This is a genomic window from Kribbella kalugense, assembly GCF_004365875.1.
GTDB classification, from domain to species: Bacteria; Actinomycetota; Actinomycetes; order Propionibacteriales; family Kribbellaceae; genus Kribbella; species Kribbella kalugense.
Genome location: NZ_SODF01000003.1, coordinates 573,994 through 630,610 on the forward strand (window position 1 = coordinate 573,994; position 56,617 = coordinate 630,610).

Annotated in this window: 55 protein-coding genes and 1 riboswitch (1 of these 56 cut by a window edge); of the genes, 32 read left to right on the plus strand and 23 right to left on the minus strand. The window is 68.3% G+C overall.

The genetic code is table 11. From position 1 onward, the window contains the following. Nucleotides 1–212: the 5' portion of a coenzyme B12-dependent isobutyryl CoA mutase small subunit gene (icmB, locus tag EV650_RS34045; protein ID WP_134123264.1), read on the minus strand. 199 nt of this gene lie to the left of the window's left edge; the window shows 212 of its 411 coding nt (coding positions 1–212); the start codon lies at nt 210–212; the stop codon falls past the left edge of the window. 147 nt (nt 213–359) lie between these two features. On the opposite strand from icmB, the gene EV650_RS34050 reads away from it, so the two are divergent. From EV650_RS34050 to EV650_RS34065, 4 genes are all read left to right on the plus strand, one after another. Next, entirely contained in the window at nt 360–1,226 is an 867-nt protein-coding gene (locus EV650_RS34050; protein WP_134123265.1) for an alpha/beta hydrolase, read from the plus strand. 217 nt (nt 1,227–1,443) lie between these two features. After that, nucleotides 1,444–2,343: a M23 family metallopeptidase gene (locus EV650_RS34055; protein ID WP_238174658.1), complete on the plus strand. Its 900-nt coding sequence runs from the start codon at nt 1,444–1,446 to the stop codon at nt 2,341–2,343. A gap of 45 nt (nt 2,344–2,388) precedes the next feature. Beyond that, a complete protein-coding gene (locus EV650_RS34060) occupies nt 2,389–2,901 on the plus strand; it encodes a DUF6886 family protein (RefSeq protein WP_134123266.1) in 513 nt (170 codons plus the stop codon). After that, complete coding sequence (locus tag EV650_RS34065; RefSeq protein ID WP_134123267.1) at nt 2,898–4,196, plus strand: lanthionine synthetase LanC family protein; 1,299 nt, start codon at nt 2,898–2,900, stop codon at nt 4,194–4,196. The genes EV650_RS34060 and EV650_RS34065 overlap by 4 nt, the downstream gene beginning before the upstream one ends. Here the strand turns inward: EV650_RS34065 and EV650_RS34070 are convergent. From EV650_RS34070 to pcrA, 5 genes are all read right to left on the minus strand, one after another. Then, nucleotides 4,186–5,166: an NAD(P)-dependent alcohol dehydrogenase gene (locus EV650_RS34070; protein ID WP_134123268.1), complete on the minus strand. Its 981-nt coding sequence runs from the start codon at nt 5,164–5,166 to the stop codon at nt 4,186–4,188. The genes EV650_RS34065 and EV650_RS34070 overlap by 11 nt on opposite strands. An 84-nt stretch (nt 5,167–5,250) precedes the next feature. Next, nucleotides 5,251–5,916 (minus strand): TetR/AcrR family transcriptional regulator, encoded by a 666-nt coding sequence (locus EV650_RS34075; protein ID WP_134123907.1) that lies wholly within the window; start codon nt 5,914–5,916, stop codon nt 5,251–5,253. Between the two features lie 48 nt (nt 5,917–5,964). Next, nucleotides 5,965–6,525 (minus strand): hypothetical protein, encoded by a 561-nt coding sequence (locus tag EV650_RS34080; RefSeq protein WP_134123269.1) that lies wholly within the window; start codon nt 6,523–6,525, stop codon nt 5,965–5,967. Nucleotides 6,526–6,634: 109 nt separating this feature from the next. Further along, a complete protein-coding gene (locus EV650_RS34085) occupies nt 6,635–7,420 on the minus strand; it encodes a glycosyltransferase (RefSeq protein ID WP_134123270.1) in 786 nt (261 codons plus the stop codon). Nucleotides 7,421–7,656: 236 nt separating this feature from the next. Then, nucleotides 7,657–9,975, minus strand: a complete 2,319-nt coding sequence (gene pcrA / locus EV650_RS34090; RefSeq protein WP_134123271.1) for a DNA helicase PcrA — start codon at nt 9,973–9,975, stop codon at nt 7,657–7,659. Nucleotides 9,976–10,105: 130 nt separating this feature from the next. Between pcrA and EV650_RS34095 the strand changes: the two genes are divergently transcribed. Then, on the plus strand, nt 10,106–10,702 hold the full coding sequence (locus tag EV650_RS34095) for a ClpP family protease (RefSeq protein ID WP_134123272.1): 597 nt from the start codon (nt 10,106–10,108) through the stop codon (nt 10,700–10,702). After that, nucleotides 10,699–11,307, plus strand: a complete 609-nt coding sequence (locus EV650_RS34100) for a ClpP family protease (RefSeq protein ID WP_134123273.1) — start codon at nt 10,699–10,701, stop codon at nt 11,305–11,307. The genes EV650_RS34095 and EV650_RS34100 overlap by 4 nt, the downstream gene beginning before the upstream one ends. On the opposite strand, the gene EV650_RS34105 is transcribed toward EV650_RS34100, so the two are convergent. Beyond that, on the minus strand, nt 11,304–12,374 hold the full coding sequence (locus EV650_RS34105; protein ID WP_134123274.1) for a serine hydrolase domain-containing protein: 1,071 nt from the start codon (nt 12,372–12,374) through the stop codon (nt 11,304–11,306). The two genes, EV650_RS34100 and EV650_RS34105, sit on opposite strands and share 4 nt — an antisense overlap. 43 nt (nt 12,375–12,417) lie before the next feature. On the opposite strand from EV650_RS34105, the gene EV650_RS34110 reads away from it, so the two are divergent. Both EV650_RS34110 and EV650_RS34115 read left to right on the plus strand, forming a co-directional pair. Then, nucleotides 12,418–13,146 carry a PIG-L deacetylase family protein gene (locus EV650_RS34110; protein ID WP_238174659.1) on the plus strand — a complete coding sequence of 243 codons (729 nt, stop codon included), beginning with the start codon at nt 12,418–12,420 and terminating at the stop codon, nt 13,144–13,146. Nucleotides 13,147–13,186: 40 nt separating this feature from the next. Beyond that, a complete protein-coding gene (locus EV650_RS34115; RefSeq protein ID WP_134123275.1) occupies nt 13,187–13,918 on the plus strand; it encodes an alpha/beta fold hydrolase in 732 nt (243 codons plus the stop codon). On the opposite strand, the gene EV650_RS34120 is transcribed toward EV650_RS34115, so the two are convergent. From EV650_RS34120 to EV650_RS34135, 4 genes are all read right to left on the minus strand, one after another. Further along, a complete protein-coding gene (locus tag EV650_RS34120; RefSeq protein WP_134123276.1) occupies nt 13,907–15,229 on the minus strand; it encodes a C1 family peptidase in 1,323 nt (440 codons plus the stop codon). The genes EV650_RS34115 and EV650_RS34120 overlap by 12 nt on opposite strands. Before the next feature lie 106 nt (nt 15,230–15,335). Beyond that, nucleotides 15,336–16,328: an ABC transporter permease gene (locus tag EV650_RS34125; protein ID WP_134123277.1), complete on the minus strand. Its 993-nt coding sequence runs from the start codon at nt 16,326–16,328 to the stop codon at nt 15,336–15,338. 60 nt (nt 16,329–16,388) lie between these two features. Further along, nucleotides 16,389–17,030 (minus strand): response regulator, encoded by a 642-nt coding sequence (locus EV650_RS34130; RefSeq protein WP_134123278.1) that lies wholly within the window; start codon nt 17,028–17,030, stop codon nt 16,389–16,391. Next, nucleotides 17,027–18,547 carry an ATP-binding protein gene (locus EV650_RS34135; protein WP_134123279.1) on the minus strand — a complete coding sequence of 507 codons (1,521 nt, stop codon included), beginning with the start codon at nt 18,545–18,547 and terminating at the stop codon, nt 17,027–17,029. The genes EV650_RS34130 and EV650_RS34135 overlap by 4 nt, the downstream gene beginning before the upstream one ends. Before the next feature lie 194 nt (nt 18,548–18,741). Between EV650_RS34135 and EV650_RS34140 the strand changes: the two genes are divergently transcribed. The 9 genes from EV650_RS34140 to EV650_RS34180 all read left to right on the plus strand — a co-directional run bounded on the left by EV650_RS34140 (nt 18,742) and on the right by EV650_RS34180 (nt 27,641). Then, complete coding sequence (locus EV650_RS34140) at nt 18,742–20,085, plus strand: PspC domain-containing protein (RefSeq protein ID WP_134123909.1); 1,344 nt, start codon at nt 18,742–18,744, stop codon at nt 20,083–20,085. Beyond that, a complete protein-coding gene (locus tag EV650_RS34145) occupies nt 20,082–20,273 on the plus strand; it encodes a hypothetical protein (RefSeq protein ID WP_134123280.1) in 192 nt (63 codons plus the stop codon). Before EV650_RS34140 ends, EV650_RS34145 begins: the two co-directional genes overlap by 4 nt. A 72-nt stretch (nt 20,274–20,345) precedes the next feature. After that, the gene (locus EV650_RS34150) at nt 20,346–20,564 is read left to right on the plus strand and encodes a cold-shock protein (protein WP_134123281.1); all 219 of its coding nucleotides are present in this window, start codon (nt 20,346–20,348) and stop codon (nt 20,562–20,564) included. Between the two features lie 54 nt (nt 20,565–20,618). Next, nucleotides 20,619–21,770, plus strand: a complete 1,152-nt coding sequence (locus EV650_RS34155; RefSeq protein ID WP_134123282.1) for an L-histidine N(alpha)-methyltransferase — start codon at nt 20,619–20,621, stop codon at nt 21,768–21,770. Next, nucleotides 21,767–22,339, plus strand: coding sequence for a hypothetical protein (locus EV650_RS34160; RefSeq protein ID WP_134123283.1), 573 nt, complete (start codon nt 21,767–21,769; stop codon nt 22,337–22,339). The genes EV650_RS34155 and EV650_RS34160 overlap by 4 nt, the downstream gene beginning before the upstream one ends. 126 nt (nt 22,340–22,465) lie before the next feature. After that, entirely contained in the window at nt 22,466–24,487 is a 2,022-nt protein-coding gene (locus EV650_RS34165) for a ligand-binding sensor domain-containing protein (protein WP_134123284.1), read from the plus strand. 90 nt (nt 24,488–24,577) lie between these two features. Further along, entirely contained in the window at nt 24,578–25,843 is a 1,266-nt protein-coding gene (locus tag EV650_RS34170; RefSeq protein ID WP_134123285.1) for an extracellular solute-binding protein, read from the plus strand. Nucleotides 25,844–25,953: 110 nt separating this feature from the next. After that, nucleotides 25,954–26,769 carry a carbohydrate ABC transporter permease gene (locus EV650_RS34175; RefSeq protein WP_134123286.1) on the plus strand — a complete coding sequence of 272 codons (816 nt, stop codon included), beginning with the start codon at nt 25,954–25,956 and terminating at the stop codon, nt 26,767–26,769. Then, on the plus strand, nt 26,769–27,641 hold the full coding sequence (locus EV650_RS34180) for a carbohydrate ABC transporter permease (protein ID WP_134123287.1): 873 nt from the start codon (nt 26,769–26,771) through the stop codon (nt 27,639–27,641). The genes EV650_RS34175 and EV650_RS34180 overlap by 1 nt, the downstream gene beginning before the upstream one ends. Here the strand turns inward: EV650_RS34180 and EV650_RS34185 are convergent. Next, on the minus strand, nt 27,631–28,719 hold the full coding sequence (locus EV650_RS34185) for a hypothetical protein (RefSeq protein ID WP_134123288.1): 1,089 nt from the start codon (nt 28,717–28,719) through the stop codon (nt 27,631–27,633). The two genes, EV650_RS34180 and EV650_RS34185, sit on opposite strands and share 11 nt — an antisense overlap. A 159-nt stretch (nt 28,720–28,878) precedes the next feature. On the opposite strand from EV650_RS34185, the gene EV650_RS34190 reads away from it, so the two are divergent. Beyond that, entirely contained in the window at nt 28,879–30,036 is a 1,158-nt protein-coding gene (locus EV650_RS34190) for an AI-2E family transporter (protein WP_134123289.1), read from the plus strand. Here the strand turns inward: EV650_RS34190 and EV650_RS34195 are convergent. Then, entirely contained in the window at nt 30,033–31,001 is a 969-nt protein-coding gene (locus EV650_RS34195; protein ID WP_134123290.1) for an LLM class flavin-dependent oxidoreductase, read from the minus strand. The genes EV650_RS34190 and EV650_RS34195 overlap by 4 nt on opposite strands. 95 nt (nt 31,002–31,096) lie before the next feature. On the opposite strand from EV650_RS34195, the gene EV650_RS34200 reads away from it, so the two are divergent. The 3 genes from EV650_RS34200 (at nt 31,097) to EV650_RS34210 (ending at nt 34,618) form a co-directional block, all read left to right on the plus strand. Continuing rightward, entirely contained in the window at nt 31,097–32,212 is a 1,116-nt protein-coding gene (locus EV650_RS34200; protein WP_134123291.1) for a mandelate racemase/muconate lactonizing enzyme family protein, read from the plus strand. A 10-nt stretch (nt 32,213–32,222) separates the two neighbouring features. Continuing rightward, on the plus strand, nt 32,223–33,173 hold the full coding sequence (locus tag EV650_RS34205) for a dihydrodipicolinate synthase family protein (RefSeq protein WP_134123292.1): 951 nt from the start codon (nt 32,223–32,225) through the stop codon (nt 33,171–33,173). A gap of 221 nt (nt 33,174–33,394) precedes the next feature. After that, on the plus strand, nt 33,395–34,618 hold the full coding sequence (locus EV650_RS34210) for a helix-turn-helix domain-containing protein (protein WP_134123293.1): 1,224 nt from the start codon (nt 33,395–33,397) through the stop codon (nt 34,616–34,618). Between the two features lie 118 nt (nt 34,619–34,736). On the opposite strand, the gene EV650_RS34215 is transcribed toward EV650_RS34210, so the two are convergent. From EV650_RS34215 to EV650_RS34235, 5 genes are all read right to left on the minus strand, one after another. Then, complete coding sequence (locus tag EV650_RS34215; RefSeq protein ID WP_134123294.1) at nt 34,737–35,759, minus strand: zinc-dependent alcohol dehydrogenase family protein; 1,023 nt, start codon at nt 35,757–35,759, stop codon at nt 34,737–34,739. A 13-nt stretch (nt 35,760–35,772) separates the two neighbouring features. Beyond that, nucleotides 35,773–36,153 (minus strand): VOC family protein, encoded by a 381-nt coding sequence (locus tag EV650_RS34220; RefSeq protein WP_134123295.1) that lies wholly within the window; start codon nt 36,151–36,153, stop codon nt 35,773–35,775. Nucleotides 36,154–36,195: 42 nt separating this feature from the next. Continuing rightward, on the minus strand, nt 36,196–36,471 hold the full coding sequence (locus tag EV650_RS34225; protein ID WP_134123296.1) for a ubiquitin-like small modifier protein 1: 276 nt from the start codon (nt 36,469–36,471) through the stop codon (nt 36,196–36,198). Further along, the gene (thrC, locus tag EV650_RS34230) at nt 36,468–37,727 is read right to left on the minus strand and encodes a threonine synthase (protein WP_134123297.1); all 1,260 of its coding nucleotides are present in this window, start codon (nt 37,725–37,727) and stop codon (nt 36,468–36,470) included. Before thrC ends, EV650_RS34225 begins: the two co-directional genes overlap by 4 nt. 13 nt (nt 37,728–37,740) lie before the next feature. Beyond that, a riboswitch (SAM riboswitch) is annotated at nt 37,741–37,884 on the minus strand. A gap of 69 nt (nt 37,885–37,953) precedes the next feature. After that, entirely contained in the window at nt 37,954–38,901 is a 948-nt protein-coding gene (locus tag EV650_RS34235) for a DNA-3-methyladenine glycosylase family protein (RefSeq protein WP_238174660.1), read from the minus strand. Between the two features lie 47 nt (nt 38,902–38,948). On the opposite strand from EV650_RS34235, the gene EV650_RS34240 reads away from it, so the two are divergent. Then, nucleotides 38,949–39,416, plus strand: a complete 468-nt coding sequence (locus EV650_RS34240; protein ID WP_134123299.1) for a hypothetical protein — start codon at nt 38,949–38,951, stop codon at nt 39,414–39,416. Here EV650_RS34240 and otsB read toward each other — a convergent pair. Genes otsB through EV650_RS34255 form a run of 3 tightly spaced genes read right to left on the minus strand, consistent with a single transcriptional unit; the run spans nt 39,382 to nt 41,140 of the window. Continuing rightward, entirely contained in the window at nt 39,382–40,215 is an 834-nt protein-coding gene (otsB, locus tag EV650_RS34245; RefSeq protein ID WP_134123300.1) for a trehalose-phosphatase, read from the minus strand. The genes EV650_RS34240 and otsB overlap by 35 nt on opposite strands. Continuing rightward, a complete protein-coding gene (locus tag EV650_RS34250; RefSeq protein WP_238174661.1) occupies nt 40,212–40,775 on the minus strand; it encodes a LytR C-terminal domain-containing protein in 564 nt (187 codons plus the stop codon). Before EV650_RS34250 ends, otsB begins: the two co-directional genes overlap by 4 nt. A 56-nt stretch (nt 40,776–40,831) precedes the next feature. Next, entirely contained in the window at nt 40,832–41,140 is a 309-nt protein-coding gene (locus EV650_RS34255) for a DUF3263 domain-containing protein (protein ID WP_134123302.1), read from the minus strand. Nucleotides 41,141–41,288: 148 nt separating this feature from the next. On the opposite strand from EV650_RS34255, the gene EV650_RS34260 reads away from it, so the two are divergent. From EV650_RS34260 to EV650_RS34300, 9 genes are all read left to right on the plus strand, one after another. Beyond that, nucleotides 41,289–42,692, plus strand: coding sequence for an amidase (locus EV650_RS34260; RefSeq protein WP_238174662.1), 1,404 nt, complete (start codon nt 41,289–41,291; stop codon nt 42,690–42,692). After that, nucleotides 42,683–43,681, plus strand: a complete 999-nt coding sequence (locus tag EV650_RS34265) for a Gfo/Idh/MocA family protein (RefSeq protein WP_134123304.1) — start codon at nt 42,683–42,685, stop codon at nt 43,679–43,681. The genes EV650_RS34260 and EV650_RS34265 overlap by 10 nt, the downstream gene beginning before the upstream one ends. A gap of 7 nt (nt 43,682–43,688) precedes the next feature. Continuing rightward, nucleotides 43,689–45,086, plus strand: coding sequence for an alpha,alpha-trehalose-phosphate synthase (UDP-forming) (locus EV650_RS34270; RefSeq protein WP_134123305.1), 1,398 nt, complete (start codon nt 43,689–43,691; stop codon nt 45,084–45,086). After that, nucleotides 45,073–46,494, plus strand: coding sequence for an FGGY family carbohydrate kinase (locus tag EV650_RS34275; protein WP_134123306.1), 1,422 nt, complete (start codon nt 45,073–45,075; stop codon nt 46,492–46,494). Before EV650_RS34270 ends, EV650_RS34275 begins: the two co-directional genes overlap by 14 nt. A gap of 191 nt (nt 46,495–46,685) precedes the next feature. Beyond that, nucleotides 46,686–48,008, plus strand: coding sequence for a sensor histidine kinase (locus EV650_RS41235; protein ID WP_134123307.1), 1,323 nt, complete (start codon nt 46,686–46,688; stop codon nt 48,006–48,008). Continuing rightward, nucleotides 47,974–48,591, plus strand: a complete 618-nt coding sequence (locus EV650_RS34285) for a response regulator (protein ID WP_238174663.1) — start codon at nt 47,974–47,976, stop codon at nt 48,589–48,591. Before EV650_RS41235 ends, EV650_RS34285 begins: the two co-directional genes overlap by 35 nt. Before the next feature lie 329 nt (nt 48,592–48,920). Then, the gene (locus tag EV650_RS34290; RefSeq protein WP_134123309.1) at nt 48,921–51,122 is read left to right on the plus strand and encodes an MMPL family transporter; all 2,202 of its coding nucleotides are present in this window, start codon (nt 48,921–48,923) and stop codon (nt 51,120–51,122) included. Nucleotides 51,123–51,259: 137 nt separating this feature from the next. After that, complete coding sequence (gene panD / locus EV650_RS34295; protein ID WP_134123310.1) at nt 51,260–51,676, plus strand: aspartate 1-decarboxylase; 417 nt, start codon at nt 51,260–51,262, stop codon at nt 51,674–51,676. A gap of 48 nt (nt 51,677–51,724) precedes the next feature. Then, nucleotides 51,725–53,197 carry an aminopeptidase P family protein gene (locus EV650_RS34300; RefSeq protein ID WP_134123311.1) on the plus strand — a complete coding sequence of 491 codons (1,473 nt, stop codon included), beginning with the start codon at nt 51,725–51,727 and terminating at the stop codon, nt 53,195–53,197. 46 nt (nt 53,198–53,243) lie between these two features. Here EV650_RS34300 and EV650_RS34305 read toward each other — a convergent pair whose 3' ends face one another. Continuing rightward, nucleotides 53,244–55,178, minus strand: a complete 1,935-nt coding sequence (locus EV650_RS34305) for a M13 family metallopeptidase (RefSeq protein WP_134123312.1) — start codon at nt 55,176–55,178, stop codon at nt 53,244–53,246. A gap of 130 nt (nt 55,179–55,308) precedes the next feature. Between EV650_RS34305 and EV650_RS34310 the strand changes: the two genes are divergently transcribed. Next, complete coding sequence (locus EV650_RS34310) at nt 55,309–56,316, plus strand: NHL repeat-containing protein (RefSeq protein WP_202875170.1); 1,008 nt, start codon at nt 55,309–55,311, stop codon at nt 56,314–56,316. A gap of 3 nt (nt 56,317–56,319) precedes the next feature. Here EV650_RS34310 and EV650_RS34315 read toward each other — a convergent pair whose 3' ends face one another. After that, nucleotides 56,320–56,613: an HU family DNA-binding protein gene (locus EV650_RS34315; RefSeq protein ID WP_134123313.1), complete on the minus strand. Its 294-nt coding sequence runs from the start codon at nt 56,611–56,613 to the stop codon at nt 56,320–56,322. Nucleotides 56,614–56,617 lie beyond the last annotated feature (4 nt).

Genomic DNA, 56,617 nt, shown 5'->3' on the forward strand with positions numbered 1-56,617 from the left:
ATGTGCGCGCCGGACAGCACCGACAGGCCGACCGCGTCCGCGTCCTCCGCGATCGCCGTCTCGACGATCTGCTCCGGGGTCTGGTGCAGTCCGGTGTAGATGACCTCCATGCCGGCGTCCCGCAGTGCACGGGCGACGACCTTGGCGCCGCGGTCGTGACCGTCCAGACCGGGCTTGGCGACGACGACGCGCAACGGACTCGAAGCAGGCATGTGGGCAGGCTAACCGGTACGAACCTCACGGATAAGACACGGCGCAGTGTGTTCCCCCACACGCGGAGCGGGAACCGGTTACCTTTGCTGGATTTATAGTGGAGGGGATCGGACCAATCGGGGGGTCTGGTTTCGTAGGAGGCGCCCATGGGTTCCTGGCAGGACGACCTCCGCGGCGCGCTGGACGGACTCGCGTACGGCGCCCGCTCTGCTTTGTCGCCCAGCGTGCTCCACGGCGCGGCTGTCGAGCTCGGCTGGCTGACCACCCACCTGGCCATGTACCCACTCGGTCTGGTCGGTGGATCCAGCTCCCGCGCACTCCCGTCCCGGCTGAGCCTGGCCGGCCTCAGCCCGGCGCAGCGCGGTCTGCTGGTCAACGACGTCCGCGCCGCCGGTACGCCGATCCTGCTGGCCCACGGGATCATCGACAACCACACCGTCTTCACGCTGATGCGTCGGCACCTGGTCCGACGGGGGTTCAGCAGCATCCACACGTTCTCGTACTCGCCACTGACGCTGGATGTCCGCAGTACTGCGGAACGGATGGGCCGGGAGATCGAGGCGATCTGCGAGGCGTCCGGGTCGGACCAGATCCATGTGATCGGGCACAGCCTGGGCGGATTGATTGCGCGGTACTACGTCCAGCGGCTCGGAGGCGACCAGCGGGTCCACACCTGCGTCACGCTCGGGACGCCGCACCAGGGCACGGTCGCGGCCAAGCTGCTGCCGTGGCCGCTGGTGAAGCAGGTCCGGCCGGAGAGCGACCTGATGGCGGAGCTCGCCGAACCCGCTCCGGATTGCAAGACCAGGTTCGTCGCGTTCTACAGCGACGTCGACCAGCTGATCGTGCCGCAGCGGCGCGCCCGGATCCGGCACCCCGATCTGCTGGCGAGCAACGTCCGCGTGCACGGGGTCGGCCATCTGTCACTGCCGTTCCACGGCGAGGTCGTCCACCGGATCACCGGGATGCTGGCGCATTTGGACGAGGCCGACACGCCCGGACAAACTGCCTGACCGCGCAGCCTTTCGCGCGCTCACGGCCGATGCACGTGCAGCCGCTCATGCAAAGGTTTCGTGAAGGAGACCCGGAAAACACCGGGACAGGGTTTGTAGCCTCGTGACTGATCCGTTATCGTGCGTCAGGTCCCCAGCGGGAATAAACCCCCGCCGAGGACGGACAGTGCTTCAGGCCCCACCCCTAGCCCCTCCCCTGTGACCGAAAGGCCACGTTGTGTCCCAGCACCGTGCCGCGGGAGACCGCGTCACGCCCGGCAACGCTGCGCGCAAATCCGGCGCAGGACGTCACAGTGCCAAGCATCGCGTCGCCAGGCGTAACACCCCCAGCAGTAGCCAGATCGTCGGACTGACCGCCGCGCTCGCCGCGGCCGCCGGAGCTGTCGGCTTCAGCCACAGCTCACTGGCGTCACCGACCCAGGCCAACTCCGCGGTGAACCTTGCCGCGCTGAGCCTGGACAGCGGTCAGCAGCTGTCCGGCATCACCACGGCACGCATCCAGGCGCGTCAGCTCGCCACCCGTGACTCCTCCCGGGTCCAGCTGGCCGACACCACCAAGAAGCAGTCCGCCGCCGCCCAGCTGGCCAAGGCCCGGGCCGCGAAGCTCACCGCCTCGCAGGCACTCACCACCAAGCGCGCGAACGCGCTGGCGGCCGCGAAGGCCAAGGTCGCCGCGGCCGAGAAGGCGGCCCGCGAGTCGGCCTCCCGCTGCCAGATCATGGTCACCGGCTACCACATCACCGCGACCTTCGGTCAGGGCGGCAGCCGCTGGGCCCACAACCACACCGGCCTCGACTTCGCCGCCCCGATCGGCACCCGGATCGGCGCCGTGATGAAGGGCGTGGTGATCTTCGCCGACTGGGCCGGCCCGTACGGCCGTCAGGTCCAGGTCCGGCACGAGGACGGCACCGTCACCTGGTACAACCACATGTCGAAGTTCAGCGTGTCGGTCGGCGAGACCGTGTACGCCGGTGACCAGGTCGGCGCGGTCGGGATGACCGGCAACACCACCGGCCCGCACCTGCACTTCGAGGTCCACCCGGACGGCGGCGAAGCGGTCGACCCGGACCCGTGGCTGCGCAACCATTGCGGTCTGAACCCGTACACCGCCGGCTGATAATCCCCGGGCACCAGCCCCTGCTTCGCCGATAGGCTGCCGCGCATGCGTCCGGCAGCTGGTGAGGTCCTGCATTTCTCCGAAGATCCGACGATCACGACATTCCGGCCACAGGTCGCGAAGCCGGGCGATGAGCCGTACGTGTGGGCGGTCGGCTACGACCGCGCACCCGACTACTGGTTCCCGAGGCAGTGCCCCCGCGCGATGGCGTGGGTGGGCCACTCGACCACTCCCGAGGACCGCGACCGGATCATCGGCGCCGGCTCCGGCGCCCGCGTGCACGCCGTCGAGTACGGCTGGCTGGACGCGATCCGCTCGGTCGAGCTGTACGCCTACCGCCTCCCGGCCGACGACTTCGTCGTACTCGACGCTGCGTTCGTCGCCACCACCGAAGTGCAGCCGCTCGGCCCGCCGGAACGCGTCGGCGACCTGTTCGCGCTGCACGACGAGGCCGGCATCCAGCTCCGCGTCCTGAACCGGCTGCACGACTTCTGGGCCGCGGCCGTCGCGTCCACCCTCGAGTGGAGCGGTATCAGGCTCCGCAACGCCAAATCATGAGGTACGCCGAGGTTGCCGAAGCAGCCTGGTCCTGGGCGCTCGACCAGGTCCGCTGGGACGACGACGGCCCGTGGATCCCCGAGTTCGTTGGCGAAACCGAACCGAACGACTACCGCGACAGCATGCACAACGGCATCGGCGGACTCGCACACTTCCTCGCTGAGCTGCGCCTGACCCGCCCGTGGACTGCTGCCGAACACTCCCTCGCCACGGCGATCGCCGATCGGATGCGCGCCACGATCCCGACGACCACGACAACCACCTTCTTCAACGGACTGACGAGCTCGCTCGGAGTCCTCACTGCGCTCGACGAGAAGGGCACGAGCTCGGTGCTCGACCGGCTGCGGGAGCTGGAGACCGCGGACGGCTGGCCGGAGACCTTCCTCGACACGCCGTCGTACACGGACAGGGCGGTTGCGCACGGCAACGACGTCACTCTCGGGACCGGGGCGATCCTGCTCGCCGCCCTGTGGGCGATCCGTCATGGTGAGGATGCGTCGACGCTGGCCAACCACGCTGTGGACCTCCTGCTCAGTGAGCAGGAGGAGCTGCCGACCGGGGTGAACTGGGACTTCGTGCCCCGCCGGTTCTGCATCGGCGAGCCGGCCGAGATGCCGAACTTCTCCCACGGACTGGCCGGGATCGCGGCGGTACTGGCGCTGGCCGGCGTCGAGTTGGGGCGACCCGAGCTCGTGGACGTCGCGCGGCGTGGGGCCGAGCATCTGGTCACGCTCGGGATCACCGACGACAAGGGCTTCCGGGTGCCGCGGATCATTCCGTGGGCCGAGCGGCACGGCGACGAATTCACCTTCAACTGGTGCCACGGCGGTGCCGGTACGGCGCTGGTCTTCAGTGCGCTCGAGTACGCCGACGTACAACAGGTGGCGGGTGAATCGCCGGAGACTTGGCGTCGGCGTTGTCTCGACAGCGTCCGGTACTCCGGCATCCCTGAACGGCTCCACCCCGGCTTCTGGGACAACGACGGCCGCTGCTGCGGTACGGCCGGTGTCGGCGACGCGTTCCTCGACGCTTGGCAGCGTGACGGCGAGAAGCAGGACCTGGAGTTCGCTGTACGGATGGGCGACTCGCTGCTCGAACACGCTTACCACGAAGGCGATCACGCGTTCTGGCGGTTCATCGAGCACCGCAACGAGGACCCGCTCCTGCCGCCCGGCGTCGGCTGGATGCAGGGCGCCGCCGGAATCGCGGCGTACCTGCTCCGACTCCAGCGGGCCGTCGACGGCGATCAGCGCGTTGTGGAGCGGATGGAGAACTGGTGGGCGGTCAGACGGTGATGACTACCTTGGCCCGGGCGTGCCCGGATTCGAGGTGCCTGATGGCATCGGCCGTGGCTGCCAGCGGATAGGTCCGATCGACCACCGGGTCGAGCTTGCCGCTCTCAGCGAGGTCGCGCAGCGTCGCCAGGCTGTCCTTGCTGATCACCGCGGTGAGCAGCTTGAGCTGCTGCGAGACGAAGGGAGCCGACAGCTTCGCCCTGACGATCAGACCGACCGGACCGAAGAAGCTGCCACCACTGAACAGTCCGCCACCGGACAGGACGAGGGTGCCACGGCGGACCAGCGGTCGCCGGAGGGCAGTCAATGACCGATTGCCGACGAGATCGAGCAGTACGTCGTACTTGCGGTCGGAGCGGCTGAAGTCGGACTTGGTGTAGTCGATGACCTCGTCGGCACCGAGAGATCGGACGAACTCGACGTTGCGGGTGCTGCACACACCGGTCACCTCGGCGCCCATCGCCTTGGCGATCTGGACGGTGAAGCTGCCGACTCCGCCCGAGGCTCCGTTGATCAGGATCCGCTGCCCTGGTTGGACGTTCGCGACATCGCGCAGGCCGATCAGGGCGGTGTTGGCGGCCAGCGGGATTGCGGCTGCCTGCTCGTAGGTCAGGTTGGCCGGCTTCACCGCGACCCGGTTCATTGGGACGACCAAGTATTCGGCGAAGGCTCGGGGCGCTTCGCCGTACACGTCGTCGCCGACCTTTAGCTCGGTCACCGACGATCCGACGGCTTCCACTCGGCCGGCGAAGTCGGTGCCGGCAGTGGTGACGTTGGGGCGGCGCAGGCCGAGGTCGGCCGATGGGCGGGCGATGTAGGGGTCGCCTCGCAGGACGTGCCAGTCGCGGGCGTTGACGGAGGCGGCGTACACGCGCACGAGCACCTCACCGTCCCCCGGCGTCGGCTGGTCGATGTCGGTGAACTCCAGGACGTCGGGTGATCCGTACCGACGCTGAACGATGGCCTTCATGCCGCCCCCTCTTACGTTGTGAGTCTTACGCCGTAAGGCTGACTTACGGCGTAAGAAACGTCAAGGGCTCAGCGCGGCCGGGATCTAGCGCAGCCGGTCGAGGCCGTCGAGGATCAGGTCGAGAGAGAACTCGAACTCGGCCTGGTCGTCGCACCAGCCCAGGGTCGAGTCCGGGTCGTCGTGGGCGACCTCGGACAGCATGCCGACCAGATTCGGGACCTGATCGGCCAGGTCCGCGAGCATCCGGTCGGGCACGGCGCCGGCCCCGGCGGACGGATCGAACAGCTCCTGGGAGAAGCCGAGCGCGCGGCTGCCGAGCGCGTGCAGCCCGTGGTGGGCGAGGTCGTAGGACAAGCCGCCGGTGTGCATCAACCCGACCAGCCGGTCGTGATAGACGACCACGGCCGGACTCGTCCGGGTCTCGAACAACTGCGGGGCCCACGGGTGCCGCAGCATGACTTCCCGCGCCAGCAGGATCCGTCGGCGCGTCGCCTGCTTCCAATCGGCCGCCGGGAGGTCGATCTGGTCGACGGCGTCGTTGATCTCGGTCATCACCAGCTCGACGATTCCGTCGAGCAGGGCTGCCTTGTTGGCCACGTGGTAGTACAACGACATCGCCTCGGCGCCGAGCGCGACGCCGATCCGGCGCATCGTCATGGACTCAAGCCCGTCGGCGTCGGCGATCGCGACGGCGGCCTGGAGCACCCGGTCCCGGCTGAGCGGGATCCGCGGCTCGGAGTTCGCCTGCATCGCCACGTCTTCACCTTCCTCCGCTGGGTTCGTACAGCGTAAGGCAGGTTACCTGCGCCAGACCTCGGCGGTGGTGAGGAAGGCGGACGAGCCGGGCTTGGCGGGTGAACCGTCGACCTGGACGAAGCCTGGGACAGACGCGCCGCCGATCGAGACCGTGGCGGACCGGACCGGCGCGATCACCAGGCTGAGGCTGTGGTTTCCCTCGGCGAGCTGGAAGTTGTCGGTCGCGAACAGCCGTCGATCGAGTACGCCGCTCATCTCGATCTGGATGTCGGCCGCCTTCGCACTGAGTCCGTCGGCCAGGTTCATCGAGACCTGGACCAGGTCCCGCTCGACGGCCGGCTCGTGCCACGGCAGCCCTTGGACCTCGAGGAACGAACGGACGAAGTACCGCTCCAGCCAAGAGGCCAGATCGACGTCCTCGGACACCACCCGGACGATCCCGTCGAACCAGAGCACGACCGCCGTACCCGGGCCGCGGATGGACCAGTCGACCATCCAGATCGAGGCGTACGCCGTCACCTTGCCGTGCTCGTCGAACAGCCGGAGGCCAGGATTCGCTCCCGCCAGGATGATCCGGCGGTTGCTGACCGACGACTTGGACATGAGGGAGGGCACTTCCGGGAGGGGGCCGAAGATCCTTGATTGTCTCAGGCTCCGGCTCGGATGCAACGCAAACGCCCGAAAGCTTGACTCGGATATGCCTGGGCGGTCGCTATTCGTGACCGTCGGGCCGCCACGGATGGGCTCGCTCGGCTGCTGCGATCGGATCATCGGGCCAGACGATCGGGTGGGTTGCAGTACCGGCGCGGCTCGGCAAGGCTTGTGCCGATTCGACCGCGGCCAGTAGGGCTTTGAAGGTCACTGCCGGTGAGTAGCGCTCTTTGATCCAGTCCCGCGCGGCCCGGCGTACTGGATCTTCTGCTGGTACGTCGACCAGCTCGAGCGCCTGATCTGCGAGCAGATGTGGTCGTGCGTCATCGATCCGCCAGGTCCCGGGGGCTTCGAACAACTCCTCGCCGCCACCCGCGGGGTAACCGACGACCAGGCAACCGGCGGCGAGTGCTTCCGCGACTGGCAGGCCGAATCCTTCGGAGATGCCGAGTGCGACGAACACAGAGGTCTGGCCGAGCGCCTCGACTACCTGGCTCTCTTTGAGCTCCGCGAGTACGGCCAGGTCGACTCGGTCGGCCCGCGGATCGTTCCGTAGCAGGCGTTCCAGCACTGCGGCTTCGAGCGGGCGTCGCCGTGGCATCCAGGCGATCTGCCGGGTCCGCGAGGGACCGGGCTTGAACAACTCGGTGTCGATCGGATTGGGCACCAGGTGGACCGGCAGCTGCGGGTGCAGACGGCCGAGCACGTCATGGCTTTCCTGCGAGACCGCCCAGACCTCCGGGGCCGGATCCCAGCCCGGATACCCGGTGGTGTCTCGCCAGGACCAGAAGGTCAGGAAGTGGTTCTGGTTGAAGATGACTTTCCGTACGCCGGGCGCGGGATCCACCCCGGGCAACAGATACAGCTCCGGGACGACGAGGAGGTCGTCGGCGCCGAGTTCGAGCTGATCGTTGCCGAGGATCGGCGCGGTCGTCTCGAACCACGGCAGCCGGTAGCCCGGCGTACGGAACCACAGTGCGGCGTCGATTCCCGCCGTACGAAGTAGCTCAACGTGGCGTGCTTGGACCCGGATCCCGCCGCCGGGAGAGTCCGGCTCCTTGACGGCGTAGATGACCCGCGGGCTCAGATCTTCTCCACCGGCGCGTAGCGGAGCAGCAACCGCTTGACTCCTTCAGAGCCGAAGTCGATGTCTGCTTGAGCCTGCTGGCCCTCGCCGCGGACCACGACGACCGTGCCCATGCCGAAGCTGTCGTGGACCACGCGGTCGCCTGGGTTGAGGTTGATCAGCGGTTTGTCGGAGGCCGTCCGGCGAGCCGGCTCGTATCGGCTCGGGATGCCGCTGCCGCGGACCGTCCCGGTGCCGGACCAGCGGGTGATCGCGGACTCGTCGCGCCGCCAGTCGAGCAGCTCGGCCGGGAGCTCTTCCAGGAACCGTGACGGTGGGTTGTGCTGCGGAGCGCCGTACGACGAACGCACTGCGGCCCTCGAGAGCGCCAGCCGCTGACGGGCTCGGGTGATGCCGACGTACGCGAGCCGGCGCTCCTCCTCGAGCTCCTTCAGGTCGGTCAGCGACCGCGAGTGCGGGAAGACGCCGTCCTCCATCCCGGTCAGGAACACCACCGGGAACTCCAGGCCCTTCGCGGTGTGCAAGGTCATCAACGTAACCACGCCACCGTCGTCGGCCGCGTCCGGGATCTGGTCCGCGTCGGCGACCAACGCGACCCGCTCGAGGAACGCCTGCAGGTCGGCGGGCTCGCCGGCCGCGGTCCGTTCCTCGACGAACTCACGGGCCACCGAGATGAACTCGTCCAGGTTTTCCAGCCGGGTCTCGTCCTGCGGATCCGGTGACTTCTGCAGCTCTTCGTAGTACCCGGAGCGATGCAGTGCGACGTCGAGGATGTCGTCCGGAGGAGCGCCCGAGTCGACCATCGCGGTCAGCTCGTCGACGATGTCGATGAAGCCCTGGACCGCATTCGCCGAACGCGATGCCATCGCCGGTGCGTCCTCGGCCCGTCGCAGCGCGGCCGCGAACGAGATCCGGTCTCGCGCCGCCAGCGCCTCGATCGCGGCCTCGGCGCGGTCGCCGATCCCGCGCTTGGGCACGTTCAGGATCCGGCGCAGCGAGACGGTGTCCTCGGGGTTGGTCAGGATGCGCAGGTACGCGAGCGCGTCGCGGACCTCCTTGCGCTCGTAGAACCGGACGCCGCCGACCACCTTGTACGGATGGCCGGTCCGGATGAAGACCTCTTCGAACACTCGCGACTGCGCGTTGGTCCGGTAGAAGACGGCGACGTCCGACGGCTTCACCTTGTCGGCGTCGGCCAGCCGGTCGATCTCGTCGGCGACGAACTGCGCCTCGTCATGCTCGTTGTCGGCGACATACACCGCGATCTGCTCGCCCTGGCCCTGGTCGGACCAGAGGTTCTTCGCCATCCGGCCCTCGTTGCGGCTGATCACCGCGTTGGCCGCGGTCAGGATGGTCTGGGTGGAGCGGTAGTTCTGCTCGAGCAGGATCGTCTCGGCGCCGGCAAAGTCCTCCTCGAAGGCGAGGATGTTGCGGATCGTCGCACCGCGGAACGCGTAGATCGACTGGTCGGAGTCGCCCACCACCATCAGCTCGGCCGGCGGCACGGCCGGACCGTCCTTGCCGTCCGCATCTTCACCACAGAGCTCGCGGATCAGCGTGTACTGCGCGTGGTTGGTGTCCTGGTACTCGTCGACGAGCACGTGACGGAAACGACGGCGGTAGTACTCACGGACTTCCGGGAAGGCCTGCAGCAGGTTGACCGTGGTCATCAGCAGGTCGTCGAAGTCGAGCGCGTTCGCCTGGGCCAGCCGCTCCTGGTACGTCCGGTAGCACTCGGCGTACGTCTCCTCGAGATGGTTCTCGGCCTTCGACGCGGCCGTCTCGTGGTCGATCAGCTCGTTCTTCTGGGTGCTGATCCAGTTCAGCACGGCGCGCGGGTTGTAGCGCTTGACGTCCAGGTCGAGCTCGCGGCAGACCAGCGTCATCAGCCGCCGCGAGTCGGTGTCGTCGTAGATCGAGAACGTCGAACTGATCCCGAACCGCTTGATGTCGCGGCGCAGGATCCGCACACAGGACGAGTGGAAGGTGGAGACCCACATCAGCTTCGCCCGCGGGCCGACCAGCTCCACCACCCGCTCGCGCATCTCGGCGGCGGCCTTGTTGGTGAAGGTGATCGCCAGGATCGACCCGGGGTGCGCGTCACGGGCCGCCAGCAGGTAGGCGATCCGCCGGGTCAGCACCCGGGTCTTGCCCGAGCCGGCGCCGGCCACCACCAGCAGCGGTTTGCCGGCGTGCACCACAGCCGCGCGCTGCTGCGGGTTGAGCCCTTCCAGCAGCGCATCCGGATCGGTCCGATGCTTCTTGGGCTCCTCCAGCGGCACCGGGAGCTCATCAGGCGAGAACAAAGTGGTCATCACCAAACACCTTAGGCGCTCCCCCCGACAGTTACCGAAAACCCGGTCAGCCGAGCCGGTTTGCTGTGGGCAGAGTTGCCGTGAGCAGAAAAGGTGGGATCGGGGGCGGGGGCCGGTCAGGGTGGGTGGCATGGCAGAAGACATGAAACCTCCGATGTTCAACGAGACCGCTCGGCAGCGGTTGCTCGGGCAGCGGATCGTCGTCCTGGACCAGGTCCTCGACGACGACATCGGGACCCTGCTGGCCACCCAGCTCATGACGCTGGCGGCCGAGGACCCTGATACCGACATCGCGTTCTGGATCCACTCGCCCGGCGGCTCGGTGCCGTCGATGCTCGCGATCCGGGACGCGATGCGGCTGGTCCCGTGCGACGTGTCGACGCTGGCGATCGGGCTGGCCTGCAGCGCCGGCCAGTTCCTGCTGTCGGCCGGTACGCCGGGCAAGCGCTATGCCCTGCGGCACGCACGCATCTTGATGCACCAGGGCTCGGCTGGGATCGGCGGATCGGCGGCCGAGATCGAGATCCAGGCCAACGACCTGCGGCACATCCGCGACACCGTGCTCGGGCTGATCGCCGAGGACACCGGGCAGCCGTTCGACGTCGTCCACGAGGACTCGCGGCACGACCACTGGTACACCGCCGAACAGGCCCGTGAGTACGGCTTCATCGACCACATCGTCGAGTCCTTCGACCAGGTGATGCCCGCGAGGAAGGCGGCAGCATGAGCAGTTACACGATTCCCAATGTGATCGCGCAGAGTCCGCGGGGCGAGCGGATCATGGACGTCTACTCGCACCTGCTCACCGAGCGGATCATCTACCTCGGTACGGCGATCGACGCCGGCGTGGCGAACGCGTTGATCGCACAGCTGCTGCACTTGGAGGCGGACAGCGCCGACCGGGAGATCAGCCTGTACATCAACTGCGAGGGCGGCGACATGACCGCGATGCTCGCGATCTACGACACGATGCAGGTGATCCGGTCGCCCATCCAGACCTTCTGCGTCGGCCAGGCGATCTCGGCCGGGGCTGTCCTGCTAGCTGCGGGTACGCCGGGACGTCGCGCCGTACTGCCGCACGCCAGGGTCGTGCTGCACCAGGCGGCTGCACGAGGTCAAGGCACCATCCCGGACCTGATCCTGCAGGCCGACGAGGTGGTCCGGGTGCGTGGACAGGTCGAGGAGATCCTGGCGCGTCACACCGGGCAGACGGTCGAGCAGCTGCGGCACGACACCGACCGGGACCACGTGCTGACCGCGGAAGCGGCCCGGGACTACGGCCTCGTCGACGAGGTGATGACCGAGCGCGTGGTGCTCCCGGCCCTCGCCTAGCCGGCGGCCTCGAGCACCTTGTCAGCCACGGCGGCGTGGTGGGCCAGCTCGACCTGTGGTCGGCCGACCCGGTTCGTCAGGTACGCGTACGCGATCTGACGGTCCGGGTCGGCCCAGCCGATGCAGCAATTGCTGCCGTTGTGACCAAACGTCCGCGGACTGCTCAGCGAACCGAGCGACGTCCGTGCCCCCTCGATCCACCGCGGTCCGCCGAGCTGGAACCCTTGCGACCAACGGATCGGCGCCCGCGCGGTCCGGTCGAGATCACCCTCGCTACTCGGCTCGACGGCGACCGCGAGTGTGTCCGGCCGCAGCAGCCCGCCCTGCAGCAACGCATGGTAGAACGCGGCCAGATCCCGCGCCGTCGTCGACATCCCAGCAGCAGGTACGACGGCCTCGCGGGTACTGCGCCGATTGACGACGGACTGGAAGAACGGGCCGATCGGACCGGCCGCCCGGACCTGGACATGCCGGTCCCACTGGTCGACGGGCAGTCCGAGATAGGTATCGGCGACCCCGAGCGGCTCGAGGACTGAACGTCGTACCAGCTCGTCGATCGGGAGCCCGCTGGAGCGCCGCGCGACCTCGCCGAGGATGAACCCGAACGCCAATGGACTGTACGCGACCGTGCCGATCGGCCAACGAGGCTTGGTCTCCTCGATCCGGCGGAGCGAACGACCCCAGTCGGTCATCGCGCGGGCCTCACCGACGTACGTGCCGGCGTGTGTGACGCCGGACCGGTGCCGCAACATCTGACGGACAGTGATCTCCCGCTTGCCGTTCTGCGCGAACTCCGGCCAGTACGCCGCCACTGCGTCGTCCAGATGCAGCCGGCCGGATTCGACGAGCTGGTGGATCGCGACGGCGAGGTACGGCTTGCTCGCGGAGAAGAGCCAGAACAACGCGTCCGGTGCACATCCGAAGGACCGGTCGACCACGACCTGGCCGTTGCGGACGACACAGAGCTGCGCGATCACGCTGCGGGCCTCGATCAACTCGACCGCCTCTGCCAGCCGGGCCGGGTCGAGGCCTGCGTCCTGCGGATCGCACGTGCCACCGAACTCCATGAGTCCCACTCTGCCCGTCGGCGCAAGGGGCTAGGGTCGGGGCGTGACTGTGCCTGAGGGGAATCCGCGTCCGGACAACGAGATCGAGCGGGTTCTCGTGGTGGTCGCGCATCCGGACGACATCGATTTCGGCGGAGCCGGCACGGTCGCGGTGTGGACCAAGGCGGGCATCGAGGTGCACTACTGCATCGTCACGGACGGTCAGGCGGGCGGCTTCGAACCGGATCGGGATCGCGCCGACATTCCCGCCGTACGGCAGGCTGAGCAGACTGCTGCCGCGGACCACGTCGGGGTTCACGATCTGCACTTCCTCGGGTACCAGGACGGTTCGGTGGAGCCGACGGCCGAGCTGGTCCGCGACATCAGCCAGGTGATCCGCAAGGTCCGTCCGCAGCGCCTGCTGACCCAGTCACCGGAGCGCGTGTGGTCCCGCCTCCAGGTCTCGCACCCGGACCACCTGGCGACCGCTGAGGCGACCGTACGGGCGTTCTACCCGGCGGCAGGCAATCCGTACGCGTACACCGACCTGGACGAGGACGCATGGGACGTCGGTGAGCTGTGGATGATGGACCACCCGGAAAGCAACCACTACGTCGACATCACCGACACCTTCGACCAGAAGATGGCCGCGCTGATGTCCCACACCAGCCAGCACCGGGACCCCGACGGCCTCCGGGACGGAATCCGGGCCAACTTCGCCCGGGTCGCCACCGCCGCCGGCCTCCCGCCGAACCACTACGCCGAATCGTTCACCGTCATCCGGATGCGCTAATCGATTTGCAGCCCGTCGCCTGACCAGTCAGGGTGCGGGCATGACTATCTCTCATGCGGTGACCGGCGACGGACCTGACCTGTTGCTGGTGCACGCCGGCGTGGCCGACGCGCGGATGTGGGCCAAGCAGGTCGACGAACTCAAAGCGGATCACCGGGTGATCACGCTGGACCTGCGGGGGTACGGCGAGACGCCGTTGGAGCCGGGAGCGGAGTACTCCGACGCCGGTGACGTGCTCGCGCTGCTGGACGAGCTGGGCGCGAACCACGTGACCGCGGTCGGCGCGTCGTACGGCGGGTACGTCGTCCAGCAGATCGCCAGCCGGGAGCCGCAGCGGTTCTCGCGGTTGGTGCTGCTCTGCGCGCCGACGGACAACGTGCACCCGACGGACGACCTGCGCGCGGTGTGGGCCGAGGAGAACAAGCTGATCGAGGCCGGCGACATCGACGGCGCGACCGACCTGATGGTCCGCAGCTGGATCGGCCCGGACGCCGACGACGAGGCCCGTGAGCTGCTCCGCGCGATGCAGAAGCGTGCGTACGAGCTGCAGATCCCTGCGGGGGACGTCGAGAACGAGGAGTACGCCGTCGAGCCGGAAAAGATCAGCGCGCCCGTGCGACTGATCACGGGCGCGCATGATTTTCAGTTCTTCGCCGACTCCGCGACGTACCTGCAGGAACGGCTGCCGAACGTCGAGCGGATCGACCTCCCGTGGGCCGGCCACCTGCCGACCCTCGAGCGTCCGGCCGAGGCGTTGGGACTAATCCGCTAGGGCGCCCATCGGGTCCCAGGCGGGGAGGACGATCGGGGCGTCGTCCAGGCGGGCCTGGAGGTCGGCGGGCAGGGCGGACCGGCGTACGGCGATCTCGAAGACGTGCTCGCCGAACCACGAGTCGTTCATGGTCCAGAAGCCGCTGTCGGCCTTCTCGTCGCCCCAGCTGTTCTCCACCCGCCAGCGGCGCGCCTTGCCGTCCACCAGGTCGACTCCGGTGAACAGCATCGCGTGCGTCATCAGGGTCTCGTGGTGGACCAGGCGGTCGGCCTTGTCCAGGGTGAACTCGGTGTCGTAGACGGAGCCGTAGTCGTACAGCTTGGCGTCCCAGAAACCGAGGTCGGAGTTCATCTGCTTGCCGACGTCGCAACCGAACCAGACCGGCTCGCCGCCGACGATCGCGTCCTGGGTGAGCTGCTTCATCAGGTCCATCTCGACGTTCAGGTACACCACCGGCGGGGCGTCGATCACGTTGCCCAGGTAGTCGACGGTGAAGGTCTTGCCGACCGGGCTGGTCGAGCGCGGGTCGTGCACGAGGCAGACATACTCGTCGACCGGCAGCTGCACGTACGCCGCGGCGAACTCGGTCGGGGTGGTCCAGCCGTCGCGGTGGAAGCCCTTGTCGGTGTCCTTCCACTGCCACAGGAACTTCTGCGGCGGCGTACCGAGGTGGATGCTCAGCACCCGGTGCACGGTGGTCAGGATCTCCTGCTTGCGGCCGCGGCGGGCCTCCTCGCCGTCCAGCGCCCGCAGGTCGCGCGCGCCCTGCCGCAGCAGCTTGCGCAGGATGTCGTTCATCTGCGCGGTCGCGGACGAGCTCTCGGACTCCGGCATCGCTTCCTTCGGCACCAGGCCGTGCTTGCGAACCACCGCGATGAACATGTTCCACTGGCCGCCGTCACCGATCGGGTCGGACAGCAGGTGCGCCACCGTCCGGTCGTCGGCGTCCCGGCCGGCGGTGTCGATGATCGCCTCGAGGAAGAAGTTGGCCCGCTCGAACTTGTCCCAGAACAGCACGTAGTTCTGGGAGAACTCGAAGTCCTTGACGCCCAGCTTCTCCGCGGCGCCGACCCGGAGCAGATTCAGCCCCGCGAACATCCAGCACCGGCCGCTCTTCTTCTGGTTCGTCACCTTCCAGTCGTCAAGAAGGTTCGACACCGAGTGGTCGATCGAGGTGACGACCTGACGGTCGAGGGCGATGCTGTTGACCGGCGTCTGCGTGACGGCGTTCTGCATCACCCGGTACTGCGGGTTCGACGCGAACTCCTTCTCGAAGAGGGCGAGCTGATCGGTTGTGAGATTCCGCTCCATAAGAGTCGACGGTATAACAGCCACCAAGCGCGGACCGCCGGTACCGGGGTGGCGAATCGATGCCCTGTCCGAAACACGCCACCGATGGACGCTTGCGCGGGCCCCGCTAGTTCAGCCGGACCCGGGGATCGATCACGCTGTAGATGAGATCGACGATCAGGTTCATCGCGACCAGCAGCACCGAGGCGAGCAGGACCGTGCCCATGATCACCGGCAGGTCGTAGTCGCTGACGGCATCCAGCGCCAGCACGCCGAGCCCCGGCAGGTCGAAGATCTTCTCGGTGAAGATGGCGCCCGACAGACTGCCCGCGAGGTCGAGGCCGAAGATCGTGACCACTGGGATCAGCCCGGCCCGGAGCGCGTGCTTGTAGGTGACGACCCGGTCCGACAGCCCCTTGGCCCGGGCGGTCCGGATGAAATCCTCGCTCAGCGTCTCCACCATCGACCCGCGGGAGTAGCGGGCATAGTCGGTGCACCCGTAGACACTCAGGATCACCCACGGCGCCACCAGGCCGGTGAACCAGTGCCAGGGGCTCTCGAACGGCGACACCCAGCCGCTCCGGGGCAGAATCGGGTGGAGGACCGTCAAGTAGAGCGCCGCCATCAGGCCGACGATGTAGTACGGCACCGAGCTGATCAGCAGGGTGCCGCTCATCATCAGGCGGTCACCCGGCGTACCGCGTCTCCTGGCCGCCATCGCACCGGCCGCGACTCCGATGGTCAGCACCAGTACGCCGTACCCGAGCACCAGCGAGACCGTCACCGGCAGCCTGGTCATCAGCAGGCCCAGGACCGGTCGGTCGGACTTGAAGGAGAAGCCCAGGCACGGCGCCGAGCAGTGCTGGACCACGCCGGACGTCTCGAAATCGCGGCCGACCACGATGCCCGCGGCGTACCGGCCGAACTGCTGGACCTTCGGCTCGTCGAGATGCAGGTTCGCCCTGATCTCGTTGTACCGCGAGATCGGGCACTTGCGCTCGCCGCAGATCGCGGACGCGGGATCGGTGGGCGCGATGAAGAACAACGCGAACGTCGCGACCATGGTGACCGCGACCACACTGATCGCGGCCAGCACCCGCCGAACCACGTAATGCACCACGATATGCCCCCCTCAAATCCCACCAGACTGGCTGAGATTACCTGTGCGGGGCGGCCGGGGTTAGACCAGGCGGCGGTCGGTGGCCCAGCGGGTCAGTTCGTGCCGGTTCGAGAGCTGCAGCTTCCGCAGTACGGACGAGACGTGGGTCTCGACCGTCTTGACCGAGATGAACAGCTCGCGGGCGACCTCCTTGTAGGCGTACCCGCGCGCGATCAGCCGCAGTACCTCACGCTCCCGCTGCGACAGCCGGTCCAGGTCCTCGTCGACCGAGGCGATGTCGATCGCGCCGGAGAAGGCGTCCAGGACGAAGCCGGCCAGCCGGGGCGAGAAGACCGCGTCACCGTCGGCGACCCGGTTGATCGCGTCGATCAGCTCGGTGCCGCTGATGTTCTTGGTCACGTACCCGCGGGCGCCGGCCCGGATCACGCCGATCACGTCCTCGGCCGCGTCCGACACCGACAGCGCCAGGAACTTGATGTCCGGGTGCCGCTGGTGCACCTGCTTCATCACCTCGGTGCCGCCGCCACCGGGCAGGTGGACGTCCAGCAGTACGACGTCGGGCTCGGTGCCGACGATCGCCTTGACCGCGGTGTCGACGTCGGATCCCTCCCCGACGATGTCGACCGCGGTGCCGATCTCGCTCCGCACCCCGGCCCGGAACATGTCGTGATCGTCGACGACGACAACGCGCCTGCTGCTCATCTGTCCATCTCCAGTCGCACTTCGGTCCCTGTTTCCGGATCGGAGCGCACCGTCGCGCGTCCGCCGTGCCGTTCCATCCTGCCCATCACACTGTGCCGCAAGCCGAGCCGGTCGTCCGGTACCTCATCGACGTCGAACCCCTTGCCGCGATCCCGGACGAACATCTCCACCCGGTCGCCGTCCACCTCGACGAACACGTCGATCTTCGCGGCGCCCGAGTGCTTGGCCGCGTTCACCATCGACTCGCGAGCGGCCCGGACCATCGACCCCAGCGGCTCGGTCAGGTCGCAGTCACCGACGGTGATCACCTCGATCGGCACGCCGTGCGAGTCCTCGACCTCGGCCGCAGCGCGTTTCGCCGCGCCCGCGATGGTCTGGTCCGCCTTGTCGTCCTCGTCGTACAACCAGGACCGCAGCTCGCGCTCCTGCGAGCGCGCCAGCCGGGCTACCGCCTTCGGGTCCTCGGCCTGCTTCTGGATCATCGCCAGCGTCTGCAGCACCGAGTCGTGCAGGTGCGCCGCCATGTCGGCGCGCTCCTGCGAACGGACCCGCTCAGCACGCTCCGAGTTCAGGTCGCGGCTCAGCCGGTGCACCCACGGCCCCGCGATGACACCGATGCCGACCACGGCGAGCAGCAGCGCGATCAGTACGTCGCCGACCATCGAGAGCCGGCCGTTCTGGACCAGGAACAGCGTGACCGCGGTGCCGATCAGGATCAGGCCGACGGCGATCCGGATCAGCGACTTCCAGCCGCCCTTGCCGAGCACCAGCCCGAGGATCGGCACGCGGACGTCGCGGGTCCACTTGTCCTTCTGACTCTCGTCTGCCTGCCGCCAGATCAGCGCCAGACCGGTCGCCGCGAACACCAGCGGCCAGAACAGCTTCCCGGCGATCCCGAACCCGGCGATCTGCAGCAACAGGCACAGACCGATGCCGATGGCCACCAACGCGGGCAGCTGGCCGCGGCTCTTCTCCCGCTTCCGCTGCTTGGCTTCGGCCACGGGTGGCGGCGGCTCGTCGGAACGCAGTCCGCTCCGCGTGTGCGCAGCCAGACCAGGCGCGGCCGGCACGGTGTCGGGCGCCAGCGGCATCAGGAACCACAGGGCCGCATAGATCAGTACGCCGAAGCCACCGAAGACCGTGGTCGCGATCAGGATCAGCCGTACGACGGTGTCCGACACGCCGAGGTGGTCCGCGATCCCACCGGCCACACCGGCGACGACACGCCCTTCGGTACGCCGGTATGCCCGGCGCGGCGCGTCAACGGGCTGGGCCGGCGGCACGAACGTCGTACCGGGGCCGGGTGGAGGCGGTGTCCATTGGGTACCGGAGGCCTGCTCGGCGCGCATCCGGGCGGCGTAAGCGGCGTACGGACCCTGGTACTGACCGGGTCCCTGCGGTCCCCAGTGCTTGTAGCGCCATTGATCCTGGGCCGAGGTCGACTGGCCAGGCGTCGGCTCGGGCTGGGCTCCGTTCGCGGAGGTCCCACCCGGAGGCGCGGCTGCTGGCTGGCTCATCCCCTCGATCGTCACACGTGGACGGGTGCGACACCAGCAGGCTTGTCCCGGGCCGCGTCCTCAGCGCGGGCCCGCCTGGCTCAGGGTCGGCTCGGGGAGAACCCCGAAACCCTCGCTGATCGCCGGTGGACTCGGGGGGCCGTCAGGGTGCATCCCGATGTTCCGGACCAGTTGAAGGTGTGAGTATCGATGACATGGAGCAGAACCAGAGTGGACCCGCGGGGTTCGACCGCAACCGCCTGCAGAACCCGCAGACCTGGCGGCGCAGCAGGTCGGACCGCTGGGTCGCGGGTGTCTGCGGCGGCATCGGCCGCGCGCTGAACATCGACCCCGTGCTGGTCCGCGTGGTGATGGCCGTGCTGATCCTCAGCGGCCCGGGCGTCATCTTCTACATCGCCGCCTGGGTGCTGATGCCCGACGAGGGCAGCGACCGCTCGGCGGCGCAGGGTCTGCTCGGCGACCGGATCCGGCCCGACCACCCGTGGCTGTGGCCGGTCGTGATCGGCGCCTGCATCTTCGCGGCGATCGCGATGATGTCGTCGTTCGACTTCGGCCGGTTCGTCCCCGGGCCGCTGATCGTGCTCGCGGTGATCTGGGTGGTCGCCAAGCAGCGCAAGAACGGCGGCCGCCGGGGCCAATGGACGGGCCAGGGCAACAACTGGACCGGCCAGGGCACGAACTGGACCGGTCGCCCGCAGGACACCACCTCCCCGGCCACCGGCCAGCCGACCACTTCGGCGGCCACGTCTTCTCAAAGCGTCGCACCTCAGAGCGACCCGTCAGCTCCCCCGACGGGTCCGTCGTCCTCGGCCACACAGCGACCCCAGGACCGCACCGTCGAACCGGTCCAGCCTGTGTGGACCGAGGACGACCCTCTCGGCCTGTACGTCGACGAGCCGGCCGGCACCCCGCCGGTCAGCACCAAGCCCGCCGGACCGCCCGCCAAGGGCATGCGCGGGATCAAGTCGATCGTCGTCCTCCTGACCGGCATCGCGATCGGCATCGCCGCACTCGCGGGCGCCCCCACGGCGACCATGCTGATCATCGGCGTGGCCACGCTCGGCGCCGGCATGCTGGTCGGCGGGTTCGTCGGCCGCACGCTGGCCCTGCTGCCGCTGGGCATCCTGCTCGCGGCCGGCGCGCTGGCGAGCACGGTGTTCCCCGCCGTACCGCGCAACTTCGCCGACACGAACTACGTCGCGCCGATCGGTCAGACCATCGGTGCGACCGGGACGAGCTACCAGTTCGACGCCGGGTCGGTGCACCTGGACCTGACCAAGGCCACCTTCGGCCCGAACGCCAAGGTCGACGTACACGGTGGCGCCGGCGAGGTCATCGTCAAGGTGCCGTCGAACGTCGACGTGTTGGGCCAGCTGTCGGCCGAAATGGGAGACGTTGCCTTCCTCAACCAGCACCAGGGCGGCCATAATGCCGAGTTGAGCCTCAACGACCTCGGTACGGACGGCAAGGCCGGACCGCAACAGGTCACCCTGGACCTGGACCTCAAACTGGGCAGCATCAAGGTGGAACGCGAATGAGCCAGCAACCACGCAAGACGAAGCCGGACGTCCCCGGCGTGGTGGCCGGCACCGTCCTGACCGGAGCCGCCACCATCTGGATGCTCACCGAGAACGGCGCCCTCCAGACCGACGACCTGGGCATCACCAGCGCCCTCCTCCTGGTAACCGCCGGCGTACTGGGCCTAGCCGCCTCCCGCCGCACCTAACTCACGGGCTCGGTTAGGCTTGGCGGTTGTGAGGGGCCTGGGTGAAGCGGGTCCCGTGGGCTAGGAGTATCGATGGTGCGCGGCACCGTGAAGTGGTTCAACGCCGACAAGGGGTACGGCTTCCTTGCCGTCGAGGCGGCCGGCGGTAGCGAGGGCGTGGACGACGTGTTCGTCCACTGGAGCAAGATCGTGTCCGACGGGTACAAGACCCTCGAGGACGGCCAGCCGGTCGAGTTCCAGATCGTCGAAGGACCCAAGGGCCGCGAGGCCGACGCCGTCACGCCGATCTGAGCGCGGGCGTCCGGCAACCGATAACCTGACGTCTCATCATGTGAGGGGTGAGACGTGACGGAGCCGGTGCCTGTGATCCGGAAGCTCGAGCGTGCGCTGGCCGACGACGACTTCGCCTGGTCCCTGCTGCTCGTCGGCGAGGATCAGACCGACAAGCTCGCGACGCTGACCGGCGACCTGCGCGGGCCGTTCTCGGCCTCCGGTGACGGCAAGCAGATCACGTCCGGCTTCTCCTACTGGGGTATCGGCCCGACGATCGCCTGGGCGAACGCCACCAACGACCCGTTCTACCTGGTCATGAAGGCCGGCGCGGAGTCGTTCCTGCGGCACTGGCGCAAGCTCCGCCCGCACGTGGAGAACGGCGGCTTCCACCTGGTCAGCCTCGGGGTCGGCACCGGCGTCAAGGACCGCACGATCCTCAGCGACATGCGCCGGGAGAACCGGGACATGTACTACATCCCGGTCGACATGAGCTCGGAGATGCTGCGGATGGGCACGTTGGAGCCCGTCCGCGGCGCCCGCTTCCCGGCGTCCCAGGTGCTGCCGGTGCAGCTCGACTTCTCGATCGCGGACAACATGGAAGAGCTCGGGCAGATGCTGGGCCGGCTGGTCGGCAAGGACCCGATCCTGTTCACGCTGACCGGCAACACGCTGGCCAACTTCGAAAGTGACGAGGAGCTGCTCAGCACGCTCACTCGGGTACTACGACCGCAGGACCGGCTGCTGCTCGAGGTGGCCAGCACCACCCGGCTGGACCAGGAGACGGCCGACGCCGCCGCGGACGAGTACCACCAGACCCGCGCCTTCGCCGAGTTCGTCACCAGCGCGCTCCGCTACAACACGGACCTGAGAATCGACAACGAGCAGGTCAAGTTCGTCGGTGAGGTCGAGGACGACGACGCGCTGCTGGTGAAGATCCTCTGGCAGAACGCCACCGACAGCGAGATCCGGATGGGCCTGCCCGACCACACCGATGTCGTGCTCCCGGTCGGCGACACGATCCGCCTCTACACCACCCGCAAGTACTCCACCGCCCGGCTGAAGCGCCTGACCGAGGCCTGCAAGCTGACGCCGGTCGAGGCGATCCAGTCCCAGTTCCGGTACACCCGCCGACCGAACCCGTTCGGTCTGGAGCTGCTGCTGCTGGCACCAGAGGCGGCCGGCGAGAGCGCACACAGCCTCGCCGACGACATCTGGGCAACATGACCCGTCCGACCTGGCGGACTGTCGTCAGCGTGGTGACGTACGGGCTGCTCGGATTGGCGTTCGTGCTCGGTGTGATCTGGTTCTTCTGGCCGGGCAACTCCCGCTGGGAGCCGGCCGTCAACTCGCTCACCCTGGTCGCCGGGCTGAGCGGCATCTTCGTCGAGCGGCTGACCGCCGAGGCAGAGCGGCGTACCGAGGTACTGCGCGCTGTGGCGGACGAGCTGCACGAGAACACCAGGCTGCTCAACGACGAACGCTTCTCGCCGGACGCACCGACCAGCCGGCAGGTGTACCCACGGCTGGTCGTGTCCGCGGTCGACCTCGCACTGGTGTCCGGCGCACTCGGACTGCACCGCGACGCCGACCTGGTCGGGCTGCTGCACCGCTGGCGGGACACCGTGCACCTGTTCAACCGGCGGCTCGACCTGACCGAGATCAGCACGTTCTCGAACACGATCTCGGCGGCCGAACTGACCGCCTTCCACCGCGCCCTGCACCGCGAGAACAGCTACTTCGCCGCCACCCGCGAGATGCTGCAGAACCTGCTCGCCAAGATCCCGCAGGCTTAAGGCCGAGGCCGAAACGGCTGCTTCTTCTGCCAGAAGTGGCAAATTGTGCCGAGTGGTTGACTTCGTGATGCCGTCAGAGCTTCACTTTCGGACAGGACCGTAAATACGGCACCCCGGAGGCATCGCATGCGATCAGCCCGCTCGCTCATCGCGGTGGCACTCGCCGCCGTACTCGTCACGACCCTGACCACTCCCGCTGCCCAGGCCGGTCACAACCCGCCGACAGCGACCCTGACCTCGCTCGGCGTACCGCTGTCCGACGTACTGCTCATCGGCGGCACCGTCGCGCCCGGCCCGAACGGCAAGACCGCGATCTGGAACGTGTCCAGTGGAAGTCCGGCGTACCTGAACGCCATCGACCCGGCCACCGGCGACAGCCTGCTGTCCACGGCGCTGCCCGGCGCGGACGGAAGCTACGCGGTGGCCGCCGCGCCGGACGGCACGATCTACGCCGGCACCTACAACAACGGCCACCTGTACCGGTTGAAGCCGGGCGCGACCACCGCCGAGGACCTGGGCCGACCGCTGGCATCCGAGACGTTCATCCTGCGGATCACCGTCGACGAGCAGGGCAACGTGTACGGCGGTACGTACCCGCACGGGCGGGTGTTCAGCTACGACCACGCGACCGGCGCGGTCCGCGACTACGGCACGATCAAGGCCGGCCAGGGGTATGTGAAGAGCATCGACTACGGGAACGGCAAGCTCTACACCGGCACCGAGCCGGACGCGTACTTCCAGGAGATCGATGTGGCCAGCGGCGCGGTCACCGAGATCCCGGCGCCGCCGACGATGGGCGACCCGAAGGACAAGGTCGTCTACGACCTGAACGTCCGCGGCGGCCGCGTGTACACCCGGGTCAGTACGGCGTTCCCGGGCCCGATGTACGTCTGGGACATCGCATCCCGGACCTGGGTCGACGAGATCCAGAACGAGCACGGCCTGGACATCTCGCCGATCGGCGCGGACGGCTCGCTGTACATGATCCAGGCGAGTGAGCTGAAGAAGTACGACCCGGCCACCAAGACCCTGACCGGCACCGGCCTGACCTTCACCGGCCGGATCCAGAACGCCCGCTCCATCGGGTACGCCGACCTGGACCTGCCCGACTACCCCGGGACCAGCGTGGTCGGCACGCTCTGGCGCGGCGAGGAGTTCCGCTACAACCCGCAGACCGGCAAGTCCGAGATCTTCCAGACGAAGGTACGGCGGGAGCCGATCGAGATCCTGTCCGTCGCCGGCGGCAAGGACAACATCTACGCGGGCGGCTTCCTCAACGGCGGTGTGTCCGTCGTCAACCCGACCACCGGAGCGACGACGTTCAACCGGTTCTCCCAGGTCGAGGCGCTGATGGAGGGCTCCGACGGCAAACTGTGGATCGGCGCCTACCCCGAGGCCCGGCTCTACGACTACGACCTCAGTAAGCCTTGGAGCAGCCCGGAGTACTCCCCCGGACCGCCCGGTACGCCGGACAACCCGGTCCAGGCGCTCAACCTCAAACCGGACCTGCTGCAGACCCGCGCCCGCGCGCTGGCCGAGGTCAACGGCAAGATCGCGGTCGGCACGGTCCCCGACGGCGACCGGCTCGGCGGCGCGCTGGTCATCTACGACCCGAAGACCAACACCGCGGAGAAGTACCGGAACGTGGTCCAGGACGAGTCCGTCTTCGGCCTGACCGCCCACTGCGGCATCGTGTACGGCGGCACGTCGATCGCCGGCGGGCTGACCACCACACCGCCGACCCGGGAAGCGGGCACAGTATTCGCGTGGGACGTGGCAGGAAAGAAGAAGCTCTGGGAAACCGTGCCGGTAGCCGGTGCGGCGACGGTCTCGTCCGTCACGATCGGGCCGGACGGCCTGCTCTGGGGCGTGGCCGGCAAGACGGTGTTCGCGCTCTCTCCGGGCAACGGCAAGCTGAAGAAGTCCTTCACGCTCGGTACGACGACCTCCAGCGGCGACATCGTGGCCACCTCGGAGGCTGTTTACGTGAGCATCGACCTGAACAAGATCTACCGGATCGCGCCCGGGGCGAAGTCGGTCCCGACGCTGTTCGTCCAGCACGCCCACCGGCGGCTGGGCGTCCGCGGAGATCACCAGCTGCTGATGACCAGTGGCTCCGAGCTGTTCCGGATTGATATCAGCCGTTGACAGCAGAAATTCACCCCGGCTAGTTTCGGTCCTGACCGTTATTCGGTGAAACAACTTCCGGCCCTGACTTCCGGACACCCTGGGGGTGCGATGAAAGCCACCGTCCGCCGCATCGCGGCACCACTCACGGCGCTCGTGCTCGCCGCTGCGCTCAGTTCTTGCGGCGGCGGCGACTCGGGCTCGTCCGACGCGAAGAAGAGCGTCACGCTCTGGATGTACCCGGTGATCGCCGACCAGGCGACCAGCGACACCTACTGGAAGAAGGTCGAGACCGACTTCGAGGCGGCCAACTCCGGGATCGACCTGAAGCTGGAGATGCAGCCCTGGGCGAACCGCGAGGAGAAGGTGGCGGCAGCGTTCTCCGGCAAGAAGGGTCCGGACGTCCTGCTGATGATCCCGGACCAGATCCCGCAGTACGTCAAGAGCGGCTCGCTGGAGCCGATCGACGACGTGGTCACGCCGGAGAAGGACAAGTTCCTGCCGGCCGCGGTCCCCGGTCTGACCGTCGACGGCAAGATCTACGGCGTACCGATCTACCACACGGTCACGACGACGATGTACAACAAGACCGTCCTGACCAAGGCCGGGATCGCGACGCCGCCGGAGACCTGGGACGAGATCAAGGCGGCCGCGCCGAAGCTCAAGGCGGCCGGGTTCTCCACGCTGGACTACTCGGCCTCGCCGGAGGCGACGCTGAACCTGAACTACTACCCGCTGCTCTGGCAGGCCGGCGGCAAGGTGTTCGCCGACGACGGGAAGTCGGTGGCGTTCAACCAGGCTCCGGGCGTGGAGGCGTTGACCTTCCTGAAGTCGCTGTGGGACGAGGGTGCGATCCCGAAGTCCGCACTGACCGCGGGCAACGTGGTCGCCGACTCGCCGTTCGGCAAGGGTCAGGTCGCGATGGCGATGACCAGCGTGCCGGCCGACGTGGCCACCGTGTCGAAGACCTGGGGCGCGGCGAACGTCGAGATCGGTACGCCGCTGACCGGCAAGAAGCAGGTCGGGTACGGGATCCCTGGCGGTCTGGTGATGAATGCCGCCTCGGAGAACACCGACGCGGCGAAGAAGTTCCTGTCGTTCATGATGCAGCCGGCCCAGCTGGACGGGCTCAGCAAGGCGTCCGGGTTCTACTCGCCGCGCAACGACGCCAAGTCGGAGTCGACCGACCCGACCGTGGCGAAGTTCCACGACGCCCTGCAGTACGCCGTACCGGGTGAGGCGAACCCGTCGGCGCGTCAGGTGATGTCGCTCCTGAGCACCGAGATCCAGGCGGTGCTGACCGGTAAGAAGCAGCCTCAGCAAGCCCTCGACGACGCGGCCAAACAGGCCAACGACCTCCTGTCGAGACAACGTTGACCGAGGCACGCCAGGTGCCGGGCACGGGTCGGGCGGGACCCGTGTCCGGTCAGTTCAGGCGGCGCGGGACGCTCCGGCGTCCTTGGATCGGGCTGTTGTTCGTCGCCCCGATGCTGGTGCTCTTCTTGGTGTTCCGGTTCCTGCCGGCGATCGGCGCACTGCTGCTCTCGCTGACCGACTACCGGCTCAGCGGGAAGTGGGACTTCATTGCCCTCGACAACTACACGCGATTGCTGTCGGACAGCGTGTTCCACGAGGCGCTGCTGGTCACGGTCACGTACACGGTGATCTTCGTACCGCTGACGGTCCTGCTCTCGCTCGGTACCGCCGTACTGCTGCATCAGGTGGTGTGGAATCGCGGGTTCTTCCGGGGGATCTTCTTCCTGCCGTACGTGACCAGCATCGTGCTGGCCGCGGTGATCTGGAAATGGATCTACGACGCGCAGGACGGCCTGCTGAACGCCGTACTCGGGCTGGTGAACATTGGGCCGATCGACTTCCTCAGTCAGTCCAGCACCGTGCTGCCGTCGATCGCGGTCACGTCGGCCTGGAAGGGCTTCGGCTACTCGATGCTGATCCTGCTGGCCGGACTGCAGGCCGTGCCGAAGTCGTACCTCGAGGCGGCGATGATCGACGGGGCCGGGACGTGGCAGCGGTTCCGGTACGTGACGCTGCCGCAGCTGCGGCCGGTGCTGTTCTTCGTGCTGGTGATCGAGACCATCGGCGCGTTCCAGGTCTTCGACGCGATGTACGTGATGACCGGCGGCGGGCCGGTGCGATCCAGCTACTCGCTCGTGTACTTCCTGTACGACAGCGGTTTCAAGTACTTCGACTTCGGCTACGCCAGCGCGATCGGTCTGGTGCTGTTCCTGATCGTGCTGATCGTCTCGCTCGTGCAGCGCCGGCTCGTCGGGAGGGACGACTGATGGCTCAGGTACTCGACCGGCCTCCGGTCCGGCCGGTCGTGGAGACCCCGACGGCAGGACGGCGTACGGCGGCCCGCCTGACGTTGCCGACCTTGCTGACGCTGACCGCGATCGTGACGATCGTGCCGTTCGCCGCGATGGTGCTGGTGGCGTTCGCGCCGCCGAGCGGGCAGACGTTCCCGGGTGCGCTGAATCCGGCGAACTTCACACTGGAGAACTTCCGGACCGTCTTGTCGAGCTCGGACATCCCACGCTGGACGGTGAACTCGCTGATCTACTCGCTGGTGTCGGTCGCCTGCGTGCTGCTGTTCGCGTCGATGGCCGGGTATGCCTTCGCGAAGAAGAAGTTCCCGGGCCGAGATCTGATGTTCTGGGCGTTCCTGGCGACGCTGATGGTGCCGTTCCAGGCGACGCTGATCCCGTCGTACATCCTGGTCGCGCGGCTGGACTGGGTGGACAGCTTCTGGGGCCTCATCGTGCCGACGCTGGCGAACTCGCAGGCCGTGTTCCTGATGCGCCAGTTCATCCTGCAACTCCCCGACGAACTCTTCGAGGCCGCCGAGATCGACGGCGCCGGCGAGTGGCGCATCTTCACCACGATCGTGTTGCCACTGATCCGCCCGGTCCTGGCCACACTCGGCATCTTCGTCTTCCTCTGGCACTGGAACGACTTCCTCTGGCCGCTCGTCATCGGCCAGTCCGGCAAGATGCAAACCCTGACCGTCGGCCTAGCCACGCTGCAGACCCAAGCCGTCCCCATCAACCAAATCATGGCCGGCGCCACCATCACCGTCGTACCAAGCCTGCTCGTCTTCGGCCTACTCCAGCGCTACCTAACCGACTCCATCGCAATGTCCGGCCTCAAGGCCTGACCACACCGCCACGTGCTGCGGTGGCTCGGTATTCGCTGACTGGGTGGTAGCGGTCGTAGAGCATGGTCAGGGTGGTGACCAGGAAGACGAAGAAGAGGGTGTCTGGCAGGGACAGGGCGCCGTTGCCGCGGGTCAGTAGTAGGTCGGCGATGAACACCAGGGCGATGTTGATCACCAGTAGGACACCGAACGAGAGCGCCGTGGAGTCCCACCCGTAGCCGCGTCTTGCGCTCCACAGACCGATCGCGGAGTTCAGCACCACGAAGAAGGCGATGCCGAGGAAGAGCCTGAGGTCACTGGTCTGTACGCCGGGCAGCACCCGCCCGTAGATCACGCTGATCAGCCCGATCAGGACGATCTTCTCGAACGCCGCGAGGTCGAGGACCCGGTTGTGCGCGGCGCGGTACGCCATCCGCTCGCTGGCCTCGTCCATCTCCACCGGCAACGGGTCCGCGCGCAGCCGCAACGGCCAGTCGGGCGGCCGGATCCGCGGCCGGACCACGAACCACAGGACCGCCGCGAGTACCAGCAGCGCCACGATCAGCGCGGGCAGGAACCACGGTACGTCGCGGATCGCGTCGGTCAGATCGAACTGCAGGATGTGGATCCAGGTCTCCTGCGGCAGCTTGATGAAGATCCAGATCCCGGCCGCGATCTGCACCCAGAACCGGAATCCGTAGCGCAGCGGGTTCCGCCGGGCGCGCACGCCCTCGTACGCGATGAAGAAGTATTCGAACGTGTTCGGGAACACCAGCAGCAGGAACCGCAGACCGGTGAGCTCGAACAGCACCACGCCGATCTGGCGGTAGAAGAACAGGAACCGGCTGACCCGGACAGCTGCCGGGTTGCTCCAGTTGCGCAGGCTCGCGAGGTAGGCGATGGACAGGTAGAACACGTCCATCGCCTTGTCGTAGCTCTGGTAGTTCGGCGGATCGACGCCGAAAAGCTGAAAGATCGTCTGGTCCACGCCGTCCAGCAGCAGACACGCGAGGATCGCCGGCAGCGGGTACTTCAGGATCAGGAACGGCAGCACGAAGCGCGCCAGTACGACGCCCCAGAACACCACCTGGACGTCCATCCGCACCCCCTGTCCGCCTCAGGCTACGACCGCAACCGCCGTACGGGTCACCCTTTGCGTACGACGCGCGCCGCTGCCTCCTCCGGGACGCGTGATGCCGCCCGGCGCGATGTCGGCGATGTTCGAAACCCAGATCCAGCACGAAGGGGAGGTACGCCGATGCCCGACTCCCCTGACACCCGACCGCCGGACACCCCGCCACCAGACACCCCGCCGCCGGCCGATCCGTCGCCGGTGGACGCTGTCGACGTTCCACCGGATCCCCTCCCGGCGGACGAGGCTCAGGTAGCGTCGTGGTCGCTTCCGCGGGGTGTTGTCGTCCTGCTGGGGATGGCGGGTGCGATTATCACCGCGGCCGGACTGCATGGGTTCTCGAGCATCGCCGGACCGGTCTTTCTCGCGTTGATCCTCACCATCGCGGTCAGTCCGCTGCGCCGGTTCCTGATCCGGCGCGGCGTCCGTACCTGGATCGCCGCCCTGATCGCCCTCGTGGTGGTGATCGCTCTCCTGCTCGGGTTGGCCGCCGCCCTGGCCCTTTCCATCGCACGGCTTGCAACGCTGCTGCCGACGTACCAGGGCACGTTCGGGCAGATCATCAACGACGTACGCGGCTGGCTGGCACACCGCGGCATCGGCAACCAGGAGATCCAGCGCGTCCTGCAGGCGCTCGACCTCGGCAAGGCGCTCGGGATCCTCCAGGGCTGGCTGACGAAGCTGCTCGGGGTGTTCTCCGACCTCGGCTTCATCGTAATTCTGCTGTTCTTCATGGGCATGGACGCCAACGGCTTCACCACGCGCCTGACCGAGGCGGCGAAGGACCGCCCCGGGGTCGCCAGCGCACTGACCGGCTTCGCGCGCGGTACGACGCGGTACCTGGTCGTCTCGAGCATCTTCGGACTGATCGTCGCGGTGGTGGACGTCGGGGTGCTCTACCTGCTCAGCATCCCGCTGCCGTGGTTGTGGGGGCTGCTCGCCTTCATCACGAACTACATCCCGAACATCGGATTCGTCATCGGCGTCGTCCCGCCGGCGCTGCTCGGCCTGCTCGACAGCGGCTGGGAGACGCTGGTGTGGGTGATCATCGCGTACTGCGTCATCAACTTCGTCTTCCAGTCGATCATCCAACCGAAGATCGTCGGCGACGCGGTCGGCATGTCCACCACGCTGACCTTCCTGTCCCTCGTCTTCTGGGGCTGGGTCCTGGGCCCACTCGGCGCAATCCTCGCCATCCCCCTCTCCCTCCTGGCCAAAGCCCTCCTCCTGGACGCCGACCCCACCACCCGCTGGGTCAACGGCCTGATCTCAGGCGACGACTAGCTCAGCAGTTCGCCGAAGGATTCGATGGCTTTTAGGGCTTCTGATTGGGGCATGCCGGGGGGTTGGATGCGGAGGATGAGGCCGTCGGCGCCCATTGCCTCGTAGTGGGCTATGCGGTCGGCGCATTCGGCTGGGGAGCCGATGACGCTGCGGTTGACGATGTCGTCCCAGCCTTGGGTGTAGCGGCTGGCGTCGGCCGACGTGCGTTTCCAGCCGGTGTAAGCGTCGTACAGGTCGCGCAACGGCTCCTCCAGCGCGGCGCGGGCGTCGTGAGACGTGGGAGCGCAGAAGCCTTCCCGGCAGACGATCACCTCGGCGCCGAGCGTGCCCTCGCCGCGTGGATACGACCGGTACTCAGCGATCTTCGCAGGCAAGTCGGAGTCCAGTTCGTTGAACGACGTGGTCCAGCCGTCACACATCCGCGCAGTGCGCTCGAGCATCGCGGAGACCCGCCCGCCGTTCCACAGCTTCGGCCGCGGGTCCTGCACCGGACGCGGCGACAGGAACGCGTCCTGAATGCTGGTGAACTTCCCCTCGTACGTCACCTCGTCGGACGTCCACAGCCGCGTCAGGATCTCCAGCCCCTCCTCGAACCGCGCGACCCGCTCCCGCTGCGTCACGCCGTACAGCGCGAACTCCTCCGGCCGATACCCGAGCACGAACCCCGCGGTCAGCCGCCCACCCGACAGTACGTCGATATGCGCCAAAGTCTCCGCGAGTACGACGGGGTCGTACAACGGCGCCACGATCCCCGCGGTCGCGATCCCGATCCGGGACGTGTGCGCGGCCAGCCAGGTCAGCGACGTCAGGATCTCGTGGTACCCGGGCCGGTGCAGGTGCCGTTCGCCGAGCACGACCCAGTCGAATCCGGCCTGCTCGGCGAGCTGCGCCTGCTCGACCGCGTCCGCCAGCCGGGGCCGCTCGTCCGGGGTGCCGTAGAGGTTCAGATAGAGACCCAGCCGCATCGGGGTGCCACCTTCCGTTGACAGAGAGCGCTCAGGGTATTTACGGTCTTGACCGTAAATGCTTTTTGCTCAGATTACGACCCTAGGAGCCGGTTATGAGTCTCGCAGCACAACCGGCGGGGTTGCCGGACGGGGGATCGGCCCCGATCAGCGCGATCAAGACCCGCGTGGTCAGCGCGCGGTACCGACGGCCGTTCCAGATCAGCAGTGGGGTCAGCACCGAGCTGATCAGCCTGGTGGTCGAGGTGCACACCGCGGACGGCGCCATCGGGATCGGCGAGACGTCGCCGATGACGGCGTACACCGGTGAGACGCTGGCCGGCGTCCAGGCGGCGATCGAGGAGTACCTCGCGCCGGCTCTGATCGGCCGCGACCCGCTCGACCGGGCCGGGGCGCACGTGGTGATGGACGCCGTACTCCGCGGCCAGCAGGTCGCCAAGTCCGGCCTCGATATCGCCCTCTACGACCTCGCCGGCCGACTGAGCGGCTGGCCGGTGCACGCGATCCTCGGCGGCAGCGTCCGCGACCGCGTCCAGACCACATGGGTGGTCGGCCTCGGCACGCTCGACGAGATGGCCGCCGAGGCAGCGGAGTACGCCGATCGCGGCTTCCGGCACCTGAAGGTCAAGGGCGGTCAGGACCCGGCCAAGGACCTCGAGCTGATCCGCGCCGTCCGCGCAGCGATCCCCGCCGACGCCGAGCTGTGCCTGGACGCCAACGAGGGGTACGACGCAACCACGGCCCTCCCGTACCTCGCCAAGATGACCGCCGCCGGTCTGACCCTGCTGGAGCAGCCGCTCCCCCGCTGGGACCTGGCCGGGCTGGTGCGGCTGCGGGAGCGTCTCGACGTCCGCGTGATGGTCGACGAGAGCATGCACTCGCTGCACGACGCCATGGAGATCGCGCGTCGCGGTGCGGCCGACGTACTCAACATCAAGATCCTCAAGGTCGGTGGGCTGCACCGCGCCCTCCAGATCGCGAACGTGGCCGAGGCTGCCGGGCTGGCGGTGAAGGTAGGCTCGATGCCGGAGCTGGGCGTGGCCACGCTGGCCGCCGTACACCTGGCCGCTGCCGTGCCGGGCGCGACCGTCGCGGCCGACCTGGTGGGGCCGCTGATGGTCGACGAGGACCCGCTGGCGCCGAGTGTGTTCGCCGACTGCGACGGCTGGATCGACGTACCGCAGGGTCCCGGTCTCGGGCACGAGGTCTGAGGAGGTCAGCATGCACTCACTTGTCGAACGACTACGCGGCACACTGCTCCCCGCGGTCGTCACGCCGATGGACTCCGATGGGGTCATCGCGTACGACGCTTTGACTCAGTACGCCGGTGTGCTGACGACGCAGTCCGTCGGTGGGGTCGCGGTGTGGGCTCACACCGGGCGGGGGCTCTATCTGACTCCGGCCGACCGTACGAAGGTGTTGGAGACGTGGCGGGCGGCGACCGACGTACCGATCGTCGCGGGTGTCGGCGTACCGAAGGCTTCTGACGCGCAGTCGCTGCAGGAGGCTGCTGACGCGACGGTGGAGATGGCCCTGGCTGCGGCGGCGGGTGGGGCCGATGCGGTCATGGTCTATCCGCTGGCTGCGCTCGGCGACCTGCCGGACGGGGACGCGCAGGCGGTGGCGTTGCACGAGCGGGTGGCGGCGGAGAGTGGGCTGCCTCTGGTCGGCTTCTATCTGCACGGCGAGGCTGGTGGGTATCCGTACTCGCCTTCGCTGATACGAGAACTGTTGTCGTTGGACGCGATGCTCGGGGTGAAGACGGCGACGCTGGATCGCGCGATCGGATGCCAGGACGCCATCTGGGCGGGCCGTGGGACCGGGAAGCTGCTGATCACCGGCGAGGACCGGATGTACGGGCCGTCGTTCATGTGGGGTGCGGACACGGCGCTGGTCGGGATCGCGTCGGCGCAGGTCGAGCTGTCGGCCGCCGTACTGCGGACTTGGACGGCCGGGGACCACTCCGGCTTCCTGGCCGCGTCCGACCGGCTGGACCGGTTTGCGGCGGCGACGTTCTACGCGCCGATCGAGGGATACGTGCAGCGGATGCTGTGGGCAGCCGAATGGGAGGGCCTGGTGCCGGCCGAGGCCGCGCACGATCCCTACGGTCCTGACCTGCCGCCGAGCGAACGCGACCTGGTGATCCGCTGCCTCGAAGAGCTCCACCACTAGGCAGTGAGGTGGCGCGCTCCCTCCTACGCTCCACCACACCGCCACCGTCGCAAGACCGCCCGAAGGGTGGCGGTAATTGTGGTCTTGACCGAAACTAGGAGAGTGAGACCTGAACGTCAAGAGCCCAGGGCTCCGCTGCGCTATTCTGCGAGTTGAGGGCCAGACCAGAAGTCGTCGGAGGATGCCGTGAGGATCAGCTCAGCTCTGCGCTTGGTGATCTGATGACTCTGTCGGTCGGCGTGGTGGGGCCGGAGGACCTGGTTCAGCGCGTGACCGCGGTCGGGGCGCCGAGCGGGACCAATCTGATCCCGCTGCCGTACCGGCACGAGACCGAAGCGGTCGAGCTGGTCGAGCAGTCGCACTCGAATGTCGACGCGTTCCTGTTCACCGGTGTGGTCCCGTACACGATCGCGACCGAGGCCGGCGTGATCGACCGGCCGGCGATGTACGTCTCGTACGACGGCGCGACGCTGCTGCGGGCGCTCGTCGAGCTGCTGCGGCTCGGGCACAACGTCACCCAGTTCTCGATCGACACGTTGCGCCGGTCCGAGGTGATGGAGACGCTGATCGAGGCGAAGCTGCCGACCGACCGGATCCATGTGCTGCCGTACCGGCCGGGGCTGACGTCGGACGACATCGTCGCGTTCCACCGCACTGCGCGCGAGAAGCACGACACGAAGGTCGCGATCAGCTGCCTGGGTTCGGCCTTCCACCTGATCGAGAACGAGATGCCGTCGGTCCGGCTCGCACCCTCGCGCTACTCGATCCGCTCCACCCTGCAGGCGCTGGTGCTCACGACCACCGGCCAGCATGTCGGCGACGCGCAGGTCGCGCTCGGGGTCATCGATCTGCCGGAGCCGGACGACGCTCTGGCCGCGGACCTCATCACCCTCGGCGGCAGTCTGGCCGCGCTTCCCGACGGGCGGCTGCTGGTCGTCACCACCCGAGGGCTGTTGGAGCAGGCCACCGAACAGTTCTCCCGGATGCCCTTGCTCGACCACCTCGCGGCTCGGCACAGCACGGCGTACGTCGGTTTCGGCGTCGGCCGTACGGCGGCAGAGGCCGAGGCGCTCGCCCGTCGAGCCGTCGGTCGCGCCAAGTCGATCGGGTCGGTCGCCGGTGTCGTGTCCATGTCCGACGACGTCGAGATCGTCATCGAGCCGAGCGGCGAGCAGCCCACGGCGGCTCGCGGTACGGAAAGCCTTCCGTTGCTGGCCCGCCGGGTCGGCCTCAACACCCAAACCCTCGCCCGCATGCGAGAGCTCACCGCCACCCTCCCCGACGGCCTCACCACCCAAGACGTAGCCGACCACCTGGCCGTCCAACTCCGCACCGCCCGCCGAGTCCTCAAACGCCTGGAACGCGCCGGCCTAGCCGCCCCCACCGGCACCCAACAACACGGCCGAACCGGCCGCCCACCCACGGTCTACCTGATCCGCCTGTAAACGCAGTCCGTCCCACGCGCGGCGAGCAACTGGTGTCGGACCTGCACGCATGCAGAACCCCCCTCGGGCGGCGCTAGCTGCCCGGAAAACGGGGGTTCTGCATGCGTGGCGGTCCGCTCTACGGCTTGATAATGGTGACGCCGGGGGTGGTGCCGTTGGAGAGCGCAGCTAGGGCGGCTGGAGTCTCGTCGAGGGTGATCGTTCGGGTGATCAGATCCGCCGGCTTGAGGTTGCCTTGGGCAACGAGCTGCAGCATTTCGGGGTAGGCGTGGGCGGGCATGCCGTGGCTGCCCAGCCATTGGAGTTCTTGGCCGATGAGGCGGCTGACGTCGAGTTGTACGCCGGACGGTAGGAGGCCGACCTGGAGGTGGCGGCCTCGGGGGCGTAGGGATTGCAGGGCTTGCTGGACGATGTCGTTGGAGCCGAGGGCATCCATCGTCACGTGGGCACCGCCTGCGGTGAGGTCGCGGATCTCTTGGACTGTGTCCGGGGACGCCCACAGGGTTTCCGTGGCACCGTACGAGCGAGCCAGTTTCAGCGCGGACGGGTTGGTGTCGACCGCGATCACCCGGGCGCCGAGGTCCGCGGCGATCATCACCGCGGAGAGGCCGACGCCGCCGCAGCCGAAGATCGCGACCGACTCGCCGGCGGTGACCTGGCCGACCTGGCGGATCGCGCGGAACGCCGTGGCGAAGCGGCAGCCGAGGCCTGCAGCGGTGGCGAAGTCCAGTTCGTCCGGCAGTCGCACCAAATTGACCTGCGCATACGGCACGGCGACGTACTCGGCGAACGAACCCCAGTAGGTGAAGCCGGGCTGCTCCTGACGAAGGCAGACCTGCTGGTTGCCCTCCAAGCACTGCTCACACGAACCACACGCGCAGATGAACGGCGTCGTGACCCGATCGCCGACCTGCCAACCCGTCACCCCGGCGCCGACCGCGGCGATCGTCCCGGCCAGCTCGTGGCCCGGCACATGCGGCAGCACGATGTCCGCGTCATGCCCCATCCACCCGTGCCAGTCGCTCCGACACAACCCGGTCGCCTCAACCTTCAGGACGACCGCGCCAGCCGCCGGCGAAGGCTCCGGAACATCCCGTACGACGGGCACAACGCCGTACTCCTCAACCACGACAGCACGCATTCCAGCAGCCTAGTCAGCCGACGCAGAACTCGTTGCCTTCGGGATCGAGCATGACGATATGGCCGAGTTCCGGGCCGTAGAAGTCCTCGCGGACCTGGGTCGCGCCGAGCTCCACCAACGCGGCCGCCTTCGAGCGCATCCGCTCCGCCGACTCGGCCGTGCGCAGACCGGGTCCGGCCACTCGGATGTCGAGGTGCAGCCGGTTCTTCGCGGTCTTCGGCTCGGGTACCCGAGCGAAGCCGATCGCCGGCCCGACGTCGTCGGGGTCGATGATGCTGGATCCGTCCGGGTCGTCGAAGCCGGGCTCGATCACGTAGTCCAGTGCGGCCGCCCAGAAGCGCGCGAGGCGCTGTGGGTCGGCCGCATCCGCACCGATGGTCCATTTGGTCGCCATGCAGGCGACAGTAGTGCGTATTCCGGACGATCTCCGGCCGGATCAGCCGCCGGCGACCGCGGGGATGATGGAGACCTGGCCGCCGTCCTTGATCGCGGTCTGGAGGCCTTCGGCGAAGCGTACGTCGTCATCGTCGACGTACACGTTCACGAACCGGCGCAGTTCGCCCGACTCGTCCAGCACGCGGCCCTTGATCCCCGGGTACGACGTGTCGAGCGAGTCGAGCACCTCCGTCAGCGTCGAGCCCTCGGCGGACACTTCGGACACGCCCTGGGTGTACGGACGCAGGATGGTCGGGACGCGAACGCTCACACTCACTGCAGGCCTGCCTTCACGAAGGCGTCGTACGACGCGGGGATGGTCACCTTTGGGCCGACCCGGTCGGCCACGGCGTCGAGCGTCTTCAGCCCGTCGCCGGAGTTGATGATGACGGTCTCGGCCTCGGGGTCGAGCTGGCCGGTCGCGATCAGCTTCTTCAGCGTCGCCACCGTCACCCCGCCCGCGGTCTCACCGAAGATGCCCTCGGTCCGGGCCAGCAACTGGATGCCCTCGATGACTTCCTCGTCGCTGACATCCTCGATCGCTCCGCCGGTACGCCGGGCCACGTCGAGGACATAGGGTCCGTCAGCGGGGTTGCCGATCGCGAGCGACTTGGCGATCGTGTCCGGCTTCACCGGCTTGACCACGTCGTGTCCGTCGCGGAACGCCTGTGCGACGGGCGAGCAGCCGGTCGCCTGAGCGCCGTACACCTTGTAGTCGGTCGCGTCGACCAGGCCGAGCTTGCCGAGTTCGGTGAAGCCCTTGTCGATCTTGGTCAGCTGGGATCCGGACGCAACCGGGATGACGATCTGCTGCGGCAGCCGCCAGCCGAGCTGTTCGGCGATCTCGAAGGCCAGGGTCTTGGAGCCTTCGGAGTAGTACGGGCGGACGTTGACGTTGACGAACGCCCAGCCCTCCTCCTCACCGGCGATCTCCGAGGCCAGCTTGTTCACGTCGTCGTAGTTGCCCTCGACCGCGACCAGGGTCCCGCCGTACACGGCGGTGGTGATCACCTTCGGGCGCTCGAGGTCGTGCGGGATGAAGACGACCGAGCGGATGCCGGCCCGAGCGGCGGCCGCGGCGACGGCGTTGGCCAGGTTGCCGGTGGAGGGGCAGGCGAAGACCTTCATGCCGAGCTCGCGGGTGGCGCTCAGGGCGCTTGCCACGACCCGGTCCTTGAAGGAGTGGGTCGGGTTGCCGGAGTCGTCCTTCACCCAGAGCTTGCGGAGGCCGAGCTCGCGGGCCAGGTTCTGCGCGTCGACGAGCCGGGTGTAGCCGGGCTCGGTGTTCGGATAGCTGGCCACGTCGACCGGGACGGGCAGCAGTGGCTGGTAGCGCCAGATGTTCTTCGGACCGGCCTCGATCTGCTCGCGGGTGATGGTCGGGTACTCGTATCCGACCTCGAGCGGACCGAAACACTCCATACAGGCGTAGAACGGACCGAGCGGCGACTTCGCCCCACAGGCGCGACAGCTCAGGTGCGTACCGTTGCCGAAGGCACCTTCACGGATCGTGTGGGTGGCGGTCAGGCTCATGAGTGAGGTTCCCCTCTCATCTTCCCCGCGAACACCGGATCTCGGCGGCGGGACGGATTTGGCACCGGTCCACCGCGAGACGCCCCGGGCGGGGGCTCGACGGGGAGGGTTGCCGGGACTTCAACGGGCCGTTTCCCTCAGTCCCTCTGGATGAGCTCCCCCGAGATTACCCAATCGGGTCCATATTGTGTCTTGTGATCCCACCATCCGAGATGAGCGATCTCAGTTAGCGCAGGCGGTGCGTGGCGCCTGGGGTGTGCGTAGGCAGCGACTTGCGGGGGCCGTAGCGGGGGTGGGCGATGCCGGTCAGTTCGAGTAGTCGTTGCACCCGGAAGCGGTGGCCGCGGTACGGCTCGATCAGTTCGGCACAGCCGTCGTCGTCGAGTTCCTCGCCGATCAGGGCGTACGAGACGTTGCGGGACACGTGATAGTCCGCGAACGAGAACGCATCCGCGTCCCCATGCGCCCGCTGCCGTACTTCGGCCGCCGTCCACACCCCGACTCCCGGGAGCGACCGCAACCGTCGCTCGATCTCGTCCGAGTCGGTGAGCTCGAGCGTCCGCTCCAAGGCCTTGGCCCGCGTCGCCGCCGTCAGCACGACCCGCGACCGCCTGCCCTCGACCCCGGCCCGCAGCCACTGCCAGGACGGGATCTGCCGCCACTCCTCGGGCGCCGGCGGCACCATCATCTGCCGCCCGTCCGGACTCCCCGGCCCCGGCGCCGGCTCGCCGTACTCACGCAGCAGCACCCGCCACGCCCGGAACGCCTCCTTGCCGGTGACGACCTGCTCGATCCCCGCGGCCGCCATCGCCTCGAACACCGCCCGCGTCCGCGGCACCCGCACATCCGGGAACCGCCGCGCCGCATCCACCAGCGCCCGATGCTCCGGCAACGGCTCGAACCCGTCCCAGCTGTCCTTCTCCCCCAGTAACTCCGGCACCCCGTCGAGCGCCCACTCCGCCCCCGGTCCCCAAGCCTCCGCCTCCACACCCCCGGCGTACGGCGTCAACCGCAAGAGCACCGCCCCCTCCGGAGTCCGCGTAGCCCGCCAGACGGTCCGCCGCCCCGCGTCGAACACATACGCCGGATCCCCAGGCCCCTTCCGCAACCCACCAATCACCGAATGCGGATCCACCACCCGCCCAGCCCGCCAAACCCGCACCACCGAACTCACCCGCACAGTCTTACCCACCCCGCCGACAGAACCACATACTGAGCCTTATGAGCGGATGGCAGTGGGTGAAGGTGGTGGGGAACTTCCTCAACCTGTCCACGGTTGCCGGCTTGTTCGTGGGGGTGCTGGGGCGGGCGACGTTCAGTCGGGGGCCGCGGGGGTTGTTTTTTGCTAATGGGTACAAGTTGGGGTTTCCGGTGGCGGGGGCGTTCACGATCGGGAACGTCATCCTGAGCAAGAATCCGCGGGCGTACTTCGAGGATGCGGCGCTGGTTCGGCATGAGGAGCGGCATTCGTGGCAGTACTTCTGTTTGATCGGGCTGCCGATGTTGCCGTTGTACGTCGTCGGCGTGGTGATCTCGTTCCTGCTGACTGGCGATCCGGCGTCGCGGAATCCGTTCGAGCGGCTGGCCAACCTCAAGGAGGGCGGGTACGTCGAGCGTCCGATCCAGCCGATCGGTAAGACCGTGACGCAGGCGTTCAGCGTGCTGAGATCGCGTCCGAAAGGGCCGTGAGGACGGTCACCACACCGGCCGGGTCGTCGACCACGATGTCTGCGGCCTCGATCAGCTCGGTCGCGTTGGACGAGCGAGTGGCCAGCAGTACGGCGTTCAGCCCGGACGCACGCAGTTCCTCGATCGCCCGGAACGCGGCCAGGTCGCCCAGGTCATCACCGGCGTACAGGACTGATCGGGCCCCGGTCGACTCGATCAGGCGGCGGAGGGCAACGCCTTTATCGATACCCGGCGGGCGGAGTTCGAGGACCAGGTTGCCCGGCTCCAGGCGCAGCTCGGTCGACGCGGCCAGCTCGGTCAGCGGCGTACGCAGACGCTCCCACGCGCCGGCCGGGTCGGCCAGCCGCCGCGTGTGCACGGCCAGTGAGCTCTCTTTGTCCTCCACGAACGCGTCCGGTACGCCGGCCACGCTGAGGATCTCCGGCAGCCGGGAACGTGCCTCCGCAATGCCCGCCGGCACCGGATCGCTGGTGATCATCCCGGTCGACGCGTCCCACTGCTCCAGGCCGTAGTGCCCGAGTACGACGAGATGCTCGAGGCCGGGGTGCCCGCTGACGCCGGACAGCTCGGTCGCGACCAGCGCCGGGCGACCCGTGACGATCGCCACCTGCTTGACGGATTTCGCCAGCCGGGCCAGTGCGTCCAGGGCGCCCTCTTGCGGCCGGGATCGGGCCGGGTCCTCGACCAGCGGCGAGAGGACGCCGTCGAAGTCGGACGCGATGGCCGCGGTGGCCGGATCGGCGACAATCGCTTCCCAACCGGCGCGGCCGGCGTCGGTCTCGATCACCGGAGTACTCATCCCGCGTAGTCCGAGGTGAGGATCACGGTCAGGCGATCCTTCTTCATGTTGTCCAGCGCGCCGGTGGTCCGGCCGATGCCGAGGTCGCGGGCCAGCTGGTTGGCGGCCTCGAGCATGCCCGGCGGGTAGTAGACGCTGCTGGTGGCAACCTTGCCGTGCCAGTTGTCCGGCGAACCGGACACCGTCCAGCCCGCCTGCCGCGCCCGGCCCGCGACCGAGTCGGCCAGACCCTTGCGAAGGGTGTTGTTGTAGACCTCGATCGCCGGCCGTTCCTCGGCCGGGATCGTCACCGGCTGAGTCGCAGGCGGCTGAGTAGGTTGCGTAGTGGTCGCAGGAGGCTCAGTCGGCGCCTTCGAAGGCGTCACTGACGGCGGTGTCTTCGACTCAGACGGCCGCGGGATGCTCGCGGCGATCGTCGACGGCCCGGAAGACGGTTCGGACGACGGTTTGCTGCTCGGCTTCGGCGTACTAGCGCCAGAAGGTTCCTCGGCCTTGCTGTCGTGCCCCCGTGTCCCGAACAGCACCAGCAGGCCGGCCACGATCGCGACAACGGCAGCCACGGCGACGAGGGAAGACAGGACTTGCCCTTGGTCGCCACGGGGGCGGCGGGACATGGTCAGACCTCGATACCCAGTCGGCGTGCGGAACGGGCGCGCTGACGGGCGGCGCGCAGCCGGCGCAGCCGCTTCACCAGCAGCGGGTCGTGGGCGAGGGCCTCGGGCCGGTCGATGAGCGCGTTCAGGACCTGGTAGTACCGGGTCGCCGACATCTGGAACTGGTCCCGGATCGCCTGCTCCTTGGCCCCGGCGTACTTCCACCAGTGCCGCTCGAAGGCAAGGATCAACCCGTCGCGCTCCGAGAGTCCGGCAATGGCCGGCGGCGCAGCTTCGGCGGGGCCGGAAGAGCTGGCGTTGGCGCTGTCCATCTGCTGGTGACTCCTGTGCGGTCGGTGATCGTCCGTCCGCGCTCCACTGTACGTGTTGAACAACAGCGATGTCATTCACCGGCAGAGCGACACGGAGCGTGTCGTCGGCGGACGGCCGGACAGGGTCAACTCTGGCAGGATCGTCCACGTGAGCTCAACTGCAACCAGCATGGCGCTGGTGGACGAGCTGCAGGCCCGGATTCGTGAGGTGGACCCGCTGGTCAACGCCATCTGCACGCCCAACCCCGCCGCTCTCACCGATGCCGCCCGCCTCGACACCGAGCGTGACGACGGGCGTGTTCGCGGCCCGCTGCACGGCGTACCGATCCTGGTCAAGGACAACATCGACACCGCGGATCTGCCGACCACGGCCGGTTCGCTGGCGCTGGCCGACCAGCCACCGCCGCCGGACGACGCCCCGCTGGTACGACGGCTGCGCGAGGCGGGCTGCGTCATCCTGGGCAAGACCAACCTGAGCGAGTGGGCCAACTTCCGTGGCTCGGCGTCCTCCTCCGGCTGGAGCGCGTATGGCGGGCTGACCCGGAACCCGTACGCCCTGAACCGGTCGGCCGGCGGCTCCTCGAGCGGCTCCGGCGCTGCGGTCGCGGCCGGACTGGCGGAGTACGCGATCGGTACCGAGACCAACGGCTCGATCGTCTGCCCGGCCGCGCTGAACGGCATCGTCGGCCTGAAGCCCACCGTCGGGCTGATTCCGCAGCAGGGCATCGTTCCGATCTCGCACTCGCAGGACACCGCCGGCCCGATGACCAAAACGGTCGAACAAGCGGCTGCGCTCCTGAGTGTCCTGACCGGCGGCCAGACGGACTACCCCGAGGCCTGCCGGGGGACGGACCTCAGCAACGTGCGGATCGGCGTACCGCGTGGTCCGCTGTGGGGCTACTCGACCGGGCTGGACCAGGTCACCGAACACGCGCTGGAGCTCCTGAGTAGGTGTGGAGCCACGCTGGTCGACCAGCTGTCGCTGCCGACACCTGGTGGGGACGAGGACCAGTTGCAGGTGCTGGCCCACGAGCTGAAGGTCGACATGGCGGCGTACCTGGCCAGTCGAGTGCCGGGCGGCCCGCGGACGCTGGACGACCTGATCGCGTTCAACAAGGCGCATGCGTCCGAAGAGCTGCAGTGGTTCGGCCAGGAGCTGTTCGAGCGGGCAGCGGCCACAGAGGGCCTGGGTGCCCCGGTGTACGTCGCTGCACGGCTGACTGCGCTGCGGGCCGGGCGGGACGGGATCGACAACCTGCTCCGCGACAACCAGCTCGACGCCCTGATCAGTCCGTCGTACTCCCCGGCCTGGGCCATCGACCTGGTGAACGGCGATCACGTGCTCGGCAGCTCGTCGTCGCACGCCGCCCTGGCCGGGTATCCGCTGCTCTCGGTGCCGTCCGGAACGGTCTCCGGACTGCCGGTCGGAGTCACCTTCAGTGGTACGGCGCGGAGTGAGGTCACGCTCATTCGCTTGGCTCACGCCTTCGAAACGGCGAGAATCGCAGCAGACGGACCGTTCCCGACCCCGGAGTTAACCCAGTGGGTATAGATCGCGTCAGATGGGGCATCGTTGCTACCGGCAACATCTCGACCCAGTTCACCCGTGATCTGGAGCTGGTGGACGACGCCGTCGCGACCGCGGTCTCGTCCCGGTCGCAGGTCGGCGCGGACAAGTTCGCGGCCGAGTTCGGCGTCCCCCACGCGTACGACGACTACCGCCGGCTGATCGATTCCGGTGAGGTCGACGTGATCTACATCGGTACACCGCACCCGCAGCACTACGCGATCGCGCGGACCGCGTTGCAGGCCGGCATCGCCGTACTGTGCGAGAAGCCGGTCACGCTCACCGCCAAGCAGGCCCGGGACCTGATCGCGGTGGCGACCGAGCACAAGACCTTGTTCGCCGAGGCGATGTGGATGCGGACCAACCCGGTGATCCAGGCCGTCTTCAAGGACCTGGACAGCGGCGTGATCGGCGAGCCGCAGCAGGTGGTCGCGGACTTCGCCTTCTACAAGCCCGATCTGCCAGCCCGGCTGCTCGACCCGGCCCTTGGCGGCGGCTCGCTGATGGACGGCGGCATCTACCCGATGACGTTCGCCTACATGGCGCTGGGCCGTCCGGCCGAGGTGAAGGCGGTCGGCTCGCTCAACGAAGACGGCATCGACCTGAACGTCGCGATGGCCTGGCGGTACGACTCCGGCGCGGTCGCCGCGCTCACCTGCGGTCTGCGGTCGCAGAACCCGTGGGTCGCCTCGATCAGCGGTCCGGAGGGCAGTTTGCAGCTGCCGCATCGCTTCCATCATCCCGAGTACTACCTGCGTACGACCGCTGCTGGGGTGGAGCGGATCGACGTACCGACGCATGGCCGTGGGTACCACTACGAAGCAACGGCAGTGATGCAATCGCTGCGGGCGGGGCTGGTCGAAGTACCTGTGCTGCCGCATGCCGCCACCCTCGAGATTCTCGACCTGCTCGACGAGACCCGGAGCCAGATCGGGGTCCGGTACCCCGGTGACGACGACGACCTGAGTGGATGACGCTGACATGCCGAACGGTAGGAGTTCCTTCGTAGTGGTGGCCAACCGGCTGCCGGTCGACCGGATCGAGATGCCCGACGGCAGTACGGCGTGGCGGCGTAGTCCAGGCGGACTCGTCACCGCACTGGCACCGGTCATGCAGGGCCACCACGGTGCCTGGATCGGCTGGACTGGGAGCGCCGACGAGAAGCTGGATCCGTTCGACAACGACGGCATGCACCTGGTCCCGGTGATGCTGTCGGCCGAGGACGTGCAGCTGTACTACGAAGGTTTCTCGAACGCGACCCTGTGGCCGCTGTACCACGACGTGATCGTGGCGCCGGAGTTCCACCGCGAGTGGTGGGAGTCGTACGTCGCGGTGAACCGCCGGTTCGCGGAGGCCGCTGCAGAGGCCGCCGATGACAACGCGGACGTCTGGGTGCACGACTACCAGCTGCAGCTCGTCCCGGCGATGCTGCGGCGGCTGCGTCCCGATGTACGGATCGGGTTCTTCCTGCACATCCCGTTCCCGCCGACCGAACTGTTCGCGCAGATGCCGTGGCGGCGGCAGATCCTGGACGGGCTGATGGGCGCGGACCTGGTCGGCTTCCAAAGACCTGGGGCCGCCTCCAACTTCGCCCGGCTGGCCCGCAACCGGATGGGCCTGCGGACCCGCGGCGACCGCATCCACCTGCCGGACGACCGGATCGTCCGCGCGAAGGCGTTCCCGATCTCGATCGACGTCAACGAGCTGGAGAGCCTGGCCCGGCAGCCGGAGACCACAGCCCGCGCGGCCGAGATGCGGCAGGAGGTCGGCAACCCGACCCACATCCTGCTCGGCGTCGACCGGCTCGACTACACCAAGGGCATCCGGCAACGGCTGCGGGCGTTCGGCGAACTCCTGGACGAGAAGCGGATCTCGGTCGACGACGCCGTCTTCATCCAGGTGGCGACGCCGTCCCGCGAGCGGGTCGAGCAGTACCGCGTACTGCGCGACGAGATCGAGCTGCTGGTCGGCCGGATCAACGGTGAGCACGGCCGGATCGGTACGCCGGCGATCAACTACCTGCACACGACGTACTCGCGGACCGAGATGGCCGCGCTGCTCCGGGCCGCGGACGTGGCCGTGGTGACACCGCTGCGGGACGGCATGAACCTGGTCGCGAAGGAGTACGTGTCGACCCGGTACGACGACACCGGCGCGCTGGTGCTGAGCGAATTCGCCGGCGCGGCGGACGAGTTCCGGCAGGCGTTCCTGGTGAACCCGCACGACATCAACGGGATGAAGGACACGATCGTCGACGCGATGAACACCGACGAACGCCAGCTCGGCCGCCGGATGAAGGCGATGCGTAAACACCTCGCCGCGCACGACGTGAACGTCTGGGCCCAGTCCTTCCTCAAGGCCCTGCATGACGACGACTGACGGGCACATCCTTGCCCTTGACCTCGGTACGTCGTCCGCCCGTGGACTCGTGCTGTCGGCTGCGGACGCGTCGCCGATCCCGGGTGCGTTGGCCCGGCACAAGATCGCACCGACGTACGGCGCGGATGGGTCCGCGACGCTCGACCTGCACGAGTACGTCGAAGGACTGCTCGGTTGCCTGGACGAGCTGCAGCAGAACGGTCATCTCGATGACATCGGCGCGATCGTGCTCTCCTCGCAGTGGCATTCGATAGTTGCCCTCGACTCTTCGGGCGGCGCGCTGACCCCGGTGATCACCTGGGCCGACACCCGTTCCGTTGATCTTGACCTCGGCCCGTCGTTCGACGAGCGCGCATTCCACGCTCGTACCGGCGCCTGGTTGCACCGGCTTTACTGGACCCGCCGGATCCCGTGGTTGTTGTCGACCGCTTCCCCTTCTGCGTTCGCGGGGCTGCCCGATCTCGTGCTGGAACGGCTGACGGGTGAGCGGGTGACCTCGGTATCGGTCGCTTCCGGGACCGGCACGCTCGACCTGACCAGCGGTGGGTACGACGACGAGGCGCTCGAGATCGCCGGCGTACGGGCTGACCGGTTGCCGTCGATCGTGCCGACCGGGTGGACCGGCGCGCTGTCGAAGGAGTACGCCCGGCGCTGGCCCGGGCTGGTCGGCGTACCCGTGCATCCGCCGACGGGTGACGGGGCCGCGTCGAACGTGGGGACGGGTGGGTATGACTCGGGGACTGCGGCGGTGACGGTCGGGACGTCAGCCGCCGTACGGGTGGTACATCCGATCGACGACGCGCCTGAGCTGCCGTGGGAGCTGTGGCGCTACCGGGTCGACGACAAACGAGCGGTGACCGGGATGGCGTTCTCGGCCGCTGGGAACCTGCACGCGTGGCTGACCGGGGTACTGCGGTTGGAATCTGCCGAGCCAGAGGGTGTCGAGATCGGGGCGTCGCATGCGGTCGCGATCCCGTTCATGGCCGGCACGAGGCCCCCGGCGAACGTGCCCAGCGGGTCCGGGGTGTACTTCGGTCTGTCGTTCGACGACACGTCCGCCGATCTGCTCGCTGCGGCGCTGCAAGGTGCGTCGCTGGAGATCGATCGTGGGCTGCGCATCCTCGACTCGCTCTTCGGCCGCGAGCTGGAGGTCGTGCTCGGCGGCGGTGGGATCGACGCGTCGCACTGGTGGCGCCGCTGCTTGACGGCCACGTTTGCCCGGCCCACCACAGTGTGCGCGGAGCCCGAGGTCGGCGCCCGAGGCGCGGCCGCCGTGGCTCTCGGGTTGTCCCCAGCGCCTGGTGGCGAGCACCTCACACCGGTCCCCGCCGAGGTGTCCCGCGTCGCCGACCTCCGCACGCGCTACGAAGCCCTGCGGGAACTCGCCATACAGGCATCGGCCATCTAGTTCGGCAGCTCGACAGTAGGTGTGGGCTCGGTCGGCTGATCGCCACGCTCAGCGGGCCGAGCTTTTGGCCGCAGTGGGCGTATACGTACTGTCGAGCTGCAGATCTGTCCACCCGGTACCGCGGTTGCGGTACGGCGGGGTTACTGCCGCTGGACGAGGTGGTCCGACGGGCGGACACGTACTGTGAAGGGATGGAGCGGCTCATCCGGTTCTGCCGTGCCTTCGCGCGGCACCCGTTGGCGCTGGACCTTGCTCTCGCCCACGGGATCCTGCTGATCAACCTGCTGGTGCCGGGTGGGCGGCACGTCGGTGAGCGGATCCAGCTGAACCAAACGGTCGTGGTGCTCGCCGTCGCCGGTGCGGTTGCGATCACCTTCAGGCGGCGTGCGCCCCTGCTGGTGCTGGCGATCACGACCGTGATCGCCACGACGTTCGTGATCACCGAGCAGGGCAAGAGCCCGATCGTCGTCTACATGGGCGTCGCGGCGTACACCGTCGTCCAGTCGAAGGACCGCCCGACACGCTCGATCGCGGTGACCGCCACGGCGCTGCTCAGCTTGATCGCCGAGGTGATATTCGTCGGCGGGGGTGTCCTGGACAACCTCGGTCTGACCTTCTTCGTGCTGTTCTCGGGCGCGATCGGTGAAGCGGTGCGGTACCGGCGCGCGTACCTGCTGGAGCTGGAGGAGCGGGCCGTCCGGGCTGAACAGTCGCGCGACGAGGAGGCCCAGCGGCGGGTGATGGAGGAACGACTGAGGATCGCGCATGAGCTGCATGACGTGATCGCCCACCACATCGCGCTGATGAACGTGCAGTCCGGGGTGGCCGCGCATGTGCTCCGCAGTCAACCGGACGAGGCCGAACGTGCTCTGGCCCTGGTCCGCTCCGGCGGCCGCACGGTGTTGCAGGAGCTGACGGTGCTGCTCGGTGTACTCCGCCGTTCCGGCTCCCCGCTTCCGACCGCTCCGACTCCGTCGCTCCACGAGCTGGACGCCCTCATCCGTTCCTTCAGTGCTGCAGGGGTTTCCGTCGACTACGACCCGCCCGACGCCCTCGGCCCACTCCCGGACGTCATCGAGCTCACCGCCTACCGCATCGTCCAAGAGTCCCTGACCAACGCCCTCAAACACGCCCCAGGCGCCTCAGTCTCCGTCCACATCACCCGAGACCAGGACACCTTGACCGTCGACGTCGTCGACACCGGCCAGCGGCCGGGTCTGGCAGCTCCGGGCTCGCATCCGCCGGGCGCGACGGACCCGGCGGTTCCGGGCTCGGAGCTGCCGGGATCGACCGGACACGGTCTTGTTGGGATGCGGGAGCGAGTTGCCGCCGTACGTGGCGCGTTGTCTGCTGGTCCGCGGGCGGATGGCGGGTTCGCCGTACATGCTGTGTTGCCTTTGGAGACGGGAGTTGTCGGTGACGATCAGGGTGTTGCTGGCGGACGATCAGACGTTGATCCGGAGCGGGTTCCGGGTGCTGGTGAGTTCAGCACCGGATCTGCAGGTCGTCGCTGAAGCCTCGAACGGGCGGGACGCGGTCGAACTCGCGCGGTCCGAACGCGCCGACGTGGTGCTGATGGACATCCGGATGCCGGAGGTGGACGGTCTCGCGGCGACCCGGATGATCACCGCGGACGAGGCGCTGGCCGGGGTGAAGGTGCTGATCCTGACCACGTTCGAGGTGGACGAGTACGTGTTCGACGCAATCCGGGCCGGGGCCAGCGGCTTCCTCGGCAAGAGCGTCGAACCGGCCGAGCTGATCGACGCGATCCGCGTGGTCGCCCGCGGCGACGCCCTGCTGTCCCCAAAGGCAGTCCGCGGCCTGATGAACCGCTTCCTGTCCGAGCCCTCCCCCGGCAACCCAATCGGCCCGTCGGTACTCGACGCACTGACCGATCGCGAACGCGAGATCGTCGGCCTGGTCGCCCTCGGCCTGTCCAACGACGAGATCGCCGAACGCCTGGTCCTCTCGCCGTCGACCGCGAAAACCCACGTCAACCGCGCCATGGTCAAGCTCAACTGCCGCGACCGCGCCCAACTAGTAGTCCTCGCCTACCAAACCGGCCTCGTCCGCCCCGGCCAACCACAACCCCGCTAGCCCGGCACGGCGTACGCGATCTCGGCGCTCCTGCCCGGCGCACCGTAAGCCCGGCCTGGCGGACCGCAACCCACGGTGGTCCGGCTCCGCCTACCGCAACCCTGGCCGTCCAGCCCGGCGTACCGTAACCGCGGTGGTCCGGCCCGGCGTACCGCAACCCCGGCAGTCCGGCAGTCCGGCAGTCCGGCAGTCCGGCCCGTCGTACCGAGACCTCGGTCGGCCTGCTTGCCGTACTGCAACGGCGGTACGTGGTACGGCGGGTGTGGTACGGGGAGGAGCCTGCGGTGGGGAGACGCGGGTGACGGGGGCTGGGCGGAAGCATCGGCTGTATGGCTACGTATCTCTCTCGGCTTGGCCGGTTTGCCTTTCGGCGGCGGCGGCTTGTCGTACTGATCTGGCTCGGGCTGCTTGCCGCCGGGGTCACCGGCGCGGTCACGCTCTCCGGCCCGACTGCCAACGGGTTCTCGATTCCCGGCACCGAGTCGCAGCGGGCCGCGGATCTGCTCAACGAACGCCTCCCGCAGGCCGGCGCCGACGCCGCGACCGCCCGGATCGTCTTCCAGGCGCCCGCCGGCCAGAAGCTCACCGACACCCCACAGCTGCGGCAGACCCTGAACCAGCTCAGCGCCGCACCGCAGGTCACCCGCGTCCTCGACCCGTTCACCGCCAAAGCGATCTCCCCCGACGGCCGCACCGGGTATGCGCAGGTGACGTACGACGTCCCCCCGGCCGACGTGCTGCCCGCGGCCAAGGACGCGGTGGATGCCGCGATCGAACCGGCCAGGGCGTCCGGTCTCACCGTTGAGTACGGCGGGGATGCGCTGCAACCGCAGGACGGACAGCAACTGACCGAAGTGATCGGACTCGGCGTGGCCGCGGTCGTACTGCTGATCACCTTCGGCTCGTTGATCGCGGCCGGACTACCGTTGCTGTCAGCAATCGTCGGCGTCGGCATCGGTGCGACCGTGATCTCGGCGCTCAGCGGATTCATCGACATCGGTTCGGGTACGGCGATCCTCGCGCTGATGATCGGACTCGCGGTCTCGATCGACTATTCGCTGTTCATCATGTCGCGGTACCGGCACGAGCTGAGCGCCGGACTCGACCCCGAGGAGGCAGCCGGACGAGCGGTCGGCACGGCCGGGTCCGCAGTGGTGTTCGCGGGCCTGACCGTGGTGATCGCTCTCGCCGGCCTGTTCGTGGCCGGCATCCCGTTCCTAACCCAGATGGGCCTGGCCGCCGCCTTCACCGTGGTGATCGCGGTCGCCATCGCACTCACCCTCCTCCCAGCCCTGCTCGGCTACGCCGGCCACCGAGTCCGCGCCGGCCACACCACAGGACTCCGTGCCCTGACCCGCCGGCGGGCGGCTGCCCCAGGCCCCTCCGGACGGCCGACTCTTGGTCGGCGGTGGGCGCGATTCGTCACCCGCCGGCCGCTGGCTGTCCTGGTGGTGACGGTCGTTGGGCTTGGTGTGCTGGCGATCCCGGCGACTGACCTCCGGCTCGGACTGCCCGACGACAGCACGGCCGCGCCTGATTCCACCCAGCGCAAGGCGTACGACCTGCTCTCGGAAGGTTTCGGTCCCGGCTTCAACGGCCCACTCCTCGTCGTCGTCGACGCTGGCACCGCGTCCAATCCGCAAGCAGCCGCCACCAGCACCGCCACGGCGATCCGCGGTCTCGCAGACGTCACGATGGTCAGTCCGCCTCGCTTCAATCCCGCAGGAGACACTGCTCTGCTGACAGTGGTCCCGACCAGCGGCCCGAGTACGACGCAGACCCACGACCTGGTGAAGGCGATCCGCACGCTGCCTTCGCCGACTGGGGCTGAGGTCGCCGTGACCGGTGCGACCGCGATCAGCATCGACGTCTCGGACAAGCTCGCTAGCGCACTGGCGCCGTACCTCGGACTGGTCGTCGGACTCGCGTTCCTGCTGCTGATGCTGGTGTTCCGGTCGCTGCTGGTGCCGTTGAAGGCGACGCTCGGGTTCCTGCTCACGGTGGCGGCGACGTTCGGTGCTGTGGTCGCGGTGTTCCAGTGGGGCTGGCTGGCCGGGTTGCTCGGGGTCTCGGGTCAGACCGGCCCGGTGATCAGCATGCTGCCGATCTTCCTGATCGGGGTGGTGTTCGGGCTCGCGATGGACTACCAGATCTTCCTGGTCACGCGGATGCGGGAGGAACACGTCCACGGCGCCGCGCCGCGGACCGCGGTCGTCGACGGGTTCGCGCACAGCGCCCGGGTGGTCACCGCGGCGGCGGTGATCATGACCGCGGTGTTCTCCGGGTTCATCCTGTCCGGGCAGGCGCTGATCCGGGAGATGGGGTTCGGGCTGGCGCTCGCGGTCGCGATCGACGCGTTTGTCGTCCGGATGACCGTCGTACCAGCGGTGATGGCGCTGCTCGGGCGCCGCGCCTGGTACCTCCCGCGCTGGCTGGACCGCCTCCTCCCCACCGTCGACGTCGAAGGCGAGTCCCTCCGCCACCGCCCACCGACCGAGGACCCACGGCAGCCGGAACTGGTCTCCCGCTGACACCGGCTTTCCGGAAATCCCGCTGACCTCGCCTTTCCGGAACATTTCTGTCGCCAGGCGGCAGGAATGTTCCGGAAAGCGGGGGCCGTGATCGCGGCCACTGACAGCGGCAGCCGCGAGACCGGATGATGGCCCGCATGTTGCGGGAGATGATGAAGTCGAAGGTGCACCGGGCGACGGTCACGCAAGCGGATCTGGATTACGTCGGGTCGTGCACGCTGGACGCCGAGCTGATGGCGGCGGCCGATCTGCTGCCGGGCGAGAAGGTGGACATCGTCGACATCACCAACGGCCATCGGCTGTCGACGTACCTGATCGAGGGGCCGCGCGGGTCCGGGGTGGTGGGGATCAACGGGGCCGCGGCGCACCTGATCCACCCTGGTGATCTGGTCATTCTGATCGCCTATGGGATGTTCGACACTGCCGAGGCGAAGGTTTTCGAGCCGAGCGTAGTCTTCGTTGACGAGCACAATGCGATCACCCGCATCGGCTCGGACCCCGCCGAGGCGCTGCCCGATTCCGGCACGCTCCGTGGCGACCAACTGCACCCGTAGACACGACTGGCGCCACCACCGCCGCGCCGAGATGAGGACTGGTCGACGATGACAGACACGACCGAGACCACCACCGAGACCACCGAGACCACCGAGACCGAGGCCCCTGCGCCGAAGACGGCTTCGCACGACAACGAGCCGAGCCCGAAGCTGCGGGCGTTCATGAACTCGGGGTGGGCCGACTCGGAGCGGCACGACGTGACGCTCGCGGATGTCGGTGTGTGGGCGGCGAAGCGGCGGGACGCGTTGTCGCAGGCGTTCCCGGGCGAGCGTCTGGTGATCCCGGCCGGCACCTACAAGGTCCGCTCGAACGACACCGACTACGTCTTCCGGCCGCACACCGACTACGTGTGGCTGACCGGCAGCCAGACCTCCGACGCCGTCCTCGTGCTCGAGCCGAACGGCACCAGCGGCCACGACGCGGTGCTGTACTTCCGCCCACGCGCCGACCGCTCCCAGGGCGAGGAGTTCTGGCGCGACCGGATGTACGGCGAGATGTGGGCCGGCCGGCGTCCGTCCCTGACCGAGACCGCCAAGGAGTTCGGCCTCGAGACCCGGCATGTCGACCAACTCGCCGACGCCCTGAAGGGCGACGTACCGACGCGGGTACGGCGTGGCGAGGACGAGTCGATCGCGTCCCTGCTGAGCGGCGCCCGGATCGAGCAGCTCAAGGACGGCGAGCTGGCGGCGACGCTGTCCGAGCTGCGGCTGGTCAAGGACGCGTACGAGCTCGAGCAGCTGCGGGACGCGGTCGCGATCACGCACCGCGGGTTCTCCGACGTACTCGCGGAGATGGACAAGGTCCGGCAGTACGGCGAACGCTGGATCGAAGGCACCTTCTGGCGCCGGGCCCGCGCCGAGGGGAACGACGTCGGCTACACGTCGATCGCCGCGGCCGGTCCGCATGCGACCACGCTGCACTGGATCGAGAACGACGGTCCGGTGAACGACGGCACGCTGATGCTGCTCGACATGGGTGTGGAGAACCGGCAGCTGTACACCGCCGACATCACCCGGACGCTGCCGGTGAACGGTGAGTTCACGCCGCGCCAGCGGGACCTGTACCAGCTGGTGCTGGACGCGCAGAACGCCGGGATCGAGGCGCTCAAGCCGGGTGCCGGGTTCCGTTCCGGGCACGAGGCGGCGATGCAGGTGATCGTGCGCGGGCTGGACGCGATGGAGCTGCTGCCGGTGCCGGCCGAGGAGGCGCTCGACCCCGAAAGCCGTCTGTACCAGCGCTACACCCTGCACGGCGTCAGCCACATGCTCGGCCTCGACGTCCACGACTGCGCCCAGGCCCGGAACGAGAACTACCGCGGGGGCACCGTCGAGACCGGCTACGTCCTCACCGTCGAGCCCGGCCTGTACTTCCAGGCCGACGACCTGACCGTCCCCGAGGACCTCCGCGGCATCGGCATCCGGATCGAGGACGACATCCTGATCACCGACGACGGCGCCGAGAACCTCTCCGAGGACATGCCCCGCACCGTCGAGGGCCTGCAGAACTGGATGGCCTCCTAGCCCCGCCGGCCGGCCCCGCCACACCAGGCGGGGCCGGCCGTGAGAACTACCAGATGCGGACGCGGTCCTCCGGAGCCAGCCACATGCCGTCGGAGTCCGCAGTGCTGAACGTGGTGTGGAACGCGTCGATGTTCTTCACCACCGCGTTGCAACGGAACTCCGGCGGCGAGTGCGGGTCGATCGTCAGCCGGCGGGCGGCTTCCTCGGGACGGGTCTTGGTCGCCCAGGCGTGCGCCCACGCAGCGAAGAACCGCTCGCTGCCGGACTCATCGGGCTCGGCACCGGCCTGGGACAGTTCGTACGCGACGTAGGCGATCGATAGTCCGCCCAGGTCGCCGATGTTCTCGCCGAGGGTGAGCTTGCCGTTCACGTGCTGGCCGGGCGTCTCGGCCGGCTCGAGGGCGTCGTACTGCGCGACGAGCTTGTCGGTGCGCTGCTCGAAGGCGGCCCGGTCCTCGTCGGTCCACCAGTCGTTCAGGTTGCCGGCGCCGTCGTACCGCGAGCCCTGGTCGTCGAAGCCGTGGCCGATCTCGTGCCCGATCACCGCACCGATCGCGCCGTAGTTGGTCGCGTCGTCGGCCTCCAGGTCGAAGAACGGCGGCTGCAGGATGCCGGCCGGGAAGACGATCTCGTTCATCCGCGGGTTGTAGTACGCGTTGACCGTCTGCGGCGTCATCTTCCACTCGTTGCGGTCGACGGGTTGGCCCAGCTTGGCCAGGTCTCGCGCCGTCTCGACCGCGACCGACCGACGGACGTTGCCGAACAGGTCAACCGGGTCCACGTCGAGGGCCGAGTAGTCCTTCCACTCGTCCGGGTACCCGATCTTCGGCACGAAGGTGCCGAGCTTGTCGAGCGCCCGCTGCCGGGTGTCCGGGCCCATCCAGTCCAGCGCCTCGATCCGCTGCCGGTAGGCGGCGACCAGGTTCTGCACCAGGTCGACCATGCGGGCCTTCGCGGTCGGCGGGAAGTGCTCGGCGACATACAGCTTGCCGAGGGCCTCACCCAGCGACTGCTCGACCGCGCCGACGCCACGCTTCCAGCGCTCGCGCAGCTCGGGCGCACCGGTCAGGGTCTTGCCGTAGAAGGCGAAGTTCTCGTCGACGAACGGCTGGCTCAGCAGTGGCGCCGCAGCGTGCACGATCCGCCAGCTCAGCCACTCCTTCCACCGGTCCAGCTCGACTTCCTGCAACGCGGCCGCGGCGACGGTGAGGAAGTCCGGCTCGCGGACGACGACCTGCTCGAACGCGCTCTCCGGCACACCCGCACCGGTCAGCCAGGTCGCCCAGTCGAAGCCCTGCGTGAGCTTCTCCAGGCCGGCCCGATCGAGCTTGTTGTAGGTCAGCTGCACGTCCCGGTCCTTGACCCGGTCCCAGTGCCCGCCGGCCAGCCTGGTCTCCAGCTCCAGGATCCGGGCGGCAGCGCCGGCCGGATCCGGCAGCCCGGCCAGCTCGAGCAGCTTCGTCACATGCGCGACGTACGCCGTACGCACCTCGGCGAAGGAGTCCTCGCGGTAGTACGACTCGTCGGGCAGGCTGAGGCCGCCCTGGGTCAGGTAGACGACGTTCTCGTCGGACTTCTTCGCGTCGGCGTCGACCCAGTAGTGGAAGACGCCCGGCACACCCTGCAGTTCGAGCTGCCCGAGGACCGAGACCAGGCCGGCCAGGTCGGTGGCGTCCCGGACCAGGGCGAGCTGGTCGGCGATCGGCTCGGCGCCCAGCCGCTCGACCGTCTCGGTGTCCATGAAGCTGGTGTAGAGGTCGGCGATCTTCCGCGGCTCACTGCCCTCGGGGTGGCCGGCCGCGACGGTCTTCTCGACGATCGCGCGGACGTCCTGCTCGGCGGTGTCCCAGAGCGCGTGGAACGCACCGTGGATCGCCTTGTCCGCGGGAATCTCGTGCTCCGCCAGCCACGCACCGTTCACGAACCGGTACAGGTCGTCCTGCGGCCGGACCGGCCTCGAACTGTCGATTCCTGCTGTCATCCCAGACCCCTTTTGTCCCATGTCGAGTTGCTGCCAGCGAACATACCCGGTTCGCTGAGAGCCGGGTTTGAACTATCCACAGGATCTGGACGTTGTCCAGGTAAAGAACACGGATCAGGGAGGACCGCCCATGCCGCACCTCGTCCGTCGGCTCACCACACTGGTCAGCGTGCCGGTCGCACTGCTGGGCCTGGTGAGCGCGTCGGCAGCCACCGCCGCCCCCACGACGACAAGCACACCGATCACCTACCCGACCCGGATCGACCTGCCCAACGGGTTCCAGCCGGAGGGCATCGCGATCTCCGGCGGTACGGCGTACCTCGGCTCGCGCGCCAACGGGGACATCTACGCGGCCGACCTGCGGACCGGCAAGGGCAAGGTGATCAGCAAGGGGCCGGGCACGGGGTCGCTCGGCATGAAGGTGGACCGGTTCGGCCGGCTGTTCGTCGCCGGCGCCGGCGGTGGGAACGGGCGGGTGATCGACACCCGCACCGGCAAGATCCTGGCGAGCTACACGTTCACCACCTCGACAACGACGTTCGTGAACGACGTGATCCTCGGCAAGGACGCGGCCTGGTTCACGGACTCGCTGCAGCAGGCCTTCTACAAGGTCCCATTCGGCCGCAACGGCCGACTCGCCGCGAAGGCCGAGACGATCCCGCTCAGCGGCGACTACCAGCACCTGCCCGGCAACAACGCCAACGGCATCTCGCTCACCCCTGACGGCCGCGCGCTGATCATGGTCCAGTCGTCGACCGGCTTCCTGCTCCGGGTCGACCCGAAGACCGGCGTGGCCCGGCGGATCGACATCGGCAAGGCACTGATGACGAACGGCGACGGCCTGCTCCTGGTCGGCACCACGCTGTACGTCGTCCAGAACCGCTCGAACCAGATCTCGGTCGTCGAGCTGAACGCCGCCGGCACCAGGGGCGACGTGATCGGCGCCATCACCGACCCGGACTTCGACGTACCGACGACGCTCGCGGCCTTCGGGAACCGGTTCTACCTGCCCAACGCCCGCTTCACCACCACGCCGGCGCCGGACACGCAGTACTGGGTCACGGCGGTGCACGCGAAGACGGTCATGCACTCGATGGAAGACAGCGGGTGTGACCCGATCCGGTTCCTCTCGAAGTGAGAGTCAGCCGGCGGTGCGGAGGTTGCCTCGGGCTGCGGCCTTGAGGCGGCTTCCGCACGACAGGCGGACGGAGTACCCGGCGGGGATCGACAGCGGCTCGCCGGTCTGCGGATTGCGGCCGGTCCGCGGGGCACGCAGTACCCGCTCGATGCTGAGCAGGCCGGTCAGCGACACCTTGTCACCGCGCTGCACGGCCTCGGTGACGACATCGCCCAGCGCGTCCAGGACCTTCTCGGCCTGGTTCCGCGGGATGCCCGCCTTGTGCGCCACACCGGCGATCAGTTCGTTCCGGTTCACGGCT

Excerpts from the sequence above, each read along its gene's own strand:
- EV650_RS34200 (WP_134123291.1), top strand. The coding sequence starts at position 31,097 with ATGAGTCTCGCAGCACAACCGGCGGGGTTGCCGGACGGGGGATCGGCC.
- EV650_RS34065 (WP_134123267.1), top strand. The coding sequence starts at position 2,898 with ATGAGGTACGCCGAGGTTGCCGAAGCAGCCTGGTCCTGGGCGCTCGAC.
- panD (WP_134123310.1), top strand. The coding sequence starts at position 51,260 with ATGTTGCGGGAGATGATGAAGTCGAAGGTGCACCGGGCGACGGTCACG.
- EV650_RS34175 (WP_134123286.1), top strand. The coding sequence starts at position 25,954 with ATGCTGGTGCTCTTCTTGGTGTTCCGGTTCCTGCCGGCGATCGGCGCA.
- EV650_RS34305 (WP_134123312.1), bottom strand. The coding sequence starts at position 55,178 with ATGACAGCAGGAATCGACAGTTCGAGGCCGGTCCGGCCGCAGGACGAC.
- EV650_RS34185 (WP_134123288.1), bottom strand. The coding sequence starts at position 28,719 with ATGGACGTCCAGGTGGTGTTCTGGGGCGTCGTACTGGCGCGCTTCGTG.
- EV650_RS34070 (WP_134123268.1), bottom strand. The coding sequence starts at position 5,166 with ATGAAGGCCATCGTTCAGCGTCGGTACGGATCACCCGACGTCCTGGAG.
- pcrA (WP_134123271.1), bottom strand. The coding sequence starts at position 9,975 with ATGACCACTTTGTTCTCGCCTGATGAGCTCCCGGTGCCGCTGGAGGAG.
- EV650_RS34220 (WP_134123295.1), bottom strand. The coding sequence starts at position 36,153 with ATGGCGACCAAATGGACCATCGGTGCGGATGCGGCCGACCCACAGCGC.
- EV650_RS34180 (WP_134123287.1), top strand. The coding sequence starts at position 26,769 with ATGGCTCAGGTACTCGACCGGCCTCCGGTCCGGCCGGTCGTGGAGACC.
- EV650_RS34105 (WP_134123274.1), bottom strand. The coding sequence starts at position 12,374 with ATGGAGTTCGGTGGCACGTGCGATCCGCAGGACGCAGGCCTCGACCCG.
- EV650_RS34310 (WP_202875170.1), top strand. The coding sequence starts at position 55,309 with ATGCCGCACCTCGTCCGTCGGCTCACCACACTGGTCAGCGTGCCGGTC.
- otsB (WP_134123300.1), bottom strand. The coding sequence starts at position 40,215 with ATGAGTACTCCGGTGATCGAGACCGACGCCGGCCGCGCCGGTTGGGAA.
- thrC (WP_134123297.1), bottom strand. The coding sequence starts at position 37,727 with ATGAGCCTGACCGCCACCCACACGATCCGTGAAGGTGCCTTCGGCAAC.
- EV650_RS34100 (WP_134123273.1), top strand. The coding sequence starts at position 10,699 with ATGAGCAGTTACACGATTCCCAATGTGATCGCGCAGAGTCCGCGGGGC.
- EV650_RS34275 (WP_134123306.1), top strand. The coding sequence starts at position 45,073 with ATGACGACGACTGACGGGCACATCCTTGCCCTTGACCTCGGTACGTCG.
- EV650_RS34160 (WP_134123283.1), top strand. The coding sequence starts at position 21,767 with ATGACCCGTCCGACCTGGCGGACTGTCGTCAGCGTGGTGACGTACGGG.
- EV650_RS34190 (WP_134123289.1), top strand. The coding sequence starts at position 28,879 with ATGCCCGACTCCCCTGACACCCGACCGCCGGACACCCCGCCACCAGAC.
- EV650_RS34290 (WP_134123309.1), top strand. The coding sequence starts at position 48,921 with ATGGCTACGTATCTCTCTCGGCTTGGCCGGTTTGCCTTTCGGCGGCGG.
- EV650_RS34120 (WP_134123276.1), bottom strand. The coding sequence starts at position 15,229 with ATGGAGCGGAATCTCACAACCGATCAGCTCGCCCTCTTCGAGAAGGAG.
- EV650_RS34050 (WP_134123265.1), top strand. The coding sequence starts at position 360 with ATGGGTTCCTGGCAGGACGACCTCCGCGGCGCGCTGGACGGACTCGCG.
- EV650_RS34205 (WP_134123292.1), top strand. The coding sequence starts at position 32,223 with ATGCACTCACTTGTCGAACGACTACGCGGCACACTGCTCCCCGCGGTC.
- EV650_RS34140 (WP_134123909.1), top strand. The coding sequence starts at position 18,742 with ATGGAGCAGAACCAGAGTGGACCCGCGGGGTTCGACCGCAACCGCCTG.
- EV650_RS34130 (WP_134123278.1), bottom strand. The coding sequence starts at position 17,030 with ATGAGCAGCAGGCGCGTTGTCGTCGTCGACGATCACGACATGTTCCGG.
- EV650_RS34215 (WP_134123294.1), bottom strand. The coding sequence starts at position 35,759 with ATGCGTGCTGTCGTGGTTGAGGAGTACGGCGTTGTGCCCGTCGTACGG.
- EV650_RS34210 (WP_134123293.1), top strand. The coding sequence starts at position 33,395 with ATGACTCTGTCGGTCGGCGTGGTGGGGCCGGAGGACCTGGTTCAGCGC.
- EV650_RS34145 (WP_134123280.1), top strand. The coding sequence starts at position 20,082 with ATGAGCCAGCAACCACGCAAGACGAAGCCGGACGTCCCCGGCGTGGTG.
- EV650_RS34255 (WP_134123302.1), bottom strand. The coding sequence starts at position 41,140 with ATGGACAGCGCCAACGCCAGCTCTTCCGGCCCCGCCGAAGCTGCGCCG.
- EV650_RS34195 (WP_134123290.1), bottom strand. The coding sequence starts at position 31,001 with ATGCGGCTGGGTCTCTATCTGAACCTCTACGGCACCCCGGACGAGCGG.
- EV650_RS34240 (WP_134123299.1), top strand. The coding sequence starts at position 38,949 with ATGAGCGGATGGCAGTGGGTGAAGGTGGTGGGGAACTTCCTCAACCTG.
- EV650_RS34060 (WP_134123266.1), top strand. The coding sequence starts at position 2,389 with ATGCGTCCGGCAGCTGGTGAGGTCCTGCATTTCTCCGAAGATCCGACG.
- EV650_RS34150 (WP_134123281.1), top strand. The coding sequence starts at position 20,346 with ATGGTGCGCGGCACCGTGAAGTGGTTCAACGCCGACAAGGGGTACGGC.
- EV650_RS41235 (WP_134123307.1), top strand. The coding sequence starts at position 46,686 with ATGGAGCGGCTCATCCGGTTCTGCCGTGCCTTCGCGCGGCACCCGTTG.
- EV650_RS34095 (WP_134123272.1), top strand. The coding sequence starts at position 10,106 with ATGGCAGAAGACATGAAACCTCCGATGTTCAACGAGACCGCTCGGCAG.
- EV650_RS34080 (WP_134123269.1), bottom strand. The coding sequence starts at position 6,525 with ATGTCCAAGTCGTCGGTCAGCAACCGCCGGATCATCCTGGCGGGAGCG.
- EV650_RS34075 (WP_134123907.1), bottom strand. The coding sequence starts at position 5,916 with ATGCAGGCGAACTCCGAGCCGCGGATCCCGCTCAGCCGGGACCGGGTG.
- EV650_RS34115 (WP_134123275.1), top strand. The coding sequence starts at position 13,187 with ATGACTATCTCTCATGCGGTGACCGGCGACGGACCTGACCTGTTGCTG.
- EV650_RS34170 (WP_134123285.1), top strand. The coding sequence starts at position 24,578 with ATGAAAGCCACCGTCCGCCGCATCGCGGCACCACTCACGGCGCTCGTG.
- EV650_RS34135 (WP_134123279.1), bottom strand. The coding sequence starts at position 18,547 with ATGAGCCAGCCAGCAGCCGCGCCTCCGGGTGGGACCTCCGCGAACGGA.
- EV650_RS34270 (WP_134123305.1), top strand. The coding sequence starts at position 43,689 with ATGCCGAACGGTAGGAGTTCCTTCGTAGTGGTGGCCAACCGGCTGCCG.
- EV650_RS34300 (WP_134123311.1), top strand. The coding sequence starts at position 51,725 with ATGACAGACACGACCGAGACCACCACCGAGACCACCGAGACCACCGAG.
- EV650_RS34165 (WP_134123284.1), top strand. The coding sequence starts at position 22,466 with ATGCGATCAGCCCGCTCGCTCATCGCGGTGGCACTCGCCGCCGTACTC.